Source organism: Microvirga lenta (genome assembly GCF_020532555.1).
GTDB classification, from domain to species: domain Bacteria; phylum Pseudomonadota; class Alphaproteobacteria; order Rhizobiales; family Beijerinckiaceae; genus Microvirga; species Microvirga lenta.
Genome location: NZ_JAJBBR010000001.1, coordinates 162,627 through 217,221, shown reverse-complemented (window position 1 = coordinate 217,221; position 54,595 = coordinate 162,627). Strand labels below are relative to the sequence as shown.

At 65.8% G+C, this 54,595-nt stretch carries 56 protein-coding genes and 1 pseudogene (2 of these 57 only partly in view); 24 read left to right on the top strand and 33 right to left on the bottom strand.

What is annotated here, in order from left to right; translation table 11 throughout:
• Positions 1-818: the 5' portion of a Y-family DNA polymerase gene (locus LGR44_RS01185; protein ID WP_226736351.1), read on the bottom strand. 433 nt of this gene lie to the left of the window's left edge; 818 of the gene's 1,251 nt are visible here — the first part of the coding sequence; the start codon lies at positions 816-818; its stop codon lies beyond the left edge, outside the window.
• A 297-nt stretch (positions 819-1,115) separates the two neighbouring features.
• On the opposite strand from LGR44_RS01185, the gene LGR44_RS01180 reads away from it, so the two are divergent.
• Positions 1,116-2,138: a Tim44 domain-containing protein gene (locus LGR44_RS01180; RefSeq protein ID WP_226736348.1), complete on the top strand. Its 1,023-nt coding sequence runs from the start codon at positions 1,116-1,118 to the stop codon at positions 2,136-2,138.
• 76 nt (positions 2,139-2,214) lie between these two features.
• Here the strand turns inward: LGR44_RS01180 and LGR44_RS01175 are convergent, their stop codons facing one another.
• A complete protein-coding gene (locus LGR44_RS01175) occupies positions 2,215-2,796 on the bottom strand; it encodes a type 1 glutamine amidotransferase domain-containing protein (protein ID WP_226736346.1) in 582 nt (193 codons plus the stop codon).
• Positions 2,797-2,927: 131 nt separating this feature from the next.
• Here LGR44_RS01175 and LGR44_RS01170 point away from each other — a divergent pair, with 131 nt between their 5' ends.
• On the top strand, positions 2,928-3,149 hold the full coding sequence (locus tag LGR44_RS01170; protein ID WP_226736344.1) for a hypothetical protein: 222 nt from the start codon (positions 2,928-2,930) through the stop codon (positions 3,147-3,149).
• A gap of 58 nt (positions 3,150-3,207) precedes the next feature.
• Here the strand turns inward: LGR44_RS01170 and LGR44_RS01165 are convergent, their stop codons facing one another.
• The 3 genes from LGR44_RS01165 to LGR44_RS01155 form a co-directional block, all read right to left on the bottom strand.
• Positions 3,208-4,023 carry a nucleotidyltransferase family protein gene (locus LGR44_RS01165; RefSeq protein WP_226736342.1) on the bottom strand — a complete coding sequence of 272 codons (816 nt, stop codon included), beginning with the start codon at positions 4,021-4,023 and terminating at the stop codon, positions 3,208-3,210.
• A 112-nt stretch (positions 4,024-4,135) separates the two neighbouring features.
• Positions 4,136-4,510 (bottom strand): hypothetical protein, encoded by a 375-nt coding sequence (locus LGR44_RS01160; RefSeq protein WP_226736340.1) that lies wholly within the window; start codon positions 4,508-4,510, stop codon positions 4,136-4,138.
• Between the two features lie 139 nt (positions 4,511-4,649).
• Positions 4,650-5,543, bottom strand: coding sequence for a BON domain-containing protein (locus LGR44_RS01155; protein ID WP_226736338.1), 894 nt, complete (start codon positions 5,541-5,543; stop codon positions 4,650-4,652).
• 214 nt (positions 5,544-5,757) lie between these two features.
• On the opposite strand from LGR44_RS01155, the gene LGR44_RS01150 reads away from it, so the two are divergent.
• From LGR44_RS01150 to infA, 3 genes are all read left to right on the top strand, one after another.
• A complete protein-coding gene (locus LGR44_RS01150) occupies positions 5,758-6,012 on the top strand; it encodes a hypothetical protein (protein ID WP_226736336.1) in 255 nt (84 codons plus the stop codon).
• A gap of 191 nt (positions 6,013-6,203) precedes the next feature.
• Positions 6,204-6,413 (top strand): cold-shock protein, encoded by a 210-nt coding sequence (locus LGR44_RS01145; protein ID WP_114770095.1) that lies wholly within the window; start codon positions 6,204-6,206, stop codon positions 6,411-6,413.
• Positions 6,414-6,508: 95 nt separating this feature from the next.
• Positions 6,509-6,790 carry a translation initiation factor IF-1 gene (infA, locus tag LGR44_RS01140; RefSeq protein ID WP_226736334.1) on the top strand — a complete coding sequence of 94 codons (282 nt, stop codon included), beginning with the start codon at positions 6,509-6,511 and terminating at the stop codon, positions 6,788-6,790.
• Positions 6,791-6,805: 15 nt separating this feature from the next.
• On the opposite strand, the gene LGR44_RS01135 is transcribed toward infA, so the two are convergent.
• Positions 6,806-7,354 (bottom strand): sigma-70 family RNA polymerase sigma factor, encoded by a 549-nt coding sequence (locus LGR44_RS01135; RefSeq protein WP_226736331.1) that lies wholly within the window; start codon positions 7,352-7,354, stop codon positions 6,806-6,808.
• Entirely contained in the window at positions 7,351-7,572 is a 222-nt protein-coding gene (locus LGR44_RS01130; protein WP_226736329.1) for a NepR family anti-sigma factor, read from the bottom strand. The genes LGR44_RS01135 and LGR44_RS01130 overlap by 4 nt, the downstream gene beginning before the upstream one ends.
• Before the next feature lie 258 nt (positions 7,573-7,830).
• Between LGR44_RS01130 and LGR44_RS01125 the strand changes: the two genes are divergently transcribed.
• The gene (locus LGR44_RS01125; protein WP_226736327.1) at positions 7,831-7,989 is read left to right on the top strand and encodes a DUF3309 family protein; all 159 of its coding nucleotides are present in this window, start codon (positions 7,831-7,833) and stop codon (positions 7,987-7,989) included.
• A gap of 175 nt (positions 7,990-8,164) precedes the next feature.
• Here LGR44_RS01125 and LGR44_RS21700 read toward each other — a convergent pair whose 3' ends face one another.
• Together LGR44_RS21700 and LGR44_RS01120 are read right to left on the bottom strand one after the other, a co-directional pair.
• Positions 8,165-8,293 carry a hypothetical protein gene (locus LGR44_RS21700; protein ID WP_264196266.1) on the bottom strand — a complete coding sequence of 43 codons (129 nt, stop codon included), beginning with the start codon at positions 8,291-8,293 and terminating at the stop codon, positions 8,165-8,167.
• 890 nt (positions 8,294-9,183) lie between these two features.
• Positions 9,184-9,747, bottom strand: coding sequence for a calcium-binding protein (locus LGR44_RS01120; RefSeq protein ID WP_226737076.1), 564 nt, complete (start codon positions 9,745-9,747; stop codon positions 9,184-9,186).
• A gap of 2 nt (positions 9,748-9,749) precedes the next feature.
• On the opposite strand from LGR44_RS01120, the gene LGR44_RS21890 reads away from it, so the two are divergent.
• The gene (locus LGR44_RS21890; RefSeq protein WP_226736325.1) at positions 9,750-10,949 is read left to right on the top strand and encodes a histidine-type phosphatase; all 1,200 of its coding nucleotides are present in this window, start codon (positions 9,750-9,752) and stop codon (positions 10,947-10,949) included.
• 22 nt (positions 10,950-10,971) lie between these two features.
• Here LGR44_RS21890 and LGR44_RS01110 read toward each other — a convergent pair whose 3' ends face one another.
• Positions 10,972-11,199, bottom strand: coding sequence for a hypothetical protein (locus LGR44_RS01110; RefSeq protein WP_226736323.1), 228 nt, complete (start codon positions 11,197-11,199; stop codon positions 10,972-10,974).
• 153 nt (positions 11,200-11,352) lie between these two features.
• Between LGR44_RS01110 and LGR44_RS01105 the strand changes: the two genes are divergently transcribed.
• The 3 genes from LGR44_RS01105 (at position 11,353) to LGR44_RS01095 (ending at position 13,277) form a co-directional block, all read left to right on the top strand.
• Entirely contained in the window at positions 11,353-11,553 is a 201-nt protein-coding gene (locus LGR44_RS01105; protein ID WP_264196265.1) for a helix-turn-helix domain-containing protein, read from the top strand.
• 31 nt (positions 11,554-11,584) lie between these two features.
• Positions 11,585-11,818, top strand: coding sequence for a helix-turn-helix domain-containing protein (locus tag LGR44_RS01100; RefSeq protein WP_226736319.1), 234 nt, complete (start codon positions 11,585-11,587; stop codon positions 11,816-11,818).
• Positions 11,819-11,954: 136 nt separating this feature from the next.
• Positions 11,955-13,277 carry a sensor histidine kinase gene (locus tag LGR44_RS01095; RefSeq protein ID WP_226736317.1) on the top strand — a complete coding sequence of 441 codons (1,323 nt, stop codon included), beginning with the start codon at positions 11,955-11,957 and terminating at the stop codon, positions 13,275-13,277.
• 806 nt (positions 13,278-14,083) lie between these two features.
• On the opposite strand, the gene uvrB is transcribed toward LGR44_RS01095, so the two are convergent.
• The gene (uvrB, locus tag LGR44_RS01090; protein ID WP_226736315.1) at positions 14,084-16,795 is read right to left on the bottom strand and encodes an excinuclease ABC subunit UvrB; all 2,712 of its coding nucleotides are present in this window, start codon (positions 16,793-16,795) and stop codon (positions 14,084-14,086) included.
• Between the two features lie 126 nt (positions 16,796-16,921).
• On the opposite strand from uvrB, the gene LGR44_RS01085 reads away from it, so the two are divergent.
• The gene (locus LGR44_RS01085) at positions 16,922-19,105 is read left to right on the top strand and encodes an esterase-like activity of phytase family protein (RefSeq protein WP_226736313.1); all 2,184 of its coding nucleotides are present in this window, start codon (positions 16,922-16,924) and stop codon (positions 19,103-19,105) included.
• Positions 19,106-19,189: 84 nt separating this feature from the next.
• On the opposite strand, the gene LGR44_RS01080 is transcribed toward LGR44_RS01085, so the two are convergent.
• From LGR44_RS01080 to LGR44_RS01065, 4 genes and pseudogenes are all read right to left on the bottom strand, one after another.
• Complete coding sequence (locus tag LGR44_RS01080) at positions 19,190-21,826, bottom strand: DEAD/DEAH box helicase (RefSeq protein WP_226736311.1); 2,637 nt, start codon at positions 21,824-21,826, stop codon at positions 19,190-19,192.
• Between the two features lie 10 nt (positions 21,827-21,836).
• A pseudogene (locus tag LGR44_RS01075) lies at positions 21,837-22,544 on the bottom strand (DNA methyltransferase); the annotation flags it as partial.
• A gap of 18 nt (positions 22,545-22,562) precedes the next feature.
• On the bottom strand, positions 22,563-23,381 hold the full coding sequence (locus LGR44_RS01070; protein WP_226736309.1) for a site-specific DNA-methyltransferase: 819 nt from the start codon (positions 23,379-23,381) through the stop codon (positions 22,563-22,565).
• Between the two features lie 235 nt (positions 23,382-23,616).
• Positions 23,617-24,432 (bottom strand): class I SAM-dependent methyltransferase, encoded by an 816-nt coding sequence (locus tag LGR44_RS01065; protein ID WP_226736307.1) that lies wholly within the window; start codon positions 24,430-24,432, stop codon positions 23,617-23,619.
• A gap of 263 nt (positions 24,433-24,695) precedes the next feature.
• Here LGR44_RS01065 and LGR44_RS01060 point away from each other — a divergent pair, with 263 nt between their 5' ends.
• A complete protein-coding gene (locus tag LGR44_RS01060; RefSeq protein WP_226736305.1) occupies positions 24,696-27,062 on the top strand; it encodes an EAL domain-containing protein in 2,367 nt (788 codons plus the stop codon).
• Positions 27,063-27,148: 86 nt separating this feature from the next.
• Here the strand turns inward: LGR44_RS01060 and LGR44_RS01055 are convergent, their stop codons facing one another.
• Positions 27,149-27,370 carry a hypothetical protein gene (locus LGR44_RS01055; RefSeq protein WP_226736303.1) on the bottom strand — a complete coding sequence of 74 codons (222 nt, stop codon included), beginning with the start codon at positions 27,368-27,370 and terminating at the stop codon, positions 27,149-27,151.
• Positions 27,371-27,555: 185 nt separating this feature from the next.
• Positions 27,556-27,945, bottom strand: coding sequence for a DUF3775 domain-containing protein (locus tag LGR44_RS01050; protein WP_226736301.1), 390 nt, complete (start codon positions 27,943-27,945; stop codon positions 27,556-27,558).
• A 212-nt stretch (positions 27,946-28,157) separates the two neighbouring features.
• Between LGR44_RS01050 and LGR44_RS01045 the strand changes: the two genes are divergently transcribed.
• Complete coding sequence (locus LGR44_RS01045; RefSeq protein WP_226736299.1) at positions 28,158-28,412, top strand: SemiSWEET transporter; 255 nt, start codon at positions 28,158-28,160, stop codon at positions 28,410-28,412.
• A 25-nt stretch (positions 28,413-28,437) separates the two neighbouring features.
• Entirely contained in the window at positions 28,438-29,238 is an 801-nt protein-coding gene (locus tag LGR44_RS01040) for a C13 family peptidase (RefSeq protein WP_226736297.1), read from the top strand.
• Here the strand turns inward: LGR44_RS01040 and LGR44_RS01035 are convergent.
• Positions 29,195-29,731 (bottom strand): DUF1499 domain-containing protein, encoded by a 537-nt coding sequence (locus tag LGR44_RS01035; RefSeq protein ID WP_226736295.1) that lies wholly within the window; start codon positions 29,729-29,731, stop codon positions 29,195-29,197. The genes LGR44_RS01040 and LGR44_RS01035 overlap by 44 nt on opposite strands.
• Before the next feature lie 105 nt (positions 29,732-29,836).
• Between LGR44_RS01035 and LGR44_RS01030 the strand changes: the two genes are divergently transcribed.
• Complete coding sequence (locus LGR44_RS01030) at positions 29,837-30,178, top strand: DMT family protein (protein WP_226736293.1); 342 nt, start codon at positions 29,837-29,839, stop codon at positions 30,176-30,178.
• A 26-nt stretch (positions 30,179-30,204) separates the two neighbouring features.
• Here the strand turns inward: LGR44_RS01030 and LGR44_RS01025 are convergent, their stop codons facing one another.
• From LGR44_RS01025 to LGR44_RS01010, 4 genes are all read right to left on the bottom strand, one after another.
• Entirely contained in the window at positions 30,205-31,341 is a 1,137-nt protein-coding gene (locus LGR44_RS01025; RefSeq protein WP_226736291.1) for a PQQ-dependent sugar dehydrogenase, read from the bottom strand.
• An 81-nt stretch (positions 31,342-31,422) separates the two neighbouring features.
• Positions 31,423-31,614 (bottom strand): hypothetical protein, encoded by a 192-nt coding sequence (locus tag LGR44_RS01020; protein ID WP_226736289.1) that lies wholly within the window; start codon positions 31,612-31,614, stop codon positions 31,423-31,425.
• Positions 31,615-31,762: 148 nt separating this feature from the next.
• The gene (locus LGR44_RS01015; RefSeq protein ID WP_226736287.1) at positions 31,763-32,170 is read right to left on the bottom strand and encodes a VOC family protein; all 408 of its coding nucleotides are present in this window, start codon (positions 32,168-32,170) and stop codon (positions 31,763-31,765) included.
• Between the two features lie 56 nt (positions 32,171-32,226).
• Positions 32,227-33,207: a Bug family tripartite tricarboxylate transporter substrate binding protein gene (locus LGR44_RS01010; RefSeq protein ID WP_226736285.1), complete on the bottom strand. Its 981-nt coding sequence runs from the start codon at positions 33,205-33,207 to the stop codon at positions 32,227-32,229.
• A gap of 122 nt (positions 33,208-33,329) precedes the next feature.
• On the opposite strand from LGR44_RS01010, the gene LGR44_RS01005 reads away from it, so the two are divergent.
• The 4 genes from LGR44_RS01005 to LGR44_RS00990 all read left to right on the top strand — a co-directional run bounded on the left by LGR44_RS01005 (position 33,330) and on the right by LGR44_RS00990 (position 38,916).
• Positions 33,330-34,532 (top strand): pyridoxal phosphate-dependent aminotransferase, encoded by a 1,203-nt coding sequence (locus LGR44_RS01005; RefSeq protein WP_226736282.1) that lies wholly within the window; start codon positions 33,330-33,332, stop codon positions 34,530-34,532.
• Positions 34,529-34,837, top strand: coding sequence for a hypothetical protein (locus LGR44_RS01000; protein WP_226736280.1), 309 nt, complete (start codon positions 34,529-34,531; stop codon positions 34,835-34,837). The genes LGR44_RS01005 and LGR44_RS01000 overlap by 4 nt, the downstream gene beginning before the upstream one ends.
• Before the next feature lie 162 nt (positions 34,838-34,999).
• The gene (locus LGR44_RS00995) at positions 35,000-37,039 is read left to right on the top strand and encodes an elongation factor G (RefSeq protein ID WP_226736278.1); all 2,040 of its coding nucleotides are present in this window, start codon (positions 35,000-35,002) and stop codon (positions 37,037-37,039) included.
• A gap of 155 nt (positions 37,040-37,194) precedes the next feature.
• Positions 37,195-38,916, top strand: a complete 1,722-nt coding sequence (locus LGR44_RS00990) for an AMP-binding protein (RefSeq protein ID WP_226736277.1) — start codon at positions 37,195-37,197, stop codon at positions 38,914-38,916.
• A 309-nt stretch (positions 38,917-39,225) separates the two neighbouring features.
• Here LGR44_RS00990 and LGR44_RS00985 read toward each other — a convergent pair whose 3' ends face one another.
• From LGR44_RS00985 to LGR44_RS00975, 3 genes are all read right to left on the bottom strand, one after another.
• Positions 39,226-40,116 (bottom strand): LysR family transcriptional regulator, encoded by an 891-nt coding sequence (locus LGR44_RS00985; RefSeq protein ID WP_226736275.1) that lies wholly within the window; start codon positions 40,114-40,116, stop codon positions 39,226-39,228.
• A 110-nt stretch (positions 40,117-40,226) separates the two neighbouring features.
• A complete protein-coding gene (trxB, locus tag LGR44_RS00980; RefSeq protein ID WP_226736273.1) occupies positions 40,227-41,189 on the bottom strand; it encodes a thioredoxin-disulfide reductase in 963 nt (320 codons plus the stop codon).
• A complete protein-coding gene (locus LGR44_RS00975; protein WP_226736271.1) occupies positions 41,189-42,217 on the bottom strand; it encodes a mitochondrial fission ELM1 family protein in 1,029 nt (342 codons plus the stop codon). Before LGR44_RS00975 ends, trxB begins: the two co-directional genes overlap by 1 nt.
• A gap of 118 nt (positions 42,218-42,335) precedes the next feature.
• Between LGR44_RS00975 and LGR44_RS00970 the strand changes: the two genes are divergently transcribed.
• Together LGR44_RS00970 and LGR44_RS00965 are read left to right on the top strand one after the other, a co-directional pair.
• Positions 42,336-42,821: an Lrp/AsnC family transcriptional regulator gene (locus LGR44_RS00970; RefSeq protein ID WP_226736270.1), complete on the top strand. Its 486-nt coding sequence runs from the start codon at positions 42,336-42,338 to the stop codon at positions 42,819-42,821.
• 109 nt (positions 42,822-42,930) lie between these two features.
• Entirely contained in the window at positions 42,931-43,461 is a 531-nt protein-coding gene (locus tag LGR44_RS00965; RefSeq protein ID WP_226736268.1) for a GNAT family N-acetyltransferase, read from the top strand.
• Here LGR44_RS00965 and LGR44_RS00960 read toward each other — a convergent pair.
• The 3 genes from LGR44_RS00960 to carB form a co-directional block, all read right to left on the bottom strand.
• The gene (locus LGR44_RS00960; RefSeq protein WP_226736266.1) at positions 43,451-43,954 is read right to left on the bottom strand and encodes a hypothetical protein; all 504 of its coding nucleotides are present in this window, start codon (positions 43,952-43,954) and stop codon (positions 43,451-43,453) included. The two genes, LGR44_RS00965 and LGR44_RS00960, sit on opposite strands and share 11 nt — an antisense overlap.
• Positions 43,955-43,988: 34 nt before the next feature.
• Positions 43,989-44,462, bottom strand: a complete 474-nt coding sequence (gene greA / locus LGR44_RS00955; RefSeq protein WP_226737071.1) for a transcription elongation factor GreA — start codon at positions 44,460-44,462, stop codon at positions 43,989-43,991.
• A gap of 104 nt (positions 44,463-44,566) precedes the next feature.
• Positions 44,567-48,037 carry a carbamoyl-phosphate synthase large subunit gene (gene carB, locus LGR44_RS00950; protein ID WP_226736264.1) on the bottom strand — a complete coding sequence of 1,157 codons (3,471 nt, stop codon included), beginning with the start codon at positions 48,035-48,037 and terminating at the stop codon, positions 44,567-44,569.
• Between the two features lie 186 nt (positions 48,038-48,223).
• Between carB and LGR44_RS00945 the strand changes: the two genes are divergently transcribed.
• Positions 48,224-48,619 carry a GtrA family protein gene (locus LGR44_RS00945; protein ID WP_226736262.1) on the top strand — a complete coding sequence of 132 codons (396 nt, stop codon included), beginning with the start codon at positions 48,224-48,226 and terminating at the stop codon, positions 48,617-48,619.
• Between the two features lie 204 nt (positions 48,620-48,823).
• On the top strand, positions 48,824-50,050 hold the full coding sequence (locus tag LGR44_RS00940; RefSeq protein ID WP_404809899.1) for an MFS transporter: 1,227 nt from the start codon (positions 48,824-48,826) through the stop codon (positions 50,048-50,050).
• 17 nt (positions 50,051-50,067) lie between these two features.
• On the opposite strand, the gene LGR44_RS00935 is transcribed toward LGR44_RS00940, so the two are convergent.
• The 4 genes from LGR44_RS00935 to carA form a co-directional block, all read right to left on the bottom strand.
• On the bottom strand, positions 50,068-50,757 hold the full coding sequence (locus LGR44_RS00935) for a class I SAM-dependent methyltransferase (RefSeq protein WP_226736258.1): 690 nt from the start codon (positions 50,755-50,757) through the stop codon (positions 50,068-50,070).
• Between the two features lie 35 nt (positions 50,758-50,792).
• Positions 50,793-51,347 (bottom strand): cupin domain-containing protein, encoded by a 555-nt coding sequence (locus LGR44_RS00930; protein ID WP_226736256.1) that lies wholly within the window; start codon positions 51,345-51,347, stop codon positions 50,793-50,795.
• Positions 51,348-51,689: 342 nt separating this feature from the next.
• Positions 51,690-52,064 (bottom strand): hypothetical protein, encoded by a 375-nt coding sequence (locus LGR44_RS00925; RefSeq protein WP_226736253.1) that lies wholly within the window; start codon positions 52,062-52,064, stop codon positions 51,690-51,692.
• Positions 52,065-52,263: 199 nt separating this feature from the next.
• A complete protein-coding gene (gene carA, locus LGR44_RS00920) occupies positions 52,264-53,466 on the bottom strand; it encodes a glutamine-hydrolyzing carbamoyl-phosphate synthase small subunit (RefSeq protein WP_226736251.1) in 1,203 nt (400 codons plus the stop codon).
• A gap of 141 nt (positions 53,467-53,607) precedes the next feature.
• On the opposite strand from carA, the gene LGR44_RS00915 reads away from it, so the two are divergent.
• Complete coding sequence (locus tag LGR44_RS00915) at positions 53,608-54,066, top strand: GatB/YqeY domain-containing protein (RefSeq protein ID WP_226736249.1); 459 nt, start codon at positions 53,608-53,610, stop codon at positions 54,064-54,066.
• Between the two features lie 9 nt (positions 54,067-54,075).
• Here LGR44_RS00915 and LGR44_RS00910 read toward each other — a convergent pair whose 3' ends face one another.
• On the bottom strand, positions 54,076-54,595 hold the 3' portion of the coding sequence (locus LGR44_RS00910; RefSeq protein ID WP_226736246.1) for a cysteine hydrolase family protein. 62 nt of this gene lie beyond the right edge of the window; the window shows 520 of its 582 coding nt (coding positions 63-582); its start codon lies off the right edge, out of view; it ends in the stop codon at positions 54,076-54,078.

The following is a 54,595-nucleotide window of genomic DNA, read 5'->3' as shown; positions in this document are numbered from 1 at the left end:
TTCACGAGCAGGACCCTGGCGCAGGCATAGGCGCCGCCCAGGTGCCGCCAGTCGGCCGGGAGGACGCGCCCGTGGCCGAACATGCGCCGCTGGGTCTCGGGCCGCTCCACCGCATAGCCGTGCAGCCCCATCCAGAGCCTTTCCCCCTCGACGCTGCCCCAGAGGCGGCGCATCTCCTTCGGCTGGAGCCGCCACAGGGCCTCCATGTCGCCCACCCCGGCCCGTGCAAGCCGGGCCGCGTTGCCCTTCGCGACGCCGGGAATGTCCTTCAGCGGAAGCGAGAGGAGCCTTCCAGGCAGGTCGTCCGGATGAAGGGCCACGAGCCCGTCGGGCTTCTCCATCTCCGCCGCGATCTTGGCGAGGAGTTCGTTGGGCCCCAGACCGACCGAGCAGGTGAGGGAGGGGCCGATCTCGCGGGCGATGGCGGCTTTCACCCGCCTCGCCAGGGCCACCGCATGAGGCTGCTCGGAGGGGGAGAGCTCACAGACCACCTCGTCGATGGAACAGACCGCCTTGACGGGAATCAGCCGCTCGACGGTCTCGACGATCTTCTTGTGAAGGTCCACGTAGCGTTCATGCCGCGCCGTCACGAGCACCAGGCCGGGGCATTGCCGCTTCGCGTCGCGCACGAAGGTGCCGCGCTTGAGGCCGAGGGCCTTCGCTTCCCGGCTGACGGCGATGAGGCCCGTATGCTCCGACTCGACCGGGATGACCCCGACCGGCCTGCCGCGAAGGCGGGGCTGGAGGTGTTGTTCCGCACTGGCGAAGAAGGAGTCGAAATCCACGTAAAGCCGCTCCAGGCCCGTTGGTCTGCGCATCCTGCCCGCCTCCTGTTCTTTCGAACAAAAAGAGAACATTCGCATTGCCGCCTGTCGAGTCGCTCAGCTGTGGATAACGGGGATGGCCGAAGGGCGTCGGGACAATCTTCTTCTTTTGGGACAGGGCTTCGGGCCCCAATGTTCCTATAGGAGAACAGGAATCGAACAATCCGAGATTCTCCCGGCATCCTGCCGAAATCGGACCGGCGGCGGCCGGAAGGGTCTTACGAAAAGAGGGCGCTCTTCCCACATATCGGGAAAGGAGCGTTCGGCTCCTAGGGATGGAAAGAAACACAGATGATGAAAATTGCTTCTCGCCGAAGCCGCGTCATGATCGCCCTGGCGGCCGCTCTGGTCTTTGCCGGGAGTGCGGCTGAGGCTCGCGTCGGCCGTGGGGGCGGTTTCGGATCGCGCGGCGCCCGCACCTGGAGCGCGCCTCCGAGCACGAATACGGCGCCGGGAACGGCTGCGCCGATCCAGCGCTCGCAGGTTCCGAACCAGGGCCAGACGGTCAACCGTCCGGGCATGCCGGCGCCTACGGCCGCGCAGCCGCGCCGCTTCGGTTTCGGCACGGGCCTGATGGCCGGTCTCTTCGGCGCAGGTCTCTTCGGCCTGTTGATGGGCAACGGCTTCTTCGGCGGCCTCGGCGGGCTCGCCTCGATGCTGGGACTTCTGCTCCAGATCGGCCTGGTGGTGCTGCTGGTCCGCTTCGCCATGAACTGGTTCCGCAGGCGGCAGCAGCAGCCGGCCTATGGCGGACCGGGTCAGGGCTACGCCCGCTCTTCGGCGCCTGGCGACGCGCCCCGCGGACCCCTGGCTGGCGGGATCGGCGGCATGGGGGGCATTGGCGGCATGGGCAGCGCCCTCGGCGGGCTCGGACGGCAGGCTCCGCGGCCTCGCCCGGGCGTGCGCGACGAGATTGGAATCGGCGAGCGCGATTACGAGGCCTTCGAGCGGGCGCTGATCGAGGTCCAGGAATCCTATTCCCGGGGCGACGTGGCCAATCTCTGGTCGATCACGACGCCCGAGATGGCCGGATATATCCAGGAAGAGCTCAACGACAACGCATCGCAGGGGCTGAAGAACTCGGTCTCGGACGTGCGCCTGCTCCAGGGCGATCTGGCCGAGGCCTGGCGCGAGGGCGGCACGGATTATGCCACGGTCGCCATGCGCTACTCGCTGATCGACGCGGTGACCGAGAAGGCGACGGGCCGCGTGGTCGGAGGCGATCCTGTGAACCCGGTGGAGGTCACGGAGCTCTGGACCTTCCGCAGGGATCAGGGCGGTTCGTGGAAGCTCTCCGCCATTCAGCAGAGCTGATGCCGGGGCACATCGAGAAATGAAGAAGCGGGCGGTTCGACCGGCCGCTTTTTTTTGTCGTTCGCGCCTAGCGGGCCTACTCGGCCGCCATGCGGCGTCCGGAATGCGAGCCCTCGCGGATCTCCTCGATGATCTTGGACACGAAGGCGTCGAGGTCGCCGGGATTGCGGCTGGTGATGAGGCCGTGATCCGTCACCACCGTCTCGTCGCGCCAGTCGCCGCCGGCATTGATCACATCGGTCTTGATCGAGTGGTAGGAGGTGCACTTCCTGCCCTTGATGATGCCCGCTTCGATGAGCAGCCAGGGCGCGTGACAGATGGCCGCCACCGTCTTGCCGGACGAGTAGAAGGCGCGGATGATCTCGATGGCCTTCTGCTCCACGCGGAGCTTGTCCGGATTGATCTGGCCGCCGGGCAGCACGAGCGCGTCGTACTCGGCCGGGTTCACGTCCTCGATGTCCTTGTCGACCGAGACCGTCTTGCCCCAGTCGCTCTCGTCCCAGCCGTAGATCTTGCCGGATTTCATGCGGGACTTCGGAGCCGCGACCTCGACGGTTGCTCCGGCATCGGCGAGCTTCTCCTGCGGAACCATCAGTTCCGACTGCTCGAAGCCGTCTGTCGCCATGATCAGGATCCTGGCCTGTTTGATGTCAGGCATAGCGCTCTCCATTTTCTCGGGAATGCCTTGGGAACGGGCGAGCGATCCGGGAGTTCCGGGGGCGATGAGCGGAACCCGGCCATCCCCGACCTGTTGACCTGAAAACGGTTCAACGGAACGAGGAGTAGAGCATGGTCAACCCCGGCAACCCGACGAACGAGCCGATCCCAGGCGGCAACGTGCCCAGCGAGGTGCCGCCCGCTCCGCTTCCGGACGAGACCCCGGATCAAGGGCCGACGGGGCCGCGTACGCCTTACCCCGTCAACGATCCCGGCATCACCGATCCGAAGGGTCCGGGCTCGGAGCCCGACTATCTTCCGGGCAATCCCACCAATCCGGGCACCCGGTACTGATCGGGAATCGCGTCGGCGGCAGGGCTGCCGGCGCGTCCTGCCCGAAATCCGGCAGGCGTCAGTCGTTGCGCCATTCCCCTTCGCCGCCCACATCGGCGAAGCCCCACTGCTTCACGTCGATTTCGTAGTCCACGCGGGAGAACATGCGTCCCCGGCAGACCTTCATCTGCGGCGGGGGCAGGTTGAGCTGCTTCGAGAGCCGGTCCAGCAATTCGTCCATCACCCAGCGGGGGATGTTGTCCCGCTCCGTGGGATAGATCCAGCGGAAGTTCAGCAGGTGCATCAGCAGCACCTCCCAATGAACCTCCATATAGGCGAGCAGCCGCTGCCAGTCGATCTGGTCGTGGGCCTTGAGGATCGTGTGCGCCACGTCGGCGCCGTCGTAGCGGTGGCGCAGCTGGATGAAGCATTTCGACCAGACGAGCTCCGTCGGCCCCACGATCTTCACCGGCGTGCCGAACACCTCGATCTGGCGGGCGTGCTCGAACCAGTGGTCGCCGATCGGCATCGTGCCGTTCGAGGAGGCGAAGATGACGTCGAAGAAGTACTTGCCCTTGTAGACCTTGCCGAGCCAGCGCTCGTCCTCGATCTCGACCGCGTGCCCCAGATTCTTGAAGTGCGAGAGGATGCGGGTGTAGTCCCCGGCCTTGCAGAAGATGTCCAGGTCCTTGGTGGGGCGGGTGATCCCCGTATAGGCGGACAGGGCATAGGTGCCGGCCAGCAGGAACGGCAGACCGAGCTGGTTCAGCTCCCGCAGCGCCTCCGCATAGAAGGCCTCGGATTCCGGATAGGTCAGCGTTGGTTCAGCCTTGGCATCGAAAGCCGGAATGCCCTGCTGATCCGTCGAAGGGAAGTCTGGATGGTGAACCGTCATCAACATTGTCCAAAGCAAGGTCCGTGATGCCTGCGTTCGACAACCGGATGACGGTTACGAAGTTCCTCGGCTCTTGGCGCAATCGCGAGGCTTCCCGCCTTCACCCGCCCGTTCAGTGCCCGCCGAGGGAAAGGCGCACGTCCCGGGGGCTGTTGAGGATTTCCAGGAGGCTCGTGGCGATGTGCCGTGCCTCGTCGTCCTTCAGGCGGAGCATGAAGGGCGGCAGCAATCCGGCCTGAAGCGCGACCACGGCCATTCCGTGCTCGTCCATGCCGACATCGATGGTCGGCGAGGTCACATCGACCATTTCCTCGGTGGTCTCGCCGCCTTCCTCGGTGCCTTCGCCGATCGCCGTGAGAAGCTGGCTCAGCGCCTTCACGAGCGAGCGCGCCGCCTGCGGGTCCATGACCACAGCGGTCGATTGGTCGCCCTTCTGGAACGCGAGCTGGATGTTGTCGCCCTCGAGCGTGACGGAAATACCTGCCATGTCGTCCTTGTCCTCCTCGCCAGATATGGGGTTGCAAGACGGCGAGGGAAAGGCAAGGGCTTTCCGTTCGGTCCACAGCCTCGAATCCCAGGGGAGGGGGCGGGGGCATCCCGTCCCGGGACGCCCCCATCCGAGCGGATCAGGTGCGCGACGAACTTGTGGAGCGCCGGCGCGCGGTACCGGTGCCGGAACCGCCTGTCGCAGGCGTCGAGCGGCTCTCTTCCCCCGACAGCATGCTGCCGGCGATGCCGGCATCGGCGGCCTGCTGGATGCGCAGGTTGTTCTGAACGTGCGTGACGCCGGAGACGCTCTCGGCGAGGTCCTCCGCATGGCGCTTCTCAAACCGGCTGTTGACGGTGCCCGTCAGGGTCACTTCCCGGTTGGAGACGGACACCTCGACCTCGGACGCGTCGAGGTGCGGGTCGTCCGTGAGGCGGTCGTTCACGTCCTCCCGGATGCGTTCGTCGGAGCGCTGGTAGCCGCGCGGACCGCGTCCACGATGGGACTCGGCGCGGCGCATGTCCGTGTCCCGGCGCCGGTCGGCATCGTCGTCGCCGAACCAGGACCTGACCTCGTCGCCGGCCCGTTCGAAGAACCCGCGATCCTCGTTGTAATCACGGGAGCCGCGGCCGAAATAGCCCGTGTCCGAACGGTCTCCTTCGCGGCGGTAGGAGGAGCCGTAACCTGGATTCTCCCGGCCCCGATCCTGTCCAAAAACCCTGTCGTAGGAGCGACGGTCGGACTTGGTGTCCTCGCCCATGACCTCGCGCCAGTCGAGGGCCGAGCCGCCCGTTCCGTAGCCGGCGGAATCGCCGAAATCCCGTTCGCGTCCCGGTTCATCGTCGCGCCGCCCGCCCCCGTAGCCCGACCTGTCGTTGCCGAAGCCGCGCCGGGCGATGTAGCCGTCGTCCTCGCTGGCGCTGCCGTACCCGGCATAGCGGCCGCGGGAGGCCTGCTCCTCGTTCCTGTCGCGCCAGCCGGTATCCCGGTCGCGATAACGGTCCCGCTCATAACGATAACGATCGTTGGCCATGAAATCGCTCCTCGATGTTCTGGTAGGGGAGGCGGCCATCGCCTTCGAATGCCGCCCTGGACCAACGGAGGCGCAAGGACCGGGGTTCCTGAACGCTGCGCGCCGCCCGGTGCCATGCGCGCTTTTTTGACGGCCGCGCTTGAACGCCTGCCGCGCCAAGGCATTGAACCGGAGCGGCGACGATCGCGGGCCGCTCGCATCCGGTTGAGGATCCATGACACAGAGCATTTCGGGCTTGAGCGAGGCCGCGCTGGCCGTCTTCGCTTTCGCGGCGTACCACCAGCTGGCGAGCGGCCAGGCCGTGAGGAGCGTGGTCCAGCGCGACGGCGTCGGTCACAAGGCGAGCGACGCGGCGGTCGCCGAGCTTCGCGACCGCGGTCTGATCGAGGCGGACGGCGAGGAAATCCGCTTCACGCAAGGGGGCGAAGAGGCCCTCCAGGCGGTGATTTCAAGCATCAGGAATGCTTGAGGTACTCAATGAGGCGTAAGGCCGATGCCTTGCCTTTTAAGCCTCCGTCCCCTACTTAAAACGCATCGACATTTGGCCGGACGACTGGGCTACTTCGCTTTGGCACTGCCGGGCGCACGTTGCTTCTCTCTACCAATATCGACTAACGGGCGGACGCCGCCCACGTGCAAACGACAGTGAAAGGAATTCCCATGGAAACGGGAACCGTGAAGTGGTACAATGAAACCAAGGGCTATGGTTTCATCCAGCCGGACAACGGCGGCAAGGACGTGTTCGTCCATGCGACCGCTCTCGAGCGGGCTGGCATGCGTGGCCTGCGCGAGGGTCAGAAGCTCTCCTACGAGCTCCAGACCGACCAGCGCACCGGTCGCACCTCTGCAGTGAATCTGCAGAACGCGTAAGGTTCAATGCTCGGGGGCGCGCCTGTCGCGCCCTCTTGCATGTCGCCGTTCCGGTCAAGGGGCGGCTTTTTTTATTACACGACGAAAGGCTTTGCATGGCAAAGGAAGAGCTCATCACGTTCGAAGGACTTGTGACCGAAATTCTGCCCGACGCGCGCTATCGCGTGCAACTCGACAACGGGCACGAGGTCATTGCCTACACGGCCGGCAAGATGAAGAAGAACCGCATCAAGACCCTGGCCGGCGACCGCGTGACGGTGGAAATGTCCCCGTACGATCTCGAGAAGGGACGCCTCATCTTCCGCCACAAGGATTCTGGCGCTCCGACCGGTCCCCGTCCGCCGCAGCGTGGCGGTCAGCAGTTCCGGCGTCGCTAAAGGACACGGCCTTTCTCAGGCGACCGCCTGCACCACGGAGAGGGTGACGCGGTCGGGGCCGATGTCCTCTTCCATGTCGGTGAAGTGCATCAGCTCGGCGAGCCGGTTCCGGGCACGGTTGACCCGGCTCTTGATGGTTCCCACGGCGCAGCCGCAGATCTCCGCGGCCTGCTCGTAGGAGAAGCCCGACGCTCCCACCAGAAGCAGCGCCTCGCGCTGGTCGTGCGGCAGCCGGGCCAAGGCCTTCTGCAGATCCTCGAAATCGAGATGCGGCATCTGATCCGGCTGAACGGAGAGGGTGGCGGCGTATTTCCCGTCCGCATCCTCCACCTCGCGGCGGCGCTTGCGGTATTCGGAATGGAACAGGTTGCGCAGGATGGTGAAGAGCCAGGCCTGCATGTTCGTGCCGGGCTGGAAGCGGTGGATGTTGGAGATCGCGCGCATGAGCGTCTCCTGCACGAGGTCGTCTGCGCGATCGACGTTGTTGGTGAGGGAGATCGCGAAAGCGCGAAGGTTCGGCGTCGCCTTGAGTATGGAATCCCGAAGGGTGACGTCGATGCTCATGACTGCTTCTTCTCCGGCTGCCCTTGATCCAAGCGATTGATGATCTCGATGAAGCGGTCGGGTACCGGCTGCTCGCCGAGCGCGAGCGATTCATAGAACTGACGCAGCCGCTGTCCGAGCTGGGCCTGGACGGAGCGGGTGAGCGCAGGGGACTTTTCGAGGCCCGGGACGGGATCGGGATCGAGGTGGGGCATATTCTTGGGACTCTTACTCGCCATTGGGTCATCCTGATCCATTCGGGGGAACGACCTTGTCTCAGGGTCGCACTCACGGCGGCACCCAATCGCCGCAGGAACAACGTTCGGCGCTGAGCGATGTTCCCGCGGGCGCGGGGCCGCGCGCGGGAACTTAATCCTTACCGCCAAGTTTCTCCGGGCAGGCAACCTTGTCACGGAATGGGCCCGCATCCGTCGCCCCGCAAGTGCGGCATTCTGCGGGTGTCCGGCCGCTTTCCGTGCCCTGAAACGGATACTCACATGGCAGTCAGTACTCTTCTCCTCATCATCGTCATCGTGCTCCTCATCGGCGCCGCTCCGGCCTGGCCCTACAGCCGCGGATGGGGCTACGGACCCAGCGGGGTGCTCGGCGTCATCCTGCTCGTCCTCATCGTCCTGATGCTGCTGGGGCGGCTGTGACACGAGGGCGGCCGCAGGCTGGCGGGAAGCGCCGGTCCGCCTGCGGCCGCCCGTTAAGCTTACCCTGTTCAGATCCGAGTCATCAAACCCTGCCCATGCTAGGATTTCGCATGTGGACACTCCGCATGTCCTCCTGCCCACCCGGGCAATTTCTCAGAGTTGAACATGGCGAAGATCAATGGGGCCCGCGGGCATGACCTGGCCGGCTGAAGATCACCACCTTGTCGAGAATGATATCGGCCTGCGCGCCCACCGGCGCCGTCAGGCCGCACGCGGCGAGAAACGCCGCCAGAACTCTCCGCATCCCCTGCCCCCGTTCGTCTCCGGCTTCTTTCAAGTGCCGTTACGTCAGGATTGCATGGGGTCATGGGAGGAACAACCGGATTCCGGGTCCCTGCCCGGCCGCGGACGGGCTTTGGCCCATGAAAAAAGGTCGCGCCCGGTCTTAAAATGCGTGACCGTGTGCGCGACCTCGTGCTCACTCTGCCCCCGTGAGCAACTCTTCTTTAAGCAACGTAGTAACCTAGCGACAGTCCCGATTCAGGGAGGGGGTACAACTTTTTTGAAAAAAACTTGGAACCATCCGGCGCCGGTAGCGTTGATGGGCACTTCGGCCCTTCTGCCCCTACAGGCCGAACAACTCAAAGCGCCCTTCGACGGGCGCTTTCTTTTTGACCGCTTCCGCACCGGCTCCTACCCCGAAGGCTGAGATGTCCCTACCCATTCGGTAGCGGCGGGACCTTGGCGGCAAAAGAGACCGGTCCGCCTGGGAGCCTCAATGAAAAGGGCCGCGCCCGGTCTTTGAGAATGACCGTGTTCGCGACCCTCTGGCCCATTTCTGCCCCATGGGATACCCCTTCCGTATCTGATTTGGTGCCGTAAGGGCAAGTGATAATGTTTCAAATAAAAATTTAAAAATTTTCGGTCGTGGGGGAACAATGACCCTTCGCCGGCGTTATCCTTGCAACTTCGGCCTTTTCTGCCCCCATGGCCGAAAACCTCCAAGAGCGCCCTCCGGGCGCTTTCTTTTTGTCCGGCACCCGGTTTTCCCACATTCCGCCGCCGCGCTGCTCATCCCGAGGGATGATCATGCCTCCATCCCCTTGGGCGAGGCGCACGGCGCTCGAAAAAGGGCGGCCCGCAAGGCCGCCCTTCCGGTTTCCCGGCTCGACCGGAACGGTTCCGACCGCCTGCTCAAAGGAGGAAGTCGTCCGAGCCCAACTGGCCGGAGAACTTCTGCAGGACGATGGTTCCCTCGTCCGTGACGATGGTGGCCGTCTTGCCGCGGTAGGTGATCGTCAGGTCCTCGAAAGCCGCCACGCCGAGGCTCGTGAGGTCGATCTTGTCCTCGCCCTGGGTGAAATCGGTGATGCGGTCGACACCGAACTTGGCGTCGAAGACGAACGTGTCCGCACCCTTGCCGCCGGAGAGGAAGTCCCGGCCGCCGCCGCCGTTGAGAACGTCGTCGTCCGCGCCGCCGAAGAGCTTGTCGATCCCCGCGCCGCCGTCGAGGATGTCGTTGCCGATGCCGCCGTCCAGGCGGTCGTTGCCGGTGCCGCCGTCGAGCACGTCGTCACCCAGCCCGGCCGAGATGCGGTCATTGCCGCTTCCGCCGATCAGATTCTCGTTGCCCGAGCCGCCGAAGAGACGATCGTTGCCGACGCCGCCGTCGAGAACGTTGTCTCCGTCGCCGCCATACAGGCGGTCGTTGCCGCCATACCCCTTGAGAACGTCCTTCGCCTTGCCGCCGCGGAGCAGGGGTGCGCCCGCCGACGGACCAGAAGGCGCTCGATCCGCTCTCGGTCGATCCCTGGCCGACCTGGCCCGTGCCAGACGGCGACCTGACGCCCCACGGGGCCACGGCGGCCATCCTGATGGGTCTGCATTACCGCACCCTCTACGCCGGCCCCGGCTTCATCGAGCCCGGCACCTGCCCGGCGCCGGGCGACCTCTTCGCCTGGGCCGACAAGGCCGAGCGGACGAAGGCGACGGCGAACGCCATCCTGTCGGGCATCTTCCCCGGCTGCGGCCTCCAGGCCGGGTTCGACCCGAAGGCCGCGGATGCCCTGTTCCATCCTGTCGCGGCCGGCGTGGCGCCCCTCGATGAGGAGGTGGCGAAGGCGGGCGTGCTGGAGGCCATGGGCGGCAGCCTGCAGGCGGCCAAGACGCGCTACGCGGCGGATTTCGCCAGCCTCGCCCAGGTGCTGCACGGCCCCGATCGGGAGACCTGCGCCAAGGAGGGGCTCGGCAAGGTCTGCAAGCTCATCGACCTGCCCTGGGGTATCGACACCGACAAGAGCAAGGGCCGTGACCTCAGCCTCAAGGGCCCGCTCCAGATGGCCTCCACCGTGGCGGAGGTGATCCGGCTCGAATATTCCGGCGGCTTGCCCGAGGCGCAGGTCGGCTGGGGCCGGGTGAAGAATGCCGGGGACGTGAAGACGCTGCTGTCCCTGCACAAGGCGCAGTACGACGTGACCCTGCGCACGCCCTACATCGCCAAACGCAACGCATCGCAGCTCCTCCACCAGATCGCCGTGGCGCTCCAGCAGGGCACCGACCTGCCGGGCGCGACCGAGGCCGGGCCGCCCCCGTCGAAGCTCCTGCTGCTCGTCGGCCACGACACCAACATCGCCACCATGCAGGCGACGCTGGGCGTGAGCTGGACCCTGAGCGGCTATCCGGAGAACGACACGCCGCCCGCGGGCGCGCTCATCTTCGAGCGCCTGCGCGACACGCAGACCGGCGACCGCTACGTCCGTCTCGTCTACACGGCGCAGACCATGGACCAGATCCGCAGGCTCACGCCGCCGAGCACGGGCGCCATGCCCGAGCGGGCCGTGCTGGCGCTTCCCGGCTGCGCGCCCGCGCCGGTGCCGGAAACCTGCCGCCTGTCGGATTTCGTGCAGACCGTGCAAAGCCGCATCGACCCCACAGCCCTGGCGCCGGTCTCCTGGCGGTGAAGGACGTCACGCTCCGGAACGCTCACGCGCCACGCCCAGGGCAAGACTCCCGGCTATTCAGGGCCTCGTAGACCCTGAGCCAGAACCGCACGGCCTGCCGGTTCAGGTCCCGCTCCGACAGGAACGCCCGCAGCAGCACCTCGGCCCCGGCCCCGTCGCCATAGCAATCCGCCATGACCCGCGTGGCCTCGGCCGGATCGAGCCTCTGCCAGAGACGGGCTTCGCGGGAGCGTTTCCAGGAATGGGGCATGGGATATCTGCGCATCGGTTCAGCAAAGATAATCTCCTACAATAGGAGAAATCAACCACTTTGGGGGATTTCCCAAAAAGGGATATTTCGCTGGCCGCCTTCATTGGGGCGGACATGAAATCCATTCACACAACCCGGCAGGAGAGGCTCTGTATGCTTCTCCGTCATGCCCGCAAGAAGGCGGGTCTAACCCAGGAAGAGCTGAACCAGCGCCTTGGGAAGTACAAGACGTTCGTGAGCAAGTACGAGAGCGGGGAAAGACGGCTCGATATCATGGAGTTCATAGATATCGCCGAGGCTCTCGATCTCGATCCCGCATCCGTTCTGAAGGCCGTGATGTCGGGCGAGACTTAGCCGAGCTCGCTCTCTCCCGGCAGGGCAGCCGATGCAAAAATCCATCTATACGCAGCAGCACCAGCGTCTCTGCGAGCTTCTGATAGAAGCGCGCAAGAAAGCGGGCCTCACGCAGGTAGAAGTGGCTGAACGGCTAGGAAAGCCGCAGTCGTTCGTCGCAAAATGCGAGGGCGGCGAGCGTCGCCTCGACGTTGTCGAGTTCGTGGCGGTTGCGAGGGCATTGGGAGCCGATCCGGCGTCTTTACTGCTGGCTTTCGCGGGATAGAACCCATCTGCCGATCCGCTCCCGGCGGATGCCGTCACCGAACGCCCTGATCCGCGTCAGCCTTCACGGGCCCGAGGCAGCGGTGGAAACCCTGTTTCATAGATGTTATAGCGGGGCAAAACCCAAAGGGCTTCGCTTGCTCACGCGCTTTACCACGCTCAACCCTGTGCCTCGGGAGGTCGCCGTCCTGTCCGCGTTCGCGGCGGTGCTGCTGGCGATGCTCGTGCGCTATGTGCTCGACCCGCTTCTGGGGGATGAGCTGCCCTTCATCACCCTCTATCCGGCCGTCCTGGTGACGGCGATTCTGGCCGGGGGAGAGGCCGGGGTGGCGACCCTGGTGCTGGGAAGCCTGGCGACGTTCGCATGCCTCACGATCACGCAGAGGCCGGCGCCGTTCGGCCCGCAGACCTTCACGGGGCTCGCGATCTATCTCTTCGGCGGCGGCCTGTCGATCGCGGCGGCGGCGTCGCTCCGGGCTGCCGCGGCGCGGCTCGAAGTGGCGCAGGAGAGGCTGGTGGCGGCCCTGGAGGCCTCGGGTGCGGGAACCTGGCGTTGGGACTTCCGCGCCAACGAGGTCGATTGGGACATGGCCCTGGTGCGCCTCTTCAACCTCGATGCCGCGAGCGCACCGCGCAAGCGCGGGGATTTCCGGCGCTACGTCCATCCCGACGATCAGGAGCAGATCAACCGCGCCATGGAAGAGGCCATGGAGAGCGGCGGCACGGCGGATTACGAGTTTCGCGCCGTCCTGCCGGATGGCTCCCAGCGCTGGATGTATACCCGCAGCCGTCTCCTGCGCGATGCCAGGGGCGGGCCCTCCCTGATGGTCGGCGCCTGCCTCGACATCACCGAGCGCAAGCGCGCCCAGGAACGGCAGGCCCTGCTGGTGCAGGAGCTGAACCACCGGGTGAAGAACACCCTCTCCGTGGTGCAGTCGCTGGCCCTGCACACCCGGCGCGGCAGCCGGGACCTCGACACCTTCCAGGAGGCGTTCGAGTCTCGCCTGATGGCGCTCTCGGCCACGCACAACATCCTCACCCAGGAGCTGTGGGAAAGCGCCTCCCTCAAGGACATCCTCGACGCCGAGATGATCCCCTATGGCGGGCTCGACAACGGCCGCGTGAACGTCTCCGGCGAACCGGTGCGGCTCAAGCCCCAGCAGGCCTTGGGTTTCGGGCTGGCGCTGCACGAACTCGCCACCAACGCGGCGAAATACGGCGCACTCTCCGTGCCGCACGGCCGCCTCGACATCTCCTGGCGCGCGGAGGCCGACGCCTCGGGCCAGACGCGGCTCGCGGTCGATTGGGTGGAGCAGGGCGGCCCCGCCGTCGAGGAGCCCAAACGCCTCGGCTTCGGCTCGCGCCTGATCGAGCGCTCCATCAAGCACGAACTCGGCGGATTGCTGGAAATGCAGTTCCTGCCGGAAGGCCTGCGCTGCTCGCTGAGCCTGCCGTTGTGACGGGATGAGAGGGCTTGCCTCTCCCTAGTGGGGAGGGGACGAGAACTCGCGCCGGAGGGGGCGGCCGAACTCTCCTCCCCGGATTTCAGGCCGCGCCGGTTCGAAGGCTCACGCGGATGGCACCGCGCTGCTCTCCTCCCCCTTGTGGGGAGGAGGTGGAGGTGGGGGTGTGGGCGCCATCCTGGTTCCAGTCCTGCGCCCACACCCCCACCCTGGCCCTCCCCACAAGGGGGAGGGAAAAGCGTTGTGCTGAACACCGCCACATCCGGAACGGCCCATCCTCTCACCCGGACCTGCGGTCCAACCTCTCCCCCACTGGTCTCGCCGGCTCGAGGCTCAACCAGATGGCGCCGACCGGCTCTCCTCCCCCTTGTGGGGAGGAGGTGGAGGTGGGGGTGTGGGCGCCATCCTGGTTCCAGTCCGGCGCCGGCACCCCCACCCTGGCCCTCCCCACAAGGGGGAGGGAAGACGTCGCGCTGAACACCGCCACATCCACGACGGTCGCAACCAAACTCCACCCTCATTCTGAGGAGCCGCGACAGCGGCGTCTCAAAGGAGGTTCCAGTGCATTCCGGAAAAGCCCTCGTCCTTCGAGACGGACCTGACGGTCCTCCTCAGGATGAGGGCTGGGGATGCGTCTGTGAACAGCGACGACCGGAACGCGACCGGACCCTTCCGAACAGTGGGACGCGACCTGCGCTCCATCCGAAGAGGGCTCGACCTCCCGCCCGGACCTCACGGCCCGACCTCTCCTCCAGGCAGAGGCAAGGGCCGGATCCTTATGCGCGGCTCGGCTCCGGCGCCTGTCAGCGTCCTTTCCGGCCCTTGTATTTGGGCTTCTGCCCGCCATGCCCCTGCGTGGATCGCGGCAGCGGGCGCTCGCGGAAGTTCAGGGGCACCTCCCGGTCCGTGCCGGGACCCATCTCGTCGAGGCCGGGCTTGCGGATGCGCGTGCCCTCGTCGGAACGGCCCTGGCCCAATGGGCCGTAGGCGTCCGAGTCCTCGTCGCCGGCGCTGAAACCCTCGCCCGAGGGCGGCAGTCCCTTCGGCGGCAGGTTGGCGTTGCGGCCGTATTTGCGCGAGCCGCCATAGCGGCCCGCATCGCGTTCGACATCGCTCTGTCGCGCCAGCGGATCGTCGCTGACGGCGAGTTCCGTCGCCTGAAGCCGTTTGAGCTCGTCGCGCAGGCGCGCGGCCTCCTCGAACTCCAGATTGGCGGCGGCCTCGCGCATGCGCTTTTCCATGTCGGCGATGACGGCCTTGAGGTTGTGGCCCACGGTCTTCTCGGCGAGGCCCGTATCCACGGAAACGTGGTCGCGTTCGTAGACGCTCTCCAGGATGTCCGCGATGTTGCGCTTCACGCTCTGCGGCGTGATGCCGTGCTCCGCGTTGTAGGCGAGCTGCTTCTCGCGGCGGCGGTTGGTCTCGGCGATGGCGCGCTCCATGGAGCCGGTGATCTTGTCGGCGTAGAGGATCGCCTTGCCTTCCACGTTACGCGCCGCGCGGCCGATGGTCTGGACCAGCGACGTCTCGGAGCGCAGGAAGCCTTCCTTGTCGGCGTCGAGAATGGCCACGAGGGCGCATTCCGGAATGTCGAGGCCCTCGCGCAGCAGGTTGATGCCGATGAGCACGTCGAAGGCGCCCAGGCGAAGGTCGCGGATGATCTCGATGCGCTCCAGCGTGTCGATGTCCGAGTGCATGTAGCGCACGCGGATGCCGTTCTCGTGCATGTATTCTGTGAGGTCCTCGGCCATGCGCTTGGTGAGCGTGGTGACGAGCGCGCGGTATCCGTTCGCGGCGAGTTCCTTCACCTCGTGCACGAGATCGTCCACCTGGCTGCGCGCGGGCCTGATCTCCACCACCGGATCGACGAGGCCCGTGGGGCGGATGACCTGCTCGACGAACACGCCGCCGGTCTGCTCCATCTCCCACTTCGCAGGCGTCGCCGAGACGTGGATCGATTGCGGGCGCATGGCGTCCCATTCCTCGAACCGGAGCGGCCGGTTGTCGAGGCAGGACGGCAGGCGGAAGCCGTATTCGGCCAGCGTCGCCTTGCGCCGGAAGTCGCCGCGATACATGCCGCCGATCTGCGGCACGGTCACGTGGCTCTCGTCCGTGAAGATGAGGGCGTTGTCGGGCAGGTATTCGAACAGGGTCGGCGGCGGCTCGCCGGGCTTGCGGCCGGTGAGATAGCGCGAATAGTTCTCGATGCCGTTGCACACGCCGGTGGCCTCGATCATCTCGAGGTCGAACTGCGTGCGCTGCTCCAGGCGCTGCGCTTCGAGCAGGCGCCCCATGCGGGTCAGTTCCTGCAGGCGGTGCTGCAGCTCTTCCTGGATGCCCTTCACGGCCTGCTGCAGGGTCGGGCGCGGCGTCACGTAGTGCGAGTTGGCGTAGATCTTCACGAAGGACAGATCGTTGGTCTTCTTGCCCGTGAGCGGATCGAATTCGACGATGGATTCGATCTCGTCGCCGAAGAGGCCGATGCGCCAGGCACGGTCCTCCAAGTGGGCGGGAAAGAGTTCGATCACGTCGCCGCGCACCCGGAAGGTGCCGCGGGCGAAGTCGTTCTGGATGCGCTTGTACTGCAGGGCCACGAGGTCGGCGATGAGCTGGCGCTGCTCGATGCGCTCGCCCACCTTCACCGAGAAGGTCATGGCCGTATAGGTCTCGACCGAGCCGATACCGTAGATGCACGACACGGAGGCCACGATGATCACGTCGTCGCGCTCCAGAAGCGCGCGGGTCGCGGAGTGGCGCATCCGGTCGATCTGCTCGTTGATGGAGCTTTCCTTCTCGATGAAGGTGTCCGAACGCGGCACATAGGCCTCGGGCTGGTAATAGTCGTAATACGAGACGAAGTATTCCACCGCGTTGTCGGGGAAGAACGACTTGAACTCCCCGTAGAGCTGCGCGGCCAGGGTCTTGTTCGGCGCCAGGATCAGGGCGGGGCGCTGCGTCTCCTCGATCACCTTGGCCATGGTGAAGGTCTTGCCGGAGCCGGTCACGCCCAGCAGCACCTGGTCGCGCTCGCTGCGGCGCACCCCGTCCACCAGTTCGCGGATCGCCTGCGGCTGGTCGCCGGCGGGCGTGAAGTCGGACTTGATCCTGAACGGAATGCCGCCTTCCGACTTCTCGGGGCGCGGCGGGCGGTGCGGCACCCAGGGCTTGCCGTGCTTGAAGCGCGGATCGCCTTCGGTGAGCAGCTTGGTCAGCGCATCCACCGTGGCGGAGACCCCGCCCGTGCCCAGCGGCCCGGTATCGCCCAGCTCCTCGGGCGCATCCGGCCCGTCGTCCGGGCTCTTGAGGCCGAGCCTTTTCGCCAGCGCCGGGTCCACATCCGTGACGTCGCCGTGGACGAAGGTTTCCTGCGCGCGCTCGGCAAAACCTTCCGCCGCCTCCCGCTCCCGGTTGACCGCCGGGTTGAGGAGATCGGCCAGATAGGTATCCAGCGGCTTCAGGTCGGGCTTGGACGCCTTCCCGGTGGAAAGCTTGGGCTTTTTCGGTGATTTGGCCATAGAACGAATATGGTACAAAGTGGCCCGGATGGGAAGGGTGGGACGCTGTCTCACCCACCGTCATCGGACCGTCATGGGATTGCCGCATCACAGCCCCGCTCACCTTGACCATATCGCGGGGATATCATGCACCGTTCTCTCGCCGCCGGCTCGCTCGCCGCCGTCCTTCTGTCCGCCACCGCCCTCAACGCCTCGGCGGCGGAGTATTTCGACCGCATCGCCAGCTTCCCCATCACCGCCAACCTGCCGGCGGATGCCGACCAGAAGGGCGAGACCGTGGCCGAGATCATCTCGGCGAGCGAGGACGGCAAGCTCCTGGTCTACACGGACAGCCCGCGCAAGGCGCTCGGCTTCATCGACATCACTGACCCGGCGCAGCCGAAGGCCGGCGGCATGCTGGCGCTCGGCGGCGAGCCGACCTCGGTGAAGGTGGTGGGCGGCCGGGCCTTCGTGGCGGTCAACACGTCCGAGAGCTACGCCAAGCCCAGCGGAAAGCTCCTCCTGGTCGATCTCGCAGGGCGCTCGGTCGTTGCCGAGTGCGCGCTGCCGGGCCAGCCGGATTCGGTGGCCGCCCATGCGGGCGTTCTCGCCGTCGCGATTGAAAACGAGCGCGACGAGGATCTCAACGACGGCGCCCTGCCGCAGCTCCCGGCCGGTTCCCTGGTGGTGGCACCGCTCCAGGGCGACAGGCTGGATTGCGCGAGCCTGAAGACCGTGGATCTGACCGGTCTCGCCACGGTCGCCGGGGACGATCCGGAACCCGAATACGTCGATGTCTCGGACGAGGGCAAGGTCGTCGTGACCCTGCAGGAGAACAGCCACATCGCCATCGTGGACGGTAGGACCGGAAAGGTGGAGGCGCATTTCTCCGCCGGCACTGCAGACCTCAAGAACATCGACACGAAGAAGGACGGGAAGATCGAGCTGACCGGCTCGGCCGAGAAGGTCGCGCGCGAGCCCGACGCGGTGCACTGGATCGACAACAACCGCTTCGTCACCGCCAACGAGGGCGACTGGAAGGGCGGCTCGCGCGGCTTCACCATCTTCAACAAGGACGGCTCCGTCGCCTATGAATCCGGTGCCAGCCTGGAGCACGAGGTCGTGGCGCTCGGCCATTATCCCGACAAGCGCAACAAGAAGGGCATCGAAATCGAGGGCGTCGAGGTCGGCACCTTCGGCAAGGACCGCCTGATCTTCGTCGGCTCCGAGCGCGCCTCGGTCGTGGCGGTGTATCGCGATGCGGGCGCGGCGCCCGAGCTCGTCCAGGTGCTGCCGACCGGCATGGGACCGGAAGGCCTGCTCGCCCTTCCGAACCGCAACCTGTTCGTCGCCACCAGCGAAGCCGATCTCCACGGCGAGGGCGGCGCGGCTCCCCATGTCATGATCTACCAGCGCGCGGAGCGCCCGGCCCCGGCCTATCCGACGATCCGCTCGACCAAGGACAAGAACGGCCTTCCCATCGCCTGGGGCGCTCTTTCCGGCCTCGCGGCCGACAAGGCGCAACCCGGCAGGCTCTATGCCGTGACGGACAGCGTCTACGGCGCCGCCCCGCGCATCCTCACCATCGACGCCGCCACCAAGCTCGCCACCATCCAGGCCGAGACGCTGGTGACCCGCAACGGCGCCGCCGCCGAGAAGCTCGACCTCGAAGGCATCGCAACGGCGTCGGACGGCGGCTTCTGGCTCGCTTCCGAAGGAAACCCGAAGAAGGAGATGCGCAACCTTCTCGTGAAGGTCGATGCCAAGGGCGCGATCCAGGAAGAGGTCACGCTTCCGGCAGGCCTCGAGGAGGGCGCGCAGAACTACGGCTTCGAGGGCGTGACCGTGACCGGCTCCGGCGCCGACGAGACCGTCTGGCTCGCCGTGCAGCGCGAATGGGCCGACGACGGCAAGGGCATGGTGAAGCTCCTCGCCTACAAGCCCGCGGACAAGAGCTGGAGCGCGGTGCGCTACCCGCTCGACAAGACCGATGCCGGATGGATCGGGCTGTCCGAGATCACCGCCGCCGGCGACCGCGTCATCATCATCGAGCGCGACAACCAGATTGCCGCGAACGCCAAGGTGAAGAAGCTCTACGCCGTCTCCATGGCCGACATGAAGCCCGTGGCGCTCGGCGGCGAACTGCCCGTCGTCAAGAAGACGGAGCTGCGCGACCTCCTGCCCGATCTCAAGGCGCCGAAGGGCTACGTGCTCGACAAGGTGGAGGGCTTCACCATCGACGCGTCGGGCAACGCCTACGCCGTCACCGACAACGACGGCGTCGACGATTCCTCCGGCGAAACGCTCTTCCTCAACCTCGGCAAGCTCTGAAAATTACGCAGAGCAAAAAGGGAAGGGGCCGCGGATGCGGCCCTTTTCTTGTTTTGAAGTCTGCTGCGTAGACTGGAGATCGAACTATCCGTTGAGCTTCGAAAGCATCTGCGTTCTCATATCCTTCCCCTCGACGGCTTCCTCCACCATCAGGAAGAGGCTTTTCCCTCCGCTCAGCTTCTCCCAGAGTTGTCCGACCGTGCGCTTCTCGTTCGTGTTCCTGTTGCCCTCGTCGGCAAGATGAGCGCCCTTGTACTCGACCGCGAAGAGGCGGCCGTCCTCAAGCAGGGCCACGAAGTCCGGGTAGAACTTGCCGGAGGCGAGGGGCAGCCAGAAGGCGTTCGGATGCTGGCTTACATTCCGGACCCAGTATCTCACGGCGGACAGACTATCCAGAGCCTGCGCGCACCGTAGCTCCTCGCCCTGCTCGGAGCCGTCGAAGGCAGGCACCTGATCGAAGCCGAGGAAGTGTTTGTTGGGACGCCAATGCCCTCGATAGAGCCGTTGATCGCCGAACATGCCGTCCCGGAAGACGAAGCCATGGTCGAAGGTGATGCTGGCCTTTGCCTCCGGTGCGAACAGGTAGTGCTTGTAGGCCTTCGCCTGCTCGGCCTTTCGGACGTCGGCGATCATCGATTTGAGCGTGCTCGCGAGAAGGAACTTGGCCCGCATCAGATGCGAGATGGGAAGCTTTCGAACACTCGTCAGATATCCGACGCAGTCGCGCACCCAGCGCAGAAGCTCGGACGGGTGGATATCCTGCTCGTGCAATCGGCGTTCGAGCCAGATGGCGAGGTTCTCCGGTGTCCAGCCCTCGACCTCGATGTTCAAGGAGAGTTGCCTGCCCTCCTCGGCGTTTCGCAGCTTCACATCGCCTTCCACGACGTCGATCTCGAAGCCGTGGGCTGCGTCGGGAATGGAAAAAACCCTCTCGTCAGGCCGGGCCGGATGGTCGAGGAGCGACCATTTGTGATGCTCCATGAGCGTTTCGGTCTCGGCAAAGACCAGCTCGCCCTGGATTTCGCTGACGAGACGTGGGACCGTGAACGTCTCGCCGCGCTCGGCAGACGAGAGAAGCGGCATGATCTCGGCGTGATAAGCCCGTGCGGCTTCCGTGAAACCGATGCGCTCGGAAGAGGGCACCGCTTCCGCGAGGATCTGCTCCACATCCGGTGCAATTCGTCCGGTTACGGCAATCTCGACCCGTCCATCTCCGATCTCGCTCAGGGTCACGCCGCGGATCGAGGCATCCCGGACGGCGTAGAGTGCAGGGGAGGCCGGGACGCTGTAGCGGAAGGTGGGCTTCGGCCGCTCGCGGGGTGCGAAGAGCCCGGTCTCGTCGAAGTGCCCTTGTGCGGCCTCGATCATCTCCGGCGCTTCGTCCTCCTTGAAGCCCATGTCCGTGAGCTTGTCGACGAGGGCGTGCGCGGCAGCGGCGAAGCTCGTCTCCGAGACATGCGCATAGGCCTTGTTCAGTTCCGGCACCCTTCGGCGCTGCGCATAGGGCATTCGCAGCACGCGGCCCAGGAGTTGCTCCACGTCGATGGCGCTCTGGATGCGTGAGACGGAGCAGAAAACATAGGCGAAGGAGCAGTCCCAGCCCTCCTTCAGGGCCTCGACCGTGATCACGTATTCGATTGGGCATTGCGGATCGAACAGGTCGAGGCCGTCGAGCTCGCGCTGGTCGCCGGTGGCGATGGCGATGCGGTCCTCGGGAATGTGCTCGACCTCGACAAGGTGCTTCTTCAGCACCTCGACCGTGACCTCCCGATCCTTCGGCTGCGCCTGAAACAGCACGATGGGGCGAAGGTACTGGTTTTCGCCTCTGGCCGCTTCTTCAAGTTTCGCACGGGTCGCGATGGCGCCGTTCACGGCGCCCTGCCAGTCCTTGTGCTCGGCCAGGACGATCGGCAGCTTGATCATCTCGGCGTCCTTCAACTCCTGCGCCGTGACGCTGTGGAGGATGTTGGAGTTGAAGCGGGGCGTCGCCGTAAACTCGACGATGGCGCACGGGTTCACCCGGGCCTGCATGTCGCGCGTGAGGCCGGTGACGGCGTTGTGCGCCTCGTCCACGATCATCAGGGGGCGGTGGATGTGCAGCAGGTTCGCGAAGGAGAACTTCACGCCGCCGTTCTCCAGCCGCTCCAGGCCCTGCAGGCGAGAAGAGACGTCCGAGAAATGCGGCTCCATGTCCTCATTATGGGCGTAGACCCTGCGCCCCTCGGTGTTGCTCACGCGAAGGGTCTGAATCGTGCCGACGACGATGCAGAGGTTGTCGCGGACGTCGTGCGGGCGGATCTGGGTGAAGTCCGCGATGTCGAACACGCGCACGCGCCCGTCAAAAGACTCGTCCAGCGCCTGTCGATAGGGATGACGCGGATTCTTCAGAGCGTCCGCCGTCTGCAGGCGGATGGTGTTCGACGGCACGAGCCAGAGGACGAGCGGAAAGTCCTTTTCGATCCAGGCGTCGCGCGCTACGGCGACGGCATGGGCGCCGAGGATCGTCTTGCCGCCTCCGGTCGGCAGGCGCAGGCAGACGTAAGGCGTGTCGGGCAGGGCTTCCAGGGCCTTGTAGGAGCCGAGATAGCGGCCGAGGCGCTTCGCCTGTTCTGATGCCTGCGTGATGGCATCGTAGGCGCGCGCCGGCCCTGCCATGCGGGCCGTCTCGAGAAAGCGGCGCAGGACGTCGAGCGTTTCGGCCTGATAGGTCTTGAGCTTCATGAAACCGGCCTCACCGCCGCGCCTTCACGTCGTAGGGCGTCTGCTTGAAGGTGATGTCCTCGCGCGCCAGCGTCGTCGGTCCGAGGCGGGACTGCTCGCCGTAGATCGTCAGCGGACCCGCGAAGGAGGGGGCCTTCCGGGCGACGGCGTCGCGGATGATGTCGAGTGTCGCGCGCGTCAGCACGTTGCCTCCATCGGGGCGCCTGTCGCCGAGGATGCCGTTGTAGAGCAGGGCATAGGCGCGCCCGTCGTGGATCCCGAGGAACGGCGAGCGGCCCTTGCCCTTCCAGGGCGCATTCGTCTCGCTGAACCACACATGCGCCGCCAGCGTCGGGAAGCGGATGTCGCCGCGCACATGCCCGTCCTCGTCGAAGACCGGCGGGCCGAGCCGGTAGAACCGGAAGCCGCCGCCGCCCTTCCAGCCGACGCTTTGCGAGATGCCGCCCTGCTCGCCCTCGATCACCTTGTTGAGGCGCGGTGCGCAATGGGTGACCGCATGGTCGCCCATCTCGATGCCGATATAGCGCCGCCCCATCTTGTGCGCGACGGCCGCCGTGGTGCCGGAGCCGAGGAAGGAGTCGAGGACAAGATCGCCGGGATTGGTGGCGATGTGGAGGATGCGTTCGATCAGGCGTTCGGGTTTGGGGGTTCCAAAAGAGTTTAATGCTCCGAACAGAGCGATGTTCTCTTTCTTTGATTCTTGGGTGTGTCCAACCTCAGAATTGGACCACCAAGTCTATGTAACTTGGCCGTCCCTTTCATATAGGTAGGTTTTCTTTCGTGGCATACCTCGGCCATCACGACCGAACCACATGCGACCTTCACTCAAAAGGCGGAAGTACTCAGATTCAATCGTGACCCAGCATCGCCCTTCTGGCGGATAATACTCCGCCCCACCGGGGGTCACAATTCTATACATCTGATTTTTTCTGTAGCCTTGAGCGGAGAAGTTCGAAGACGACGTCCATGGGCCGCGAGGATCGTCGTCGGGATTTCGGAATTCGGCAACTTGGTCTTCTCTCAGAGGTATCTTGTTCGCGGATGCCTTGAACGAGTCAGCGTTTTTGGCGAAGACAGTAATGTAGTCGTGTGCTGCGCCCAGCACAGTGCGGGAGTCTGGTCCGATGCGTTTCTGCCAAACAACATTGGCAACGAAATTCTTCCGTCCGAACACCTCATCCATGATGACCTTGAGGTAATGCGCCTCGTTGTCGTCGATGGAGACCCAGATCGAGCCGTCCTCGGCCAGCAGGTCGCGGAGTAATTCGAGGCGCGGCCACATCATGGCGAGCCATTGGGTGTGTTCGAGATTGTCGTCGTAATGCTGGAAGGCGGAGCGCGTGTTGTAGGGCGGGTCGATGTAGATGCACTTCACCTGACCGGCATAGAAGGGCAGCAGCGCCTTCAGAGCCTCCAGGTTGTCGCCCTGGATCAGCATGTTCGGAAAGTCGGGGTCGCCGTAGCTCAGCGACGGCTCTTCCTGCAGGAGGCGGTACGGCACCCGGCGGGTCGCGCGCGTGTCCTCCTCCCGCGTCAGCCAGTGCAGGATCGGCATGGCTCAGAGAGACCGGACCGCGCCCGGAAGCAGGTGCCGGTCCGACGTTGGTGCGCTTGCAGCGTGTGCTCGTGGAACGGCGGGATGCATCGCGGGTTGTAATCCTGTTTCCCGCGTTTTCGTAACGATATAATGATTCGTCAAGATCGGGGCGGAGCAGAAATCTGGCTCATGCTCCGCCCGTTGCGACGCTCGCGAACCGCCTAAGTTATGGATGCGCGCTCCCGAGGGGGGATCACCCCCGCTTCACCGCCCTCAGCGACACCGCCAGCGGAATCGGCACCGCGCCGTCGGGCAGGCGGTACATGCGGTCGCCGGTCGGGACCATGGAGGGGAACAGCTTGGAGGGCAGGGTCTCGTGTTCGCGCAGGTATTCCAGCGTGAGGCCCGCTTCCATCAGGCCGGTGAGGATGTCCGAGAGCGGGTGGATCCAGTTGTAGTCGGTGACCGGCTTCTCGAAGGCGTCGCCGGTATAGGACGTCGCGTCGGTGAAGGCGTCCGGCCTGTCCTTGGGCGTGCGCCAGCCATAGGTCGGGCGGATCACGCCGTCGCGCTCCTCCAGCACCAGGGCTGAGGGGTGGGAATCCGCGAAATAGAAGGTGCCCCCGGGCGCCAGCATGTCGGCGACGACCTGCGCCCAGGCGCGGATGTCCGGCAGCCAGCAGATGGTGCCCCAGCTGGTATAGACGATGTCGAAGCTGCCTTCGACCGCCCTGCGCGCATCGTAGACGTCCGCCTGCACGAAGGTCGCCGGCAGGTTCGCCTTGGCGGCGAGGTCGCGCGCTCCCTCGATGGCGACGGGGGAGAAGTCGAGCCCGGTGACGATGGCGCCGCGGCGGGCGAGGGAGAGGGTGTCCATGCCGAAATGGCACTGCAGGTGCAGGAGCCGCTTGCCGCGAACATCCCCGATTTCCGCAGCGTCAATCGGGAAGAGGGTGTCCTTGCCCGCAAGGAAGGCGTCCACATCGTAAAAGCCGGTGGCATCCCGCATGTGCAGCGCGGCGCGGGCGTTCCAGCTCGACAGGTTGGCCTGCTGCCAGGGCTCGTTCATGGGAGGACTCCAACTGCGGTCGAGGCTGCGATGAAAATTGGCTGAGCCCGGAGCGGGCGGCGCGTTTCCGGCATGGACAGATTCTCTTATAACCGTTACATAGTTTCAAGAAGGATCGTTTCTTGACGGCGTTCACGGCCATTCCGATAGCATGGCCTGAAAAGCTTTGCCGGACGGAAAGGATCCATGGGAAAGGCTCCTGCCGGACCGGCAGCATGGCCACGCAGCCCAGACTGGGATGAAATGATCGCACGGGTCCGTCCATGCTCACCGTTTATGACTGTCTCGTAAACCAGCACGATCTGCGTCTCGTCGTCGTGGCGGTTGTCGTGTGCGTCTTCGCATCCGCCACGACCTTCAATCTGCTCGCCCACGTGCGCCGGTCGAAGGGCCGGAGCCGCCAGGTCTGGCTCTTCATCGCGGCGGCCTCCAGCGGGTTCGGCATCTGGGCGACGCACTTCATCGCGATGCTCGCCTTCACGCCGGGACTGGAGACCGGCTACGACATCACGCTGACGGTGACCTCTCTCGTGGCGGCAATCGCCGCCACAGGGCTCGGCATGGCCGTGGCGCTCGCATGGAATGGGCGGCGCCTGACGGGAACCGGGGGAGCTATCGTCGGCGGCGGCATCGCCGTCATGCACTATCTCGGCATGGCCGCCTTCGAGGTGCCGGGTCGCCTGGTCTGGGACGGGGCGCTCGTCTGGACGTCCGTCGCGAGCGGAATCGCGTTCGCCGGTCTGGCGCTCCGCGTCGGGTTGGGCGGCAGAGGATCGGCTCCCATATCCGCCGGCGCCGCGCTGCTGACGCTCGCCATCTGCAGTCATCACTTCATCGCCATGGGGGCGGTGGCGATCGTGCCGGATCCTGCCCTGGAAGTCCCGGCCTCGGCCCTGTCTCCGGCATGGCTCGCCACGGCGGCCGGCATAGCGAGCATCGTGATCCTGTTCCTGAGCTTCGCGGCCCTCATCCTCGATCTCCGCGACCGCCGCCGCATCAAGCTGGAGAAGGAGCGGATGCGCAGCTTCGCCGATGCCGCCGTCGAAGGACTGCTCGTCTGCGACGGCGAAACCATCGTGTCCGCGAACGGCAGCTTCCTCGATCTGTCGGGCTTTCCGCTGGATGAAATCGTCGGCACGGAGCTGAACGCCTATCTGCCTGCGCCGACCGTGATCGCGAGGCTCTTCGGCCAGCCCGACCAGAGCATCGAGACGGAGCTGCGCCAAAGCAGCGGCAAGGCCGTCCCGGTCGAACTGATCATGCGCAGGGTCACCTACGCGGACAAGCCGCACAACGTGATCGCCGTGCGCGACCTGCGGGATCGCAAGCAGGCCGAAGCGCGCATCCATTTCCTCGCCCATCACGATCCGCTGACGGGCCTCGCCAACCGGTCCAGCTTCGACCAGCGCCTCGATCTGGAGATCGAAGCGCACCGAAAGGCGCAGCAGCGGCTGGCGGTGATCTGTCTCGACCTGGACCGCTTCAAGGACGTCAACGATCTTTTCGGACATTCAGCGGGCGACCGCCTCCTGCAGGATGCAGCTCTGAGGCTCTCGGCGGCTCTCTGCGAGGGGCAGCTGATCGCCCGACTCGGCGGCGACAAATTCGCCGTCATCGTGCCGGGCCTCGACAGTCCGGTTCAGGCAGGGCGTCTCGCCGAAGTGATGCTGGAAGCCCTCGGCGACCGCGAGGGCGACGGTCCCTTAAGCCTCGTCACGGCCAGCATCGGCATCGCCGTCTACCCGGACGACGCGCCCCATCGGGCCGGGCTTCTGTCCAATGCCGATGCGGCGCTCTACCGAGCCAAGAAAGAGGGGCGCGGCACCTACCGCTTCTTCGAAGCGGTCATGAGCGAGGAAGTGCGCGAAAGGCGGAGCATCGAGCAAGATCTTCGGCAGGCGCTGGACAAGGAAGAACTGGCGATCGTCTACCAGCCCCAGACGCATATCGTCACCAAGGACATCATGGGCTTCGAGGCGCTCCTGCGCTGGAAGCACCCGGTCCGCGGCGACGTCTCGCCGGCCACGTTCATCCCTATCGCCGAGGAGAGCGGCATCATTCTGAAGCTCGGCGAGTGGGTCTTGCGCACCGCCTGCGGGCAGGCGGCGGCATGGGACCGGCCGCTCAAGGTCGCGATCAACGTCTCCGCGCTCCAACTCAACAGTCCGAACTTCGTGGGCCTCGTACAGGACGTGCTCAAGCAGGCGAGGCTCGATCCCGCTCGCCTGGAGCTGGAAATCACCGAATCCGTGCTGATCCGCGATCCGGAGCGCACGCTCCACACGCTGACCGAGCTGAAGGGCATCGGCGTCTCCATCGCCATGGACGATTTCGGCACCGGCTATTCATCCCTGTCGAACCTGCGCAACTTTCCCTTCGACAAGATCAAGATCGACCGTTCGTTCGTGCGCGCGATCGACCGCAACATGCAGGCCGCCGCCATCGTGCGGGCGGTGCTGGGCCTCGGACGCGGGCTCGGGCTGCCGGTGATTGCGGAGGGCGTCGAAACGTCGGGCGAACTCGCCTTCCTCAATGCCGAAGGCTGCAAAGAGGCGCAGGGCTTCCTGTTCGGGAGACCTGCGCCCATCGAAGTGTTTCGCAACGTGACGCACAGCGAAGCCGTCGCCTGACGGAAGCGTCGGCGATTGTCTCGGCCTGGATGTCCGGGAAATTTCGAGGAGCCGGGATGCCCTTCAGCTCCTCGCGTATGCAATCGTCATGCGGTGAAAACGGTCGGTCCCCTCAGGTAGACGGCCGTGCGGTCTTCCTCTTCCTCGATCGCCACGGAAGGCACGGTTGCCGGCGCCTTTTGCGCTGCCCGTCCCACGATCGCTGGATCGGCCGAGCTTTCGGCGGCGGCAGGCTTGGCGAGACGATCGTCGACGGGCTTTCCGACGGCGCTCTCATCCGAGGGTGAACTGGGTTGGCGGGGAGTCATGTGCGCCTCCTTGGGGCTTGCCCGGGAGTGTTGACGCGATCCTTGTCGCAATTGCGGCATCTTTGCTTGAACAGGGCCGCAACCGTTCACGTCCGCTCGATGAAGGTGCTGGTCGGCAGCAGGGCGCGCGAAGCATCACGGCGGCACCACGCTCATGCGCCTGCTCCTGATCGGAACCTGCCGGCTCAGACGCAGCTGCGACCCATGGCGTTGAGGCCTTCGTCCCAGAGATCGGCAAGGTTGGGGATGCCGATCAGCCAGTCGGCGGTCGAAAGGGAGCTCGCCCCCTCGCGTTCCCGCGCCAGGCGGACCGCCGCGCCCCATTCCTCGGGTTCCATGTCGCCGCGCCCGATATAGACCAGGGCGATCAGGTCGGCGCGCTCGTCGTCGTTGAGGCCTGCGATGACATCGCGGAACTCGTCCTCGGTCGCATCGTCCGGCGCGGCGGTCAGGGAGTCGATGTTGCCGTCGTCGATGGGGTTCGAACCGGAAGCCGGGTCCGTGACACCCTCCTTCACGTCGATGGCTCTCGCCCGGAGAATGAGTTCGCAGACCTTGTCGAGCGCGATATCCATGGAAGTCCTCGTGGGAAAAGTCTCTTTTGTCGTGCGAAAGGGAAACCCCGAAGACGGCTTTCGGTTCGGCTTGAGGGTTCATGCCCTTGCGGCAGGTCTCTCGCGCCGCTTCCTTCGAGTCGATCTCCGCCGGCCTTCGAGGTTGCAAGGATTTCATGGGGAGGCTGGAGGGAGTGTGATAAAGCTGCGCCGCCTCCATTTGCGATTCGACCATGTCCGGACTTGAAATCCTCGGCTTCGTTGCCGCCATCCTGACGACCGTATGCTGGCTGCCGCAGGCTTTCAGAACCCTTCGGACGAAGGATACGAAGTCGCTGTCGCTGCTCACCCAGAGCATTTTCACGCTCGGCGTCGGGCTCTGGCTGATCTACGGAATCCTGGCCGGGAACGCGCCGATCATCTTCGCCAACAGCGTAACCTTCGTGCTCGTCGCGGCGATCCTCGCCATGAAACTGCGTTATGGTTAAAGTGGGCTGGCGCCAGGAGATCACGATGCGCCGGTTCTTCGCCTACTGCCTTGTCGGATTTGCTCTAACGGCCGGTCTTCCGGTCGAGGCTTTCGGCCAGAACGCCCGTGCGCCCGGCCCGATCAGGGTCGCGCCGCACCGTCCGGGAGAAACGGACGCCTATATCCTCTCCTTCGGCCTCTGGGGGCCCCAGAGCGTGTTCGAGAGCGAGGCCAAGGGAGCCGCGCGCATTCTCGAAAAGCAGCTCGGCTCGAAGGGTCGCACCATCGTCCGGTTCAACTCGAAGCGTGTGTCCAATGCGACGCCGTCGTCCATGCAGGCTGCGGCCCGCGCTGTCGGCGAAGCCCTCGATCCGCAGGAGGATGTGGTCGTTTTCGTCCTCACCTCCCATGGCGCCCCCGAGGGCCTCGGGGTGGTCAGCCGGAAAAGCGAGGAGATCATGACCCCGGACGACGTGCGGTTCCTCCTGAACGAAGCCAAGGCCCAGCACCGGGTCGTCATCGTGTCCGCCTGCTATTCGGGCGTCTTCGCCAATGCGCTCGCCGACGAGCGGACCCTGGTCATCACGGCCGCCGCCGAGGACAAGCCGTCGTTCGGCTGCCGCGACGGCGCCACCTGGACCTATTTCGGCGACGCCTTCTTCAACAAGGCCCTGCGCGGCGAAACGCGCCTCGACAAGGCCTTCGAGAAGGCCCGCGGGCTCGTCACCCGGCGAGAGGAGAAGGAGGGCTTCGATCCGTCCAATCCGCAGATCGCCGGCGGCTCGCAGGTTCTGGAACGTCTCACGGCCCGCTGCCGCGCCGTTCGGCCTCAACGGACGTGCTGATGCGCTCGATCCAGCGCCGGAGCCGCTTTCCGTTCGCACCGAGATCCGACCGCCCGATCTGGCTGCGGGAGTAGAGCGCGACGGTCGAACGGTCATCGCCGAGATCGACGACCTTCACGTCCACCGTGTCGGGAAAGCGCATGAGGCGCGTGCGGACGAGATAGCGGTCCTGGCCGGAGGTGGACTCCACGAGTTGCGTGCCGTGCTCCCGTGATGCGACGTCCCTGACGATAGCCCGCAGGCGCTCGGAGGAAACGGGAAAGACGGGAGGCTCGAAATCGGACTCGGCGCCGGGGCAGAAGTCCCGCGGGCAGGCGAGGCAGTCATTGGGCGTCCTGCGGCGCCGAAGCGTCGCGAAGTCGGCCGGTCCGAGGTCGGGTGCGCCGAAGGCCCTCTGCCAGACCGCTTCGATGCCGGTCTCCCAGATCCGCCAGAGACCGTAGCCGAGACCGGCTCCCGCCAGTCCCACTTTGAGCGCTTTCGATTTCTTCATCAGGCTGTCCGCACCGGCCGCTTGACACTGGGGCCGACAAGAATAGGGCAGGGAGCACCATTGTCACCTCGTCCGCGCCCCTGGACCACCTCCAAGAAGCCTCCCATGAATCCTCACGTCGCGCCTGTCGTCATGCTGATCGCCTCGAACGTCTTCATGACCTTCGCCTGGTATGGCCATCTGAAGTTCAAGACGGCGCCCTTGTGGATCGCCGTCTTCGCCAGCTGGGGCATCGCCTTCGTCGAGTACTGGTTCGCGGTGCCGGCCAACCGCATCGGCTCCGCCGTCTATTCGGCAGCGGAGCTGAAGACCATTCAGGAGGTCATCACGCTTCTGGTCTTCGCCGGCTTCTCCGTGTTCTACCTCAAGGAGTCGCTCGGCTGGAACCACCTCGTCGGCTTCGCCCTGATCGCCGCCGGAGCCGCCTTCATCTTTCAGGGCCGGTAGCCGGCGTCCGAAACCGAGGGGCCCGGTCAGTCGGCAGGCCGCATGCGCAGGATCCTGCCCTGGGACGAATCCGTCAGGAGATAGATCAGGCCGTCCGGGCCCTGGCGCACGTCGCGAATGCGCTCGCCCAGGTTCTGCAGCATCCGCTCCTCGCCCGTCACCCGGTTGCCGTCCACCTCCAGGCGTGAAACGAGGCGGCCCGAGAGCGCGCCGACGAGAATGCTGCCGTGCCAGCCGGGAAAACGGTTGCCGGTGTAGAAGGTCATGCCGGACGGAGCGATGGAGGGATCCCAGTAATAGACCGGCTGCTGCAGGCCCGACTTCGCCGTGCCTTCGCCGATCTTCGCGCCGGAATAGTCGACGCCGTAGGAGATGACGGGCCAGCCGTAATTCTTGCCCGGCTGCGGGATGTTCACCTCGTCGCCGCCCCGGGCCCCGTGTTCGACCGTCCATAATTCGCCGCTGGCGGGGTGGAGGGCGGCCGATTGGACGTTGCGGTGGCCCAGAGACCAAATCTCGGGGCGGGCACCCTCGCGCCCCAGGAACGGGTTGCCGGGCGCGGCGCCGCCCTCGGGCTTGATGCGGACGATCTTGCCGATGTGGTTCGCCGGGTTCTGAGCCTGCTCGCGCAGATCGAACCGGTCGCCGAGGGTGACGAAGAGGTTGCCCTCGCGGTCGAAGACCAGGCGCGAGCCGAAATGGTTGCCGCCGCTGTAGGACGGCTCCTGCCGGAAGATGACCTGCAGGGATTCGAGGGCCGTGCCGTCCTCGTTGAGACGGGCCCTCGCCACGCTGGTGCCGGCCTTTCCTTCGCGTCTGTCCTCCGCATAGCTGAGATAGACGAGGCGGTTCTGCGAGAAGTTCGGATCGAGCGCCACGTCGAGCAGCCCGCCCTGCCTGCGGGCGGCGATCTGCGGCAGGCCCTTGATCGGCTCGGAGAGCGTCCCGTCCGGCGCCACGGTCCGCAGGCGACCGGGCCGTTCCGTCACCAGCATGCGGCCGTCGGGGAGGAAGGTGAGGCCCCAGGGATGCTCGAGACCGCGGGCGACCGTCTCGACGATCACTTCCACCTTGTCGGTGCGAACCCGCTGCGTGTCCTGGGCCTGGGCGGCTGAGCCGAAGCTGAAGGCCAGGAGACAGCCTAGGGCGAGGGAAAACTTCATCGGGACCTCTCCGTCAACGGAATGGACGGAGAGCTAGCTTGTCGGTGCGCAGGGTCAACTGCGGGGCCTATCACGCCCTCGTTATTGCGAGGCGTAGAGGGAGGTTGTCCCCTGATTATGGCCGGTCAGCATCTGGGTCGTCGCCATGACCGAGAGGGTCGCGAGCCCCATGAGCAGGACCAGGGCCAGGGAGAAACGGCTTTCCTGCCGAGGATCGAGGCGGTGGGCGCGGGACTCGGCGCGGCGGGCATTTCTCGTGCGGAAGGTATTCATTACTGTTTCCCCCAGCAGGAACGGCGGGCGTATAGGGAAAAAACCGCCCTGAATCGAGAAAGTTCCAGTTAACGGTGGAAACTCTGCTTTCAGAGTATCGGCTAAGTGACGGAATTAACTATTCATTAACCTTTTGGGCAACCGCCCCTCAGGTCCTCGGACGAACAACGACCGAATCCGCGGATCGTTCGGTCGGCCCGTGAAAGACGGCCTCGATGTTGTTGCCGTCGGGGTCGAGGGCGAAGGCGCCGTAATATCCCGGATGGTAGGAGCGCTCTCCCGGCCCGCCATTGTCCCGCCCGCCATTGGCCAGAGCCGCCTCATGGAAGGCATGAACGGCCTCCCGGTCCTTGGCCTGGAAGGCGAGATGCACCCTTGAGACGGGGCCGTCCGCCCGGTCGACCCAGAGCTCGTCGCAGGCAAAATGCCGCGGGCTCTCCGAGGTGAAGCGCAGCCCCACGGCATCCAGGACGGCGCGATAGAACCGCCGGCTCGCCTCGAGATCCGAGACGCGAAGGTGAACGTGGTCGATCAGGCGGCCCTGGTGGAACTGCATGGGACGGTCCTCGTCCTGTCGGCCCGGAGCGCCGACGGCGCCCCGGGTGATCGGCGTTACTCCGCGTTGATGTTGGCGGCCTTGATGACGTCCGCCCAGGTCTGAATCTCCTTGGCCAGGTAGGGCTTGAAGGTTTCCGGGTCACGGACGTTCAGGGTGAAGCCGAGCTTGGTGATGCGGTCCTTCACGTCGGGCCTGTTCAGGATCCCGATGATCGTCTTCGACAGCTTGTCGAGAACCGGCTTCGGCGTACCTGCGGGAGCGAAGAAGGCGGCCCAGGATTCCGCGTCCGCGTCGGTGATGCCCTGCTCGCGCAGGGTCGGCACGTCCGGAGCCTGCGGGTTGCGCTCTGGGCTCGCGATGCCGATGGCGCGCATGTTGCCGGCCTGGAACTGCGACAGGACGCTCGGCAGGGTCGAGTTCGACACGTCGATGCGCCCGGCCATCAGCTCGGTGACCAGGGGAGCCGCGCCGCGGAAGGGCACGTGGGTCATCTTGGTGCCGGTGCGCGTCATGAAGAGCTCGGTCGCCAGGTGCGAGCCCGAGCCGACGCCGGTGGAGCCGTAGTTCAGCTTGCCCGGATCCTTCTTGGCGAGGGCGATGAGATCCTGCATCGACTTCACCGGGAGCCCGTTGGGCACCACGAAGACGTGCTCGAAGGCGCCTGCGCCGGCCAGCGGCGCGAAGTCCTTGATCGCGTCGTAGCCCGGCTCCTTGAGCAGGAACATGTTGTTCCCGTGCGTCTGATTGTTCCCGAACATGATCGTGTAGCCGTCGGGCGCCGCCTTGGCGACGGTGCGGGTTCCCACCGCGCCCGAGGCGCCGGCCAGGTTCTCGACGATCACGTTCTGACCGTATTCCTTGCCCATCTCCTCCGCCACGATGCGGGCGATGACGTCGGTGGGGCCGCCTGCCGGATAGGGAACGACCATCTTGATGACGCGGTTCGGGAAATCCTGAGCGCTGGCGGCCGTGGCCAGAAGGGTCGCGCCGGCGAACAGGCCGAGCGCGAGGCGGCGGGTGACGGAAGTGATCATCGGCAAGGCGTCTCCTCAAAAACCCATCGAACATGGGCTGTTTTGCTTGCTTGGACGGCCGGGGAGGAATAGGGTCCGCCGCCGTCACAGATCCCTTCTAACGCCCCGACCGGAGGATTCCCATGGGCTTTTTGTCTGACGCCCTCTCGCGCATCAAGCCGTCTGCCACGATCGTCATCACGCAGAAAGCGCGGGATCTCAAAGCCCAGGGTCGGGACGTGATCAGCCTTTCGGTCGGCGAGCCGGACTTCGACACGCCCGACAACATCAAGGAAGCCGCCATCGCGGCCATCCGCCGCGGCGAGACCAAGTACACCCCCGTCTCCGGCATCGTGCCCCTGCGCGAGGCCATCGCCCGCAAGTTCAAGCGCGAGAACGGCCTCGACTACAAGCCGTCACAGACCATCGTGTCCACCGGCGGCAAGCAGGTCATCTACAACGCGCTCCTCGCCACCCTGAACCCGGGCGACGAGGTCATCATCCCGACTCCCTACTGGGTGTCCTATCCCGAGATGGTGGGCCTGTGCGGCGGCAAGGCGGTGTTCGTCGACACCACCATGGAGCACAACTTCAAGCTCCAGCCGGAGCCCCTGGAGCGCGCCATCACGCCGAAGACCAAGTGGATCATCCTCAACTCCCCGTCGAACCCGACCGGCGCGGCCTATACCCGCGAGGAGATGAAGGCGATCACCGACGTCCTGATGCGCCACCCCCATGTGTGGGTGCTCACCGACGACATGTATGAGCACCTCACCTACGGCGACTTCGAATTCGTGACCCCGGCCCAGGTCGAGCCGGGCCTCTACGACCGCACGCTCACCATGAACGGCGTGTCGAAGGCCTATGCCATGACCGGCTGGCGCATCGGCTACGCGGCCGGCCCCGACCAGCTCATCAAGGCCATGGATTTCGTGCAGGGCCAGCAGACCTCCGGCGCGGCCTCCATCTCCCAATGGGCGGCCGTGGAGGCCCTCGACGGCCCGCAGGACCACCTGCCGCGCTTCAAGAAGGCCTTCGAGGAGCGCCGCGACCTCGTGGTCTCCATGCTGAACCAGGCGAAGTACCTCAAGTGCCCGATGCCGGAAGGCGCCTTCTACGTCTATCCGTCCTGCGCCGAGGCCATGGGCAAGACCACGCCGTCGGGCAAGGTGCTGCGCACCGACGAGGACTTCGTGTCGGAGCTGCTCGAGGCCGAAGGCGTCGCGGCGGTGCACGGCTCGGCCTTCGGCCTGGGCCCGAACTTCCGCATCTCCTACGCCACGTCCAACGCGGCGCTCGAGGATGCCTGCAACCGCATCCAGCGCTTCTGCGGGTCCCTGCGGTGAGCGACCTGCCTCGGACCTTCCATCCGGATCCCGAGGCCGCGCCCTACCGCATCGACCAGCAATCGCCCTACCGGGTGAAGTCGGACTTTCGGGTCGACTTCACCAATGGCGGCTATGTCGAGGCCAAGGACTTCATCCTCGACATCGAAGGGGACGGTGTGACCCCGGAGCGGCTGGCGGAGATGATCGTCTCCGCCATGAACCTCCTGAGGGCGGGGCCGGTCACCATCCATGCCATGACCATCGTGCGCCGCGGCGAGCACCGCGACGCCGAGCCTGCGGCGGTTCCTGGCGGCACCCTCTGAGCAGGACGATCCCTCCTCCCAGGAAGGCCGGGCGCGAAGCCTGGCCTTTTCTTTTTGGAGAGGCCCGGTCCGATGTCTCTTGCCAAAGCGGCATGACAGGCAGAGCATCACATCAACGCGACCGGCAAGAGCGCGCTGACGGGGGCAGGGAAGGAGACTCTCATGGCACCCAACGGCAGAGGAGCGGCGGGCCCGCGATGCATTGCCATCGTCGGCCCATTTCAGAGCGGCAAGACCTCACTCCTTGAGGCGATCCTGGAGCGAACCGGCGCGATCGGCCGGGCGGGCCGGGTCGCAGACGGGGACACCGTCGGCGACGCGAGCGCAGAAGCCCGCGCCCACGGCATGAGCACCGAGCCGAACACGGCGACGGTCGAGTTCCTCGGCGAGAAGATGACCTTCGTCGATTGTCCCGGCTCCATGGAATTCATGCACGAGATGCGCAACATCACGCCGGTCTGCGATGCGGCCGTGGTGGTGTGCGAGGCCGACGAGCGCAAGATCCCGGCCCTGCAGATCATCCTGCGGGAGCTGGAAGAGGCCGACATTCCCCGTTTCCTGTTCATCAACAAGATCGATTCCGCGACCCGGCGCGTCCGCGAGACCCTCGCGTTGCTGCAGAAGGCGTCGCGCACGCCGCTGCTCCTGCGGCAGATCCCGCTCTGGAAGGACGGCATCGCCGTCGGGTTCATCGACCTCGCCCTGGAGCGCGCCTTCATCTACCGCGAACATGCCCCGAGCGAGATCGTGGACCTGCCCGGCGACGAGGCCGCGCGGGAGCGCGAGGCGCGCTTTTCCATGCTCGAACGTCTCGCGGATTACGACGATGCCCTCATGGAGGATCTGATCTCCGAGATCGAGCCTCCGCGCGACCGTGTTTTCGACGATCTGGCCCGCGAGTTGCGGGACCGGCATGTGGTGCCCGTGCTCATCGGCTCGGCCGAGCGCGGCAACGGGGTCACGCGGCTCCTGAAGGCGCTCCGGCACGAGGCGCCGACCCTGGAGGAGACGCGGGTGCGGCTCGGCGTTCCCGAGGACGGCGCGCCCCTGGCGCAGGTCATGAAGACCATGCATCTGGGGCAGGGCGGAAAGCTCTCCCTGGCCCGGGTCCTGCGCGGCGCCTTCCATGAAGGCGATACCGTCGTCGGCTCGCGGGGAACGGAGGCCCGCATCGGCAGCCTTCTGGCGATGGTGGGAACAGGCACAAGCCGTATTTCGGAGGCCAAGCCCGGAGATACGCTCGGTTTCGGACGGCTGGAAGCCATCGCAACCGGCGATGCCTTCGCGGCCGGAAAGTCCCGCCCGGAGGCGATCCTGTCGATCGCGCCGCCCGAGCCCGTCTATGCGGTGGCCCTCAAGGTGAAGGACCGCAAGGACGATGTCCGCCTCTCCAGCGCGCTTGCGAAGATCACCGAGGAGGATCCGTCCCTCGTGGTCGAAACCCGTCCCGACATGGGCGAGATCCGCCTTCTCGGGCAGGGGGAGATGCACCTGCGGGTGGCCGTGAAGCGGCTCGCCTCGCGCTTCCAGGTCGGTGTCGAGACCGGCAAGCCCCAGGTCGCCTATCGCGAGACGATCCGCTCCAACGCCGCAGCGCGCGGCCGGCATCGGAAGCAGACCGGCGGCCACGGTCAGTTCGGCGACGTCATGATCGAGATCGGTCCGCTGCCGCGGGGCGAGGGCTTCGCCTTCCACGACAGGATCACGGGCGGCGTGGTGCCCCGCCAATACATCCCTTCCGTCGAGACCGGCGTCAGGGATGCGATCAAGTGTGGTCCCCTCGGCTTCCCCGTGGTGGATCTCGCCGTGACGCTGACGGACGGCTCCTACCACACGGTGGATTCGTCGGATGCGGCATTCCAGGCGGCGGCGAAGCTCGCCCTGGCGGAGGCGCTGCCCAAGGCGAAGCCCGTGCTGCTGGAGCCCGTGCTCTCGGCCGAGATCGCGATTCCGACCGAGGCTCTTTCCAAGGCCACGGGCCTCGTCACCGCCCGGCGGGGGCAGATTCTCGGCTACAATGCCAGGCCCGGCTGGGAGGGATGGGACGTGATCAGCGCCACCATTCCGGAGGCGGAGATCGGCGATCTCATCGTGGAGCTGCGGTCCGTCACGGCCGGCGTGGGAACCTTCTCGACCCGCTTCGACCACATGGCGGAACTCAGCGGCAGGCCTGCCGAGCAGATCCTGCAGAAGACGCACTGAGCCGCGAGAATTCCGGTAAGAACCTGAACGGTCGGAGCATTCCGATCGTTCAGGTCTAAACTATCCCATCGACAAACGTGCTCTTCCGCGTCAAGTTTAGCTTTGACGGAGACGCCATCTCCCAAAGCAACCTCGCCACGAAGCGGAGGAACACGATGAACGCCCCCAACACGGCGGAACATTCCGGCGCAGCCGGGCAGTATGCGGCCCGGCCCTGGTTGAGCTCCTATCCGGCCCAGGTTCCCCAAACCATCGACGTCGAGCGGACCGGCACCCTGGTCGACATCTTCCGTGAAGGCGTGTCGGCCTATGGGTCGCGAAACGCCGCCGAAAGCTTCGGCAAGCGCATGACCTATGCGGAGCTGGGGCGAACCGCCGATGCGGTCGCCTCCTGGCTCCAGGCCCAGGGAATGGGGAAGGGCGACCGGGTCGCGATCATGATGCCGAACGTGATGGCCTATCCGGCCGTCCTCTTCGGGATCCTGATCGCCGGCTGCACGGTCGTGAACGTCAATCCGCTCTACACGCCGCGCGAACTGACCCATCAGCTGCAGGATTCCGGCGCGCGGGCGCTGTTCGTGCTCGAGAATTTCGGCGCCACGGTGCAGGAAGCCCTGAACGACGTGAAGCTCGACCGGCTCGTCGTGGTCAAGCCCGGCGACCTGCTGGGCCTCAAAGGCTCGATCATCAACATCGTGTCGCGGCACGTGAAGAAGGCCGTCAAGCCCTTCAGCCTTCCAGCGGCCGTCGCTTTCAGATCGGTCGTCGCGCAGGGGGCGAAGCAGCCCCCGAAACCGGTGGCGGTGACGCCCGACGACATCGCCTTCCTGCAGTATACCGGCGGGACCACCGGCGTCTCCAAAGGGGCAATCCTGCTGCACCGGAACGTGACCGCGAACGTGCTCCAGTGCGAGGCCTGGATGCGCCCGTTCTTCGGCGAGCGCACCGATCACGTGATGGTCACGGCGCTTCCGCTCTACCACATCTTCGGCCTGACGGTCTGCGCCCTGCTGATGACCCGGATCGGCGGGTGTCAGCTGCTCATCGCGAACCCGCGCGACATCCCCGGTTTCGTGAAGATCCTCAAGTCGAGCCGCATCACCCTGATGTCGGGCGTCAACACCCTCTACAACGCCCTGGCGAACGCGCCCGGAATCGAGGAGGTGGATTTCTCGCAACTCGTCTTCGCCGTGTCCGGCGGCATGGCCACCCAGGCCGTCGTGGCGAAGAAGTGGAAGGCGGTGACCGGGCAGCCCATCGTGGAAGGATACGGCCTGTCCGAGACCTCGCCCGTGGTCTGCGCCAACCGCCTGGACATCGAGGAGTTCACCGGCACCATCGGCTACCCGCTTCCCTCCACGGACGTGTCGATCCGCTCCCAGGACGGAGCGCCGCTGCCCTTCGGCGAAAGGGGCGAGCTGTGCGTGAAGGGCCCGCAGGTCATGGCCGGCTATTGGCAGCGTCCCGACGAGACCGCGAAGGTGATGACGCAGGACGGCTACTTCCGCACCGGAGACGTGGCGGTGATTCTGCCCCATGGCGAGGTGAAGATCGTCGACCGCATGAAGGACATGATCCTGGTCTCCGGCTTCAACGTCTATCCGAACGAGGTCGAGGACATTCTCGTCCAGCACCCCCAGGTGACCGAGGCTGCCGTCATCGGTCTGCCGGACAGCAACGGCGGGGAGGTCGTGGTCGCCTACGTGGTCCGCAAGGATCCGTCCCTGAGCGCGGACGAACTGCGCCAGTTCTGCCGCGAGAACCTGACGCCCTACAAGGTGCCGCGGCGGGTCGAGTTCCGCGAGACGCTGCCCAAGACCAATGTCGGCAAGGTTCTGCGGCGCGTGCTCAAGGACGAGGTCACGCAGTCGTCGTGAGACGACGTCCCGCCGCACCCGGAAGGACAATTCGCTCCGTCCGCGAACGGGCAAAAAAAAGCCGGGCCCAGGGCCCGGCTAAAGTAGAGGTCCGACAAATAAGTCAAAACCTTCCAGAGGGAACGGCCGACACGACATCGCCGGGAGGAAGAAAAGCGATGCCGCGTTGAAATCAGCCGAGGCTTATATTGAAGGCATTCGGCCCGTTTGCAATGCAACATGCCTCATGAAAGGGCTGCAACATCTGCATGGCTTCGGTCACAGAGACGACATGATCTGCGACTGTCGAGCTTGCGCCGATTCCGGCTGTCAGAAGGTCCAGCGCTGGGCCTTGGTGATGAGGAAGTCGCGGAAGGCCTGCACGCGGGCGACGGAGCGCATCTCCTCGGCATAGACCAGATAGCTGTCGAGGGAGGGCATCTCCACGTCGCGCAGGACCTGGGTCAGGTTCGGGTTGCCGACGACCGCGTAGTCCGGCAGCACGGCGATGCCGGCTCCCGTCTCGACGGCGATCTTCAGGGCCGTGATGTTGTTGACCACGTAGTGATACTGGCGCGGCTCCCGTCCCTCGCGTCCCGCGGTCGAGAGCCAGTGCACCGCCATCAGGTAGGACGGCTGGTCGCCGCCGAAGGAGACGATGCGGTGCTCGTCGAGCTCCTCGAGCGTCTTGGGCTCGCCGAAGCGCTTGAGATAGTCGCTCGACGCGTAGACGTGGAAGTGAACGGTGAAGAGGCGCCGCTGGATCAGGTCCGGCTGCGCGGGACGGCGCAGGCGGATCGCCACGTCGGCTTCGCGCATGGCGAGGTCGAGCTCCTCGTTGCTGAGGAGCAACTGCACCCGCACGTCCGGGTAGAGGTCCATGAACTCGGCGATGCGCTGGGCGAGCCAGATCGAGCCGAGGCCGACCGTCGTGGTCACCTTCAACTCGCCGGAAGGCCGCTCGCTGGTTTCCACAAGGCGCGCCTTGGTGGTCTCCAGGCGCATCCGCATGTCCCGGGCCGCCCGGAACAGCAGGTCGCCCTGCTCGGTCAGGATGAGGCCTCTGGCATGGCGATGGAAGAGGGGAGCCCTCAGCTCGCGCTCGAGGGCGCTGATCTGGCGGCTGACCGCGGACTGGCTCAACCCGAGATCGTCACCGGCGCGCGTGAAGCTGCCAGCCTCCGCGACCGTATAGAAAATCCGGATTTTGTCCCAGTCCACGGCATTCCCCTGACGATCCGTCCCGCGAGGGAGGACCGTCTTATCTCTTATAAGCCGCTGGCCGAAGGCAATAGGAATTCGGACCGAAGGCTAACCAATCGTTGAGAAATTCACTCGGCGGCCTGCTGCGTCACCTCCAGGCTCGCCAGGTAGCGTTCCGTTTCCAGCGCCGCCATGCAGCCCATGCCGGCGGCCGTCACCGCCTGGCGGTAGACGTCGTCGGCCACGTCGCCCGCGGCGAAAACGCCCGGAACGTTGGTCTCCGTCGTGCCCGGCTTGGTCAGCAGATAACCGCCCTGCTTCATGTCGAGCTGACCGGCGAAGAGCTCCGTCGAGGGCTTGTGCCCGATGGCGATGAAGACGCCGTCGGTCTTCAGTTCCGAGACCTCGCCGGAGACGATGTTCTTCAGCCGGACATGGGTGACGGAGGTAGGGTTCTGGCTGCCGCAGATCTCCTCCACGGCGGAGTTCCACACGACCTCGATCTTGGGATTGTTCAGCAGGCGGTCCTGCAGGATGCGCTCGGCCCGCAGGGAGTCCCGGCGGTGGACCAGGGTCACCTTGGAGGCGAGATGGGAGAGGTAGAGCGCCTCCTCGACGGCGGTGTTGCCGCCGCCGACCACCACGACCTCCTTGCCGCGGAAGAAGAAGCCGTCGCAGGTGGCGCAGGCCGAGACGCCGAAGCCCTGGAACAGGGCCTCGGAGGGCAGGCCGAGCCACTTGGCCTGGGCTCCGGTCGCGACGATGAGCGCATCGCAGCTGTAGGTCTCGCCGGAATCGGCCTCCAGGCGGAAGGGCCGCTGCTTCAGGTCGACCTTGGTGATGTGGTCGGAAACCATGCGGGTGCCCACATGCTCCGCCTGCAGGCGCATCTGCTCCATGAGCCACGGGCCCTGGATCACGTCGGCGAAGCCCGGATAGTTTTCCACGTCCGTCGTGATCATGAGCTGTCCGCCCGGCTGGAAGCCGGAGATCAGGACCGGCTCCAGCATGGCGCGGGCCGCATAGATCGCCGCGGTGTAGCCGGCCGGCCCAGAGCCGATGATGATGAGCTTGGCGTGAGTATGGGCCATCAAGAATTCTCCAGTGAAAGAGCCGCGTCAGGCAATCCGAGAGCGCGGCGATGGCGGCCTAGGCCTTCGGCGATGGCGCGCGCAATCCGAGGGGTTGAATTTAAGGGTGGATAGGCTTCGCCTTCAAGTCGGCCCGCGAAAGGATGCACAACTCCAAGGGATTTCATCTCGTCGAGGAAGACCCTCAGCTTGGGATGCCCGCCCGTGGGTTCGAAGACCAGGATGGGAACGCCCGTCGCCGCGGCCTCGCCGATCATGTTGAAGGAATCCGCGGTGGCCACCACCGCTTCCGCAAGGGCGAGAAGCGCCACGAAGGGATTCTCGCCGCTCCCGTCCCAGAAGAAGCCCCCATGGCGCGACGCCAGAGCGATCAGGGCGTCCCGAAGAGCGGGAGGGGTCCGTCGCGAGGCGGTGATCATCAGTCCGGCGCCCGTTCCCGCCAGGGTGGCGAGGTGCTCCGTGAGGCGGGCGATGTCGCCTTCCGTGAAGCGGTGGTGGCGGCTGTCGCCCCCCACGAGCACCGCCACGCGCGGGTGGGGGAGGCCGGCCAGGCGCGGGTCGGGCTTCGCGCGGGCCGCTTCGAGCCGCTCGGCCGAGACCCGGTGGGGCGGCGTGAGCGTGTTGAGGATGTTCGGGCCCCGCAGGCGGTCGTAGCTCGGCGACCAGATGAAATCGGCGGCGTTCGGTCCGATGCGAGGATCCTTGAGGAAGACCGTGTAGGTTCGCCCGCCGGAGGCGCGCTTCACGAAGCGCAGGTAAGGCACGGCGCGGCGGCCGGACCCGATGAGCAGATCGGGAAAGGGTGGGACGAGAGGGCTGTTGCGGGTGCCCGGGCGCTCCCGGGGATCGATGGGCCCCCAGGGCATGAACCAGGAGAAGGGCGCGCGGGGCCGCACCCGGCGGATGTCCGGCTCCAGGCCGAGGGCCTCGGATACGCTCAGGGCCTGCAACTCGTCTCCGGCCTTGCCGTCGGACAGGACCCAGCAGGTCGTGCCGGAGGCTATCGGCAGGCTTGAGTTGTTGCGCAACATTTGATCAATGAGCCTGTGGAGTGCATGAAGTTCGTTGCGACTTAATCGCCAGCCCTTCTTGTGCAGACCCTCTACACCGTCTACTCAGCCGAGACGAGCCTTTCCCGGAGTTAACGTGCGCGGACGCCTCGATTCCATTGACTGGGCCATCCTGAAGGAACTGCAGGCCGATGGCAGCATCACGAATGTGGAGCTGGCCCGTCGCGTCGGCCTGTCGGCCCCCCCATGCCTGCGCCGTGTGAGGGCGCTGGAAAGCGCCGGCATCATCAAGGCCTACAGGGCCATGCTCGACCCCAAGGGCCTGGGCTTCGAAATCGTGTGCTTCGCGATGGTCCAGCTCGACATCCAGGGCAAGAAGGAGCTCCGCGAGTTCGAGGAGCGGATCAAGGGCTGGTCCATGGTCCGGGAATGCTGGACCCTGTCCGGCGACATCGACTTCATCATGAAATGCGTGGCGCCCAATCTCGCCGCCTTCCAGGGACTGGTGTCGGAACTCACCTCCCTGCCGAATGTGCGCAACGTCCGCACGGCGCTCACTCTCGACCTGATCAAGGACGAGCCCTTGGTGCCGATCGAAGACGTGTCCGAAGTCGCCGAATAGAAGCCGGACAGCTCCGGCCGAAAGCCTCCCCGCGGCGTGTGCCGTGAGGTATACCGGCATTCGGTGAGTTGCGGCCTGCGAAGGCCGAGGATCGTCCCGGAGGAGCGCGTTGGACCTCGAAACGGAGCATTTGCTGCTTCGGCGGCCGAAGCTGGCCGACGTGCCGGCTCTGTTCGCGTTCCTGGGGGATCCTCAGGCCATGCGGTTCACCCATTGCGACCGGACGCTCCGCCAATGCCGCCGCCGCATCGCCGTGCACGAGTGGTTCCGCCGCAGGGACGGCTTTGCGCCCTGGACCATCGTGACGAAGCGGGAGGGGCGCCTCGTCGGCTGGGGCGGCCTCTACAACGACCCCTTCGAGCCCGGTTGGGGCGTGGAGGTCGGCTACTATTTCCACCCGGACGTCTGGGGCAGGGGATATGCCGGCGAGCTGACGGCGGCCTGCACCCATGTGGCCGACCGGACCCTGGCCCTGCCGGAAATCAAGGCTTTCGCGCATCCGGAAAACATCGGCTCGCGTCGTGTTCTGGAAAAGGCCGGTTTCGAGGTGGTCAGGTTCGTTCCGGAAATGGCGCGCTTCCTGTTTCGGCGCGAGCGCCGGTCGGATGCGCAGCCGGGCCCAGCAGGGCCTAGCCGATGAGCTGTCGCCGCAGCCAGCGGACGTAGTGCTGCGCCACCGCGGCGGCCCGGCCGGGCTCGTTGGGCGTCAGGATGCTCGTGCGCACGTCCAGAACCGCGAGCTGCGGGTGGCGCGCGATGATCTCTCCTCTCGGGCCGACGGCCAGCGCCTCGCCTTCGAGCGAATCCGCTCCCCCGCCGGCTCCGCGCCAGCGGCGACCACCGCCGCCGCCATCGGGCGAGCTCGTCAGGAAGAGGTTGGTCAGGCGGACCACGAGGCGCGGGCCGCGCGGATCGACCCGGTCGGCAAAGGAGCGCTGCAGCTCATCGAGCGCGGCCGCGCCGACGAAATCCGCGAAGGCATCCAGGCCCTTGGCCCGGAGCACGCCGACATCCACGGCGAAGGACGAGAAATACTGGGGGAAAGCCTGCGCCCGGGCAGCCGAAAGGCCTGCGCCGGCAAAGCCGGCACAGGCGAGACCCGTCAGGAACGAGCGGCGGGACAGAGGAGACATGCTGTGATCCTTCATCGCTGCCCCCTGCTGCCGATTAGCCGAACTGGACGCCGACGACTTCGTAGGACTTGCCGCCGCCGGGAGTGACGACCTCCACCGTATCGCCGATCGTCTTGCCCATCAGGGCCCGGGCGATGGGCGACGAGACCGAGACGCGGCCGGAATGCACGTCCGCCTCCGGCTCGCCGACGATCTGGTAGGTCTTTTCCTCTTCCGTATCCTCGTCCACGAGCTTGACCGTGGCGCCGAACTTGATCCGGTCGCCGGAAAGCTTCGAGATGTCGATGATCTCGGCGCGCGAAATCAGGCTTTCCAGCTCGAGGATGCGGCCCTCGTTGAGGGACTGCGCTTCCTTAGCGGCATGGTATTCGGCATTTTCCGACAGGTCGCCCAGCGCGCGAGCCTCAGCAATAGCCTGGATGATCCGGGGGCGCTCGACCTGTTGCCTCTGCTTGAGCTCTTCCTCGAGCGCCGCAAAACCCTTGATCGTCAGAGGGACCTTGTCCATCATTCGTCTCTTCCAAAAAGAGGTACGAGGCCGCCGTTTCCGGCGCCCTCGCATATCAACGAAAACTTCCTTGAAGCTTCGCAGTTCCGATTTATGCCCGGGCCTCAGGCAAAATAGTCCTGAAGCGCCCGGACTTCGAGATCGCCGCCGAGATAGGCCTTGATGCCCTCGGCCGCGGCGATCGCTCCTGCAAGAGTGGTGTAGTAAGGTATCTTATGCAAGAGGGCAGCCTGTCTCAAGGAGCGAGAATCTGAGAGGGCGCCGGCTCCCTCGGTGGTGTTGAAGACCAGCTGGATGTCGCCGTTCTTGATGGCGTCCACCACGTGCGGGCGGCCTTCGAGCACCTTGTTGATCCGCGTCGCCTTGACGCCGTTTTCCTCAAGAAACTTCTGGGTACCCCCGGTTGCCACGATCTGGAAGCCGATTTCCTCCAGCATCTGGATGGTGGGCAGGATGCGGGGCTTGTCCGAGTCGCGCACGGAGACGAACACGGTGCCGGTCTTCGGCACCTGGGTGCCGGAGCCGAGCTGGCTCTTGGCGAAAGCGACCCCGAAGCCCCGGTCGAGGCCGATGACCTCGCCCGTCGAGCGCATCTCCGGCCCAAGCAGCACGTCGACGCCGGGGAAGCGGGCGAAGGGGAAGACCGCCTCCTTCACGCCGATATGGGGCAGCTCCTTCGGGGTCAGGCCGAACTTGGCGAGGTTCTCGCCCGCCATGACCCGGGCCGCGATCTTGGCGATGGGCTCGCCGATGACCTTGGCCACGAACGGGATGGTGCGCGAGGCGCGGGGGTTCACCTCCAGGACGTAGATCGTGCCGTCCTTGATGGCGTACTGCACGTTCATCAGGCCGCCTACGTCGAGGGCCAGCGCCAGCGCCTTCGTCTGGCGCTCCAGCTCGGCCAGGATGTCGGGCGACAGCGACCGGGGCGGCAGCGAGCAGGCGGAATCGCCCGAGTGGATGCCCGCCTCCTCGATATGCTCCATGATTCCGGCGATGAACACGTCCTTGCCGTCGGCGAGGCAGTCCACGTCCACCTCGATCGCATCCGAGAGATAGCGGTCGAAGAGGAGGGGGTTCTGGCCCAGCACCGTGTTGATCTGGCCCGTCTTGTCGTTGGGGTAGCGGGCCTTCACGTCGGAGGGGATGAGCCCGGGCAGGGTGCCGAGCAGGTAATCCTCGAACTGGGTCTCGTCGCGGATGATCGCCATGGCGCGGCCGCCGAGCACGTAGGAGGGACGCACCACGAAGGGCAGGCCGAGATCGGCGGCGATCAGGCGGGCCTGCTCCACCGAATAGGCGATGCCGTTCTTGGGCTGCTTCAGGTGCAGCTTGTCGAGCAGGCGCTTGAACCGGTCCCGGTCCTCGGCCAGGTCGATGGCGTCCGGCGAGGTGCCGAGGATGGGTACCTCGGCTTCTTCCAGGGCACGGGCGAGCTTGAGCGGGGTCTGGCCGCCGAACTGGACGATGACGCCGTGCAGGGTGCCCCTGGAGCGCTCGGTCTCGATGATTTCGAGCACGTCCTCCTGGGTCAGCGGCTCGAAATAGAGCCGGTCGGAGGTGTCGTAATCGGTCGAGACCGTCTCCGGGTTGCAGTTGACCATGATGGTCTCGTAGCCCGCATCCTTGAGCGCGAAGCAGGCATGGCAGCAGCAATAGTCGAACTCGATGCCCTGGCCGATCCGGTTCGGGCCGCCGCCGAGGATGATCACCTTCTTGGCGTCGGACGGCTGGGCCTCGTCCGCCGGCTGGCCCGCGAAGGGCGCCGTATAGGTCGAGTACATATAGGCGGTGGGGGAGGCGAACTCCGCCGCGCAGGTGTCGATGCGCTTGAAGACCGGGCGCACGGCGAGCGACCGGCGCAGTTCGCGCACCTCGGCCTCGGTCTTGCCGGCCAGGACGGCGAGGCGGGCGTCGGAGAAGCCCATCGCCTTGAGGTGGCGGAAGGCGCCCGGGGTCTGGGGCAGGCCATGGGCCTTCACCTTGGCTTCCAAATCGACGACGGCCTGGAGCTGCTCCAGGAACCAGCGGTCGATCTTGCAGCTCTCGTAGACCTCGTCGTGGCTGATGCCGAGGCGCAGCGCCTGGGCGACCTTCAGCAGCCGGTCCGGGGTCGGGGTGCCCAGCGCCGCCTTGATGGCGTTCTTGTCGTCGCCCTTGCCGAGACCCTCGATCTCGATCTCGTCGAGGCCGGTGAGGCCGGTTTCCAGCGAACGCAGGGCCTTCTGGAGCGATTCCGGCAGGGTGCGGCCGATGGCCATCGCCTCGCCCACCGACTTCATGGCGGTGGTGAGCGTCGGCTCGGCGCCGGGGAACTTCTCGAAGGCGAAGCGCGGGATCTTGGTGACCACGTAGTCGATGGTCGGCTCGAAGGAGGCCGGCGTGGCGCCGCCCGTGATGTCGTTGGCGATCTCGTCGAGGGTGTAGCCCACCGCGAGCTTGGCCGCGACCTTGGCGATGGGGAAGCCCGTCGCCTTGGAGGCCAGCGCCGAGGAGCGCGACACGCGCGGGTTCATCTCGATCACGATCATGCGGCCGTTTTCGGGGTTCACCGCGAACTGCACGTTCGAGCCGCCGGTCTCGACGCCGATCTCGCGCAGCACCGCCAGCGAGGCGTCGCGCATGATCTGGTATTCCTTGTCGGTGAGCGTCAGGGCCGGGGCCACGGTGATCGAGTCGCCCGTATGAACGCCCATCGGGTCGATGTTCTCGATGGAGCAGACGATGATGCAGTTGTCCGCCTTGTCGCGGACGACCTCCATCTCGTACTCCTTCCAGCCGAGCACGCTCTCCTCGATCAGCACCTCGTTGGTGGGCGAGGCGTCGAGGCCGCGCTCCACGATGTCGAGGAACTCCTCGCGGTTGTAGGCGATGCCGCCGCCCGTGCCGCCCATGGTGAAGGACGGGCGAAGGATGGCCGGCAGGCCAACCTCGGCGAGCGCCAGCAGGGCCTCGCCCATGGCGTGCTCCTGGTAGCGCTTGCGGCGCTCGTTCTCGCCCGCGTTCCACTTGAGCTCGTAGGCGGCGATCATGCGCTTCTTGTCGCCCGGATGGACGTCGAGGGCCTCCAAGCGGGCCAGCTCGGCGAGATAGGCGTCCCGGTCGGCCTTCTTGAGGGCCGAGGCGTTGGCGAGGCGCGATTTCGGCGTGTCGAGGCCGATCTTGGTCATGGCCTCGCGGAAGAGCTGGCGGTCCTCCGCCTTGTCGATGGCCTCGGCCGTGGCGCCGATCATCTCGACCCCGAACTTCTCGAGCACGCCCATCTTCTTGAGCGACAGGGCGCAGTTCAGCGCCGTCTGGCCGCCCATGGTGGGCAGGAGCGCATCGGGGCGCTCCTTCTCGATGATCTTGGCGACGATCTCGGGGGTGATGGGCTCCACGTAGGTGGCGTCCGCGAGATCCGGATCGGTCATGATCGTCGCAGGGTTCGAGTTCACCAGGATGACTCGGTAGCCCTCTTCTTTCAGTGCCTTGACGGCCTGCGTGCCCGAATAGTCGAACTCGCAGGCCTGACCGATGATGATCGGTCCGGCACCGATGATGAGGATGGAAGAGATGTCTGTCCGCTTCGGCATATGGCCACCCAGGCGTGTCCAGCCGCGCGGCCGTAAGGTACGGCGCTTCGAGCGCAGCTGGCGTGTTATCTGATTTAAGGTTGAGAGAGGCTCTTACACGGCCTCATCCCGTAAAGAAAGGGCCAAGAGGACGCGTCCACCGATGAAGCGCGTGACGGCGCCGCCGTAACGGGCTAACGAGGGGCCGTGACGACATTTCCTTACCCGCGCCGCCTCGCCCGCCAGTTCGCCGCCTTCTTCGGGGTGGGGCTGGCCGCGGCCGTGGCGCATTACGGCCTCCTGGTCATGCTCGTGGAGGGCGGCTTCGCCTCGCCGGTCCCGGCGACGCTGGCCGGCTATATCGCGGGCGGGCTCGTCTCCTACGCCCTCAACCGCACCCACACCTATCGGAGCAGCCGCCCCCACCGGGAGGCCACCTGGCGCTTCGCCCTGGTCGCCCTCGTGGGCTTCCTGCTGACCTGGCTGTTCATGCACGCCTTCGTGGAATGGCTCGGCGCCCCCTACATCCCGGCGCAGCTGGTCACGACCGGGATCGTGATGCTGTGGAGCTTCGTCGCCCACAAGGCATGGACCTTTGCCTAGCGAAGAGCCAACCGGCTGAGGATCGAGCCGGTACAGACGGCCAGTGCAGCCCTGGCCTGCATCCGGGTGCAGTCCTCATCCCGGTTTTGCAGTGCAATATAAGACCGACATGAGTTCGCGCCGCAGCCGTGCCTGTCCAAAGGCCAAGCAGCGCATCATGGTTTTCGCGAAACATCTCTTGGGGGCTTGATGTCCGATATTTCGATGGCAGCGGCCGACCGGGCCGTTCCTGGGGAGAAGCCCGTTCCGCGCTCGCGGCTCGCGGTCGCCCTGATCGAGCTGGCGCTTGCCGTCGGCAGCTTCGGCATCGGCACGGGCGAGTTCGCCATCATGGGGCTTCTGCCCAACGTCGCCCAGGAATTCGGCGTCACCACGCCGGAGGCTGGATACGCCATCAGCGCCTATGCGCTGGGCGTTGTGGTCGGCGCTCCCATCATCGCGGTCCTGGCCGCGAAGCTCGCCCGTCAGACGCTGCTGCTCGTTCTGATGGCGGTCTTCGCCTTCGGCAACGTCGTCAGCGCTTTGGCGCCGGGCTTCGAATCGTTCGTTCTCCTGCGGTTTCTGACCGGGCTTCCGCACGGCGCCTATTTCGGCGTGGCGGCCTTGGTGGCCGCTTCCCTGGTCGAGCCGCGCAAGCGGACCCAGGCCGTAGCCCGCGTCATGCTGGGACTGACCGTGGCGACGCTGCTCGGCACGCCCGTCGCAACCTGGTTCGGTCAGATCCTGAGCTGGAGGGTCGCCTTCGCGGCGGTCGGCTTCCTGGGGGCGCTCACCGTCGTCCTGATCTGGCTGTTCCTGCCGAAGGACAAAGTTCAAGAGGGAGCCAGCCCGATCCGGGAACTCGGGGCCTTCAAGCGCAAGCAGGTCTGGTTCACCCTGGGCATCGGCGCCGTCGGCTTCGGCGGGTTGTTCTCCGTGTTCTCCTACATCGCGTCGACGGCCACGCAGGTCGCCCAGATGCCGGAAAGCGCCGTTCCCATGATGATGGCGCTGTTCGGCTCCGGCATGATCGTGGGCAATCTGGTCGGCGCCTGGTTCGCCGACAGGAACCTGATCGGCACCATCGCCGGCACCCTGGCGGGCAGCGCCGTCGTGATGTCGATCCTCTCCCTGACGGCCGAGAACCCGTACATGCTGTCGATCTGCGTGTTCCTGGTCGGGAGCAGCGTCGCCATCGGGCCGGCGCTCCAGACCCGCCTGATGGATGTCGCTGCGGATGCCCAGACCCTGGCGGCGGCGCTGAACCATTCCGCCTTCAACATCGCCAACGCCCTCGGTGCCTGGCTCGGCGGCCTAGCCATCGCCTCCGGCTACGGTTTCGCCTCGACCGGATGGGTGGGAGCGATCCTGGCGGTGGGCGGCCTCGTGGTCCTGGCGCTGTCGATGGCGAGCGATCAGCGTTCCGCCCGCGCCGAGATGTGCAAGGCCTAGAGCATCTTTCGGCGAAGCTAGACCGGCCTGCCCATGAAGGTCATCCGCGCCGGGTTGTGGCCGATATTGCGCTCCATCCGCTCGGCGCTGAAGCCTGCTTCCTCCAGGAGATCGACGATGTCCTCCTGCGTGTACTGGGCCAGGCCGATCTCTTCGCGGATCTTGCGGTATTCCGAGAAGGCGGTGCGCGCGAGGCCGAGGGCCGCGGATTTCAGGAAGCCGCCCTTCCAGGCGAAGGACAGGAGCGCCTTCGCGTCGGTCACGGGGCTGACATCCGGCCGAATCACGTCGGCGAGGATCAGGCGGCCGTCGGTTTTCAGCTTGCCGTGCCAGAGCTTCAGGAGCCCGCGCAGCTCCTCCAGCGAGAGATATTGCAGGAGAGAGTTCGCCACGATCAGGTCGAGGGAGGCTTCCGGCAGGGTCGCGAGATCCTCCGGGGACAGGATCGTGATCCTGTCCCGGTCTCCGAACCTTTCGTGCAGCCGTTCGCGCACGAGGGGAGCCCCGTCGCAGAGGTAAAGGTGGCCGCATTTGGCCGCCACCCGGTCCGCGAACAACGCTTCGCCGCAGGCATGGTCGAGCACGGCCGCATCCGGTGAGGGGATGAGGCCGATGATCTCGTTCGCAACCAGCCGGTAATGCAGGAGCTTGTGCCGCTCGCCTGCATAGATCGGCGTGTCTTGGTTCCAGTAGTCTCGCCAGTTCATGGCGAGACTCCTAGCCGAAGCTCAGCTTCTCGTCATCAGCCGTTGGACCAGAGTTTCATGAGGGGGCCGTTCGCGCCGTCGACCGGATCGGCGTCCGGAAGGGGAACCTCCGCGATGCGCTTGCGTGCGGCTTCGATGGCGCCGGGATCGTCGCGGATCTCGTCCCAGTCGCGACCGCCCGCATAGGCGCCCACAACCAGAAGCTCTCCGTTGTCGTTGATGAGCGCGTGCCCGACCCCGGCGGGAATGACGACGACATCGCCTGCCGTGACTGCGACCAGCTCGCCGCTTTCTCCACCGAAGCGCACGGAGCCCGACCCCATGGCGATCCCGAGAACCTCATGGGCCGTCGAGTGATAGTGGTGATAGTCGTGAATGCCGTTGCGCCAGGAATTGGTCCAGCCGTTCTTCTGAAACGTGTTCTCGAACGCCTTGGCCGGATCCGGGCTCGATGGCCGGATCGCAGCGCGACGGACGATCAGCGGCAGGGAATTGTTCGGGATGAGGCCGTTGTCCTTGAAGACGTAAGTGTCCGTCTTGAGCGGCGCGTTGTACTCGCCGGGGGCGCCATATCCTTTTGCCTGAGCCATTCGTTTCCTCCAATCCAGTCGGGGGAGAACGCATCGGCTTCGCGAAAGATCGAGCGTGGCCGCTCATTAATCCGAAGTTCCGGCTCCGGGCTTCCGGGAACAGGAGGGCGGCGCCCCTTCCCGCGCCACGGCGGGAAGGGGGCTCCCGGCTATCCCTTCAGGGGAGGAGGATCTCCGTCAGCAGCTCGCCGGCTGCGCGGTGGAGGTCGATGTAGGCCATCACCCGGGCCACCCGGCAGCCTTAACCGAGGCGCGTCGTTGCTCTGGGCTTGGTGCCGGCCTTGGTCATGGATCGCTCCGGAACAAGACCTTAGGACGCCTCGATTGATCGTTCTTGCGAAGTTACTGCCCGATCAGCATCGCCGCGACGGCGCGGTCGATGGAGAGGTAGAACACCACGAAGGCGACGGTGCCCGCGACGGCGAACTCGATGGTCTGGTTCTTCAGCATCTGAAGCTGTCGCAGGGTGTTCTGGCCGAAGATCGTCAGGAGCCAGGCCACCGTGAGGACGACCGGGAAGATGAACAGGAAGGACCAGGTGCTCTCCACATGTCCCGCATCGGTCGGGTCGATCAGGGGACGGATGTTGCGGACCCAGGGAGCATAGATCGAGGCGTAGAGCGAGGTCAGCCAGGACAGGCCGACGGCGACGCCGAGATGAAAAGTGAAGAGGGAATGCAGGCGGTTGAACTGGCCGGACTCGTCGTCGAACGTCATCGGAAGAACCCCCAAAATCAAGAATCGATCGTCAATTTTTATGGTTACTGATCGGTTAACGTGATTTGGGCCGCGAGCGCAATGTCCGGTTTGTCGCAGAAATGAAATATTGTTCGATTATCCACCCTTCGGCGGAATCGTGGTTAAGGCCCCGATAGGGGCGTATCGCCCTGCCGGAGCACTGACGGGTTTAGGGCCTTCAGGCCTGGCGCCTTGCCTTCTCCTCCTCGATCAGCTTCACGAACCGGTCGAAGAGGTAGTGGCTGTCCTGCGGGCCGGGGGAGGCTTCAGGATGGTACTGCACGGAGAAGGCCGGGCGGTCGGTGAGCGCGATGCCGCAATTGGAGCCGTCGAAGAGGGAGACGTGGGTCTCCACTGCGTTCTCCGGCAGGCTCTCCGGGTCCACCGCGAAGCCGTGGTTCATCGAGGTGATCTCGACCTTGCCGGTGGTCCTGTCCTTCACGGGATGGTTCGCCCCGTGATGGCCCTGGTGCATCTTCTTGGTCTTGCCGCCCACGGCCAGGCTCAGCATCTGGTGGCCGAGGCAGATGCCGAAGGTCGGGATCTTCTCTTCCAGCACCTTGCGGATGACCGGCACCGCGTATTCGCCGGTCGCGGCCGGATCGCCGGGGCCGTTGGAGAGGAACACGCCGTCGGGCTTGAGGGCCAGGATGTCGTCGGCGGAGGCCGTGGCGGGCACCACCGTGACCTTGCAGCCGGCGCGGGCCAGCAGCCGCAGGATGTTGCGCTTCACGCCGTAGTCGATGGCGACCACGTGGTACTTGGCTTCCGCCTGCTTCTCGTAGCCCTGGCCGAGCTTCCAGGTCGTCTCGTCCCAGTCGAAGCGCTGACCGCTGGTGACCATGGGCACGAGGTCGAGGCCGTCCATGGAGGGCAGGGCGGCGGCGCGGGTCTTGAGCGCGTCGAGGTCGAACGCGCCGTTGGGATCGTGCGCGATCACCGCGTTGGGCATGCCCTTCTCGCGGATGAGCGCCGTGAGCGCCCGGGTATCGATGCCGGTCAGGCCGATGATGCCGCGGGCCTTCAGCCAGGCGTCCAGGTGGCGCGAGGCGCGCCAGTTCGACGGGTCCGTCACCGAGGCGGCCAGGATGGCGCCGCGCACGCCGGAGGACGAGGCGGCGTTGACGCTCTCGATGTCCTCGTCGTTGGCGCCCACATTGCCGATATGCGGGAACGTGAAGGTGATGATCTGGCCCGCATAGGACGGGTCGGTCAGGATTTCCTGATACCCGGTCATCGCGGTGTTGAAGCAGACCTCGCCGGTGGCCTCGCCGGTGGCGCCGATGCCGAAGCCTTCCAGCACCGTGCCGTCCTGGAGCACGAGAACGGCGGTTGCGCGCGGCTCCGTCCAGCCACCCGCTGTGTGTTTGTCTTGCAGCATCGTCATGATCTCTTTAAGTCCGAGCCCAATGGGGCGCGCTTGAGCAGGCCACCATGGGCCGCCCTTGAACTGTTCCTGTGACTTAAGGGGCCGTTCGCGTTCCGTCAACGCTCAGGCGCTTTAAAACACAAGGAGATATCCATGCTGCGCGATCGTTTCACGGCGGACATGAAGGAGGCCATGAAGGCCGGCGACAAGCGTCGCCTGGGCGCCATCCGCCTGATCCAGGCGGCGCTCAAGGACAAGGACATCGAGGCCCGCGGCAACGGCAAGGACCCGCTCTCCGACGAGGAGATCCTGGCGCTCCTGCAGAAGATGGTGAAGCAGCGCCAGGAATCGATCGCCATGTACGAGCAGGGCGGCCGCACGGAGCTGGCCCAGCAGGAGAAGGACGAGGTCGAGGTCATCTCCTCCTACCTGCCCAAGCAGATGGACGAGGCCGAGACCAGGGCCGCCATCGAGGAGGCCATCGCCGAGACCGGCGCCTCCTCGATGAAGGACATGGGCAAGGTCGTCGGCGCCCTGCGGGCCAAGTACGCCGGCCGCATGGATTTCGGCAGGGCGAGCGGCCTCGTGAAGGACATGCTGCCCAAGGGGTAAGCGCCCAGCTCAGGCGGCCGTCGCCTCGCCGGCGGCCGCAAGCGCGGCCAGGACGTCCCCCGTGGTCGCCACCTGGGCGAATTCGTAGCGCAGGGTCGCCACATGGGCCCGGTGGCTCTCGCGGGCGGGAACGACGCCGCCCGTGCCGTCCGGCAGGTCGAAGCAGTCGCAGGCATCCTCGACCAGAACCATCTCGTAGCCGAGATTCGCGCCCGTCCGCACCGTCGTGGACACGCACATATCCGTCGTTATGCCGAAGACCACGACCTTCCGCACGCCGAGCCGCTTCAGCCTGAGATCGAGGTCGGTTCCGATGAAGGCGGAGTTGACGCCCTTGGTCACCAGGGCCTCGCCGCCTTTCGGCCCGAAGCCCGGCCGGAAGGCGTTGCCCGGCTGCCCCGGCGCCAGGGTCGAGCCCGGCGTCACGGAATCGTGTCGCACGTGGATGATCGGCAGCCCGCGGGACCGCCACGCCTCGATGAGCGCCAGGCCGTTGGCGTCCACGGCCCCGTTCCAGCGGCGGGGCCAG

Coding starts and splice junctions, on each gene's coding strand:
- LGR44_RS01045 (WP_226736299.1), top strand. CDS start 28,158: ATGTCCGGACTTGAAATCCTCGGCTTCGTTGCCGCCATCCTGACGACC.
- LGR44_RS01035 (WP_226736295.1), bottom strand. CDS start 29,731: ATGAAGAAATCGAAAGCGCTCAAAGTGGGACTGGCGGGAGCCGGTCTC.
- LGR44_RS01165 (WP_226736342.1), bottom strand. CDS start 4,023: ATGACGGTTCACCATCCAGACTTCCCTTCGACGGATCAGCAGGGCATT.
- LGR44_RS01010 (WP_226736285.1), bottom strand. CDS start 33,207: ATGATCACTTCCGTCACCCGCCGCCTCGCGCTCGGCCTGTTCGCCGGC.
- carB (WP_226736264.1), bottom strand. CDS start 48,037: ATGCCGAAGCGGACAGACATCTCTTCCATCCTCATCATCGGTGCCGGA.
- LGR44_RS00995 (WP_226736278.1), top strand. CDS start 35,000: ATGGCACCCAACGGCAGAGGAGCGGCGGGCCCGCGATGCATTGCCATC.
- LGR44_RS01015 (WP_226736287.1), bottom strand. CDS start 32,170: ATGCAGTTCCACCAGGGCCGCCTGATCGACCACGTTCACCTTCGCGTC.
- LGR44_RS21700 (WP_264196266.1), bottom strand. CDS start 8,293: ATGCGGAGAGTTCTGGCGGCGTTTCTCGCCGCGTGCGGCCTGACGGCG.
- LGR44_RS01125 (WP_226736327.1), top strand. CDS start 7,831: ATGGCAGTCAGTACTCTTCTCCTCATCATCGTCATCGTGCTCCTCATC.
- trxB (WP_226736273.1), bottom strand. CDS start 41,189: ATGGCCCATACTCACGCCAAGCTCATCATCATCGGCTCTGGGCCGGCC.
- LGR44_RS01005 (WP_226736282.1), top strand. CDS start 33,330: ATGGGCTTTTTGTCTGACGCCCTCTCGCGCATCAAGCCGTCTGCCACG.
- LGR44_RS01070 (WP_226736309.1), bottom strand. CDS start 23,381: ATGCCGATCCTGCACTGGCTGACGCGGGAGGAGGACACGCGCGCGACC.
- LGR44_RS01055 (WP_226736303.1), bottom strand. CDS start 27,370: ATGACTCCCCGCCAACCCAGTTCACCCTCGGATGAGAGCGCCGTCGGA.
- LGR44_RS01025 (WP_226736291.1), bottom strand. CDS start 31,341: ATGAAGTTTTCCCTCGCCCTAGGCTGTCTCCTGGCCTTCAGCTTCGGC.
- LGR44_RS01130 (WP_226736329.1), bottom strand. CDS start 7,572: ATGGCGAGTAAGAGTCCCAAGAATATGCCCCACCTCGATCCCGATCCC.
- infA (WP_226736334.1), top strand. CDS start 6,509: ATGGCAAAGGAAGAGCTCATCACGTTCGAAGGACTTGTGACCGAAATT.
- LGR44_RS01050 (WP_226736301.1), bottom strand. CDS start 27,945: ATGGATATCGCGCTCGACAAGGTCTGCGAACTCATTCTCCGGGCGAGA.
- LGR44_RS01085 (WP_226736313.1), top strand. CDS start 16,922: ATGCACCGTTCTCTCGCCGCCGGCTCGCTCGCCGCCGTCCTTCTGTCC.
- LGR44_RS00990 (WP_226736277.1), top strand. CDS start 37,195: ATGAACGCCCCCAACACGGCGGAACATTCCGGCGCAGCCGGGCAGTAT.
- LGR44_RS01105 (WP_264196265.1), top strand. CDS start 11,353: ATGCTTCTCCGTCATGCCCGCAAGAAGGCGGGTCTAACCCAGGAAGAG.
- LGR44_RS01040 (WP_226736297.1), top strand. CDS start 28,438: ATGCGCCGGTTCTTCGCCTACTGCCTTGTCGGATTTGCTCTAACGGCC.
- LGR44_RS01180 (WP_226736348.1), top strand. CDS start 1,116: ATGATGAAAATTGCTTCTCGCCGAAGCCGCGTCATGATCGCCCTGGCG.
- LGR44_RS01175 (WP_226736346.1), bottom strand. CDS start 2,796: ATGCCTGACATCAAACAGGCCAGGATCCTGATCATGGCGACAGACGGC.
- LGR44_RS01020 (WP_226736289.1), bottom strand. CDS start 31,614: ATGAATACCTTCCGCACGAGAAATGCCCGCCGCGCCGAGTCCCGCGCC.
- LGR44_RS01030 (WP_226736293.1), top strand. CDS start 29,837: ATGAATCCTCACGTCGCGCCTGTCGTCATGCTGATCGCCTCGAACGTC.
- LGR44_RS01160 (WP_226736340.1), bottom strand. CDS start 4,510: ATGGCAGGTATTTCCGTCACGCTCGAGGGCGACAACATCCAGCTCGCG.
- carA (WP_226736251.1), bottom strand. CDS start 53,466: ATGCTGCAAGACAAACACACAGCGGGTGGCTGGACGGAGCCGCGCGCA.
- LGR44_RS01065 (WP_226736307.1), bottom strand. CDS start 24,432: ATGAACGAGCCCTGGCAGCAGGCCAACCTGTCGAGCTGGAACGCCCGC.
- LGR44_RS01100 (WP_226736319.1), top strand. CDS start 11,585: ATGCAAAAATCCATCTATACGCAGCAGCACCAGCGTCTCTGCGAGCTT.
- LGR44_RS01170 (WP_226736344.1), top strand. CDS start 2,928: ATGGTCAACCCCGGCAACCCGACGAACGAGCCGATCCCAGGCGGCAAC.
- uvrB (WP_226736315.1), bottom strand. CDS start 16,795: ATGGCCAAATCACCGAAAAAGCCCAAGCTTTCCACCGGGAAGGCGTCC.
- LGR44_RS01080 (WP_226736311.1), bottom strand. CDS start 21,826: ATGAAGCTCAAGACCTATCAGGCCGAAACGCTCGACGTCCTGCGCCGC.
- LGR44_RS00940 (WP_404809899.1), top strand. CDS start 48,824: ATGGCAGCGGCCGACCGGGCCGTTCCTGGGGAGAAGCCCGTTCCGCGC.
- LGR44_RS01145 (WP_114770095.1), top strand. CDS start 6,204: ATGGAAACGGGAACCGTGAAGTGGTACAATGAAACCAAGGGCTATGGT.
- LGR44_RS01110 (WP_226736323.1), bottom strand. CDS start 11,199: ATGCCCCATTCCTGGAAACGCTCCCGCGAAGCCCGTCTCTGGCAGAGG.
- LGR44_RS01150 (WP_226736336.1), top strand. CDS start 5,758: ATGACACAGAGCATTTCGGGCTTGAGCGAGGCCGCGCTGGCCGTCTTC.
- LGR44_RS00930 (WP_226736256.1), bottom strand. CDS start 51,347: ATGGCTCAGGCAAAAGGATATGGCGCCCCCGGCGAGTACAACGCGCCG.
- LGR44_RS01135 (WP_226736331.1), bottom strand. CDS start 7,354: ATGAGCATCGACGTCACCCTTCGGGATTCCATACTCAAGGCGACGCCG.
- greA (WP_226737071.1), bottom strand. CDS start 44,462: ATGGACAAGGTCCCTCTGACGATCAAGGGTTTTGCGGCGCTCGAGGAA.
- LGR44_RS00925 (WP_226736253.1), bottom strand. CDS start 52,064: ATGACGTTCGACGACGAGTCCGGCCAGTTCAACCGCCTGCATTCCCTC.
- LGR44_RS01060 (WP_226736305.1), top strand. CDS start 24,696: ATGCTCACCGTTTATGACTGTCTCGTAAACCAGCACGATCTGCGTCTC.
- LGR44_RS00915 (WP_226736249.1), top strand. CDS start 53,608: ATGCTGCGCGATCGTTTCACGGCGGACATGAAGGAGGCCATGAAGGCC.
- LGR44_RS01155 (WP_226736338.1), bottom strand. CDS start 5,543: ATGGCCAACGATCGTTATCGTTATGAGCGGGACCGTTATCGCGACCGG.
- LGR44_RS00960 (WP_226736266.1), bottom strand. CDS start 43,954: ATGTCTCCTCTGTCCCGCCGCTCGTTCCTGACGGGTCTCGCCTGTGCC.
- LGR44_RS00935 (WP_226736258.1), bottom strand. CDS start 50,757: ATGAACTGGCGAGACTACTGGAACCAAGACACGCCGATCTATGCAGGC.